The sequence below is a fragment of the Escherichia sp. WS1450 genome, from assembly GCF_046487395.1.
In the GTDB taxonomy this organism is placed as follows: domain Bacteria; phylum Pseudomonadota; class Gammaproteobacteria; order Enterobacterales; family Enterobacteriaceae; genus Escherichia; species Escherichia coli.
On the sequence record NZ_JBJQJO010000005.1, the window covers coordinates 230,686 to 284,681 of the forward strand.

General features: G+C 49.6%; 68 protein-coding genes and 3 pseudogenes (2 of these 71 only partly in view). 17 read left to right on the top strand and 54 right to left on the bottom strand.

Annotation, left to right across the window (positions count from 1 at the left end):
• Positions 1-480 carry the 5' portion of a tRNA adenosine(34) deaminase TadA gene (gene tadA / locus ACJHYR_RS08350; protein ID WP_001446663.1) on the bottom strand. Its footprint begins 24 nt before the window's first position, so 480 of the gene's 504 nt are visible here — the first part of the coding sequence; it begins with the start codon at positions 478-480; its stop codon lies beyond the left edge, outside the window.
• 57 nt (positions 481-537) lie between these two features.
• Positions 538-1,173 carry a phosphatidylglycerophosphatase C gene (gene yfhb, locus ACJHYR_RS08355; protein ID WP_000190648.1) on the bottom strand — a complete coding sequence of 212 codons (636 nt, stop codon included), beginning with the start codon at positions 1,171-1,173 and terminating at the stop codon, positions 538-540.
• Positions 1,174-1,381: 208 nt separating this feature from the next.
• Here yfhb and ACJHYR_RS08360 point away from each other — a divergent pair, with 208 nt between their 5' ends.
• The 3 genes from ACJHYR_RS08360 to ACJHYR_RS08370 all read left to right on the top strand — a co-directional run bounded on the left by ACJHYR_RS08360 (position 1,382) and on the right by ACJHYR_RS08370 (position 3,954).
• On the top strand, positions 1,382-2,230 hold the full coding sequence (locus tag ACJHYR_RS08360; protein ID WP_001296301.1) for a MurR/RpiR family transcriptional regulator: 849 nt from the start codon (positions 1,382-1,384) through the stop codon (positions 2,228-2,230).
• Positions 2,231-2,540: 310 nt separating this feature from the next.
• On the top strand, positions 2,541-2,807 hold the full coding sequence (locus ACJHYR_RS08365; protein ID WP_001253100.1) for a hypothetical protein: 267 nt from the start codon (positions 2,541-2,543) through the stop codon (positions 2,805-2,807).
• Positions 2,808-3,108: 301 nt separating this feature from the next.
• Positions 3,109-3,954 (top strand): hypothetical protein, encoded by an 846-nt coding sequence (locus ACJHYR_RS08370; protein WP_001039127.1) that lies wholly within the window; start codon positions 3,109-3,111, stop codon positions 3,952-3,954.
• Positions 3,955-4,006: 52 nt separating this feature from the next.
• On the opposite strand, the pseudogene ACJHYR_RS08375 reads toward ACJHYR_RS08370, so the two are convergent.
• Positions 4,007-4,273, bottom strand: a pseudogene (locus ACJHYR_RS08375) (recombinase family protein); the annotation flags it as partial.
• 62 nt (positions 4,274-4,335) lie between these two features.
• On the opposite strand from ACJHYR_RS08375, the pseudogene ACJHYR_RS08380 reads away from it, so the two are divergent.
• Together ACJHYR_RS08380 and ACJHYR_RS08385 are read left to right on the top strand one after the other, a co-directional pair.
• Positions 4,336-4,590 (top strand): annotated as a pseudogene (locus ACJHYR_RS08380) (phage tail protein); the annotation flags it as partial.
• A gap of 224 nt (positions 4,591-4,814) precedes the next feature.
• Positions 4,815-5,408 (top strand): tail fiber assembly protein, encoded by a 594-nt coding sequence (locus ACJHYR_RS08385; RefSeq protein ID WP_059328277.1) that lies wholly within the window; start codon positions 4,815-4,817, stop codon positions 5,406-5,408.
• Here ACJHYR_RS08385 and ACJHYR_RS08390 read toward each other — a convergent pair.
• The 21 genes from ACJHYR_RS08390 to ACJHYR_RS08490 all read right to left on the bottom strand — a co-directional run bounded on the left by ACJHYR_RS08390 (position 5,380) and on the right by ACJHYR_RS08490 (position 19,255).
• On the bottom strand, positions 5,380-5,820 hold the full coding sequence (locus tag ACJHYR_RS08390; RefSeq protein WP_001297869.1) for a tail fiber assembly protein: 441 nt from the start codon (positions 5,818-5,820) through the stop codon (positions 5,380-5,382). The two genes, ACJHYR_RS08385 and ACJHYR_RS08390, sit on opposite strands and share 29 nt — an antisense overlap.
• Positions 5,821-5,822: 2 nt before the next feature.
• Positions 5,823-6,518 carry a hypothetical protein gene (locus ACJHYR_RS08395; protein WP_072837396.1) on the bottom strand — a complete coding sequence of 232 codons (696 nt, stop codon included), beginning with the start codon at positions 6,516-6,518 and terminating at the stop codon, positions 5,823-5,825.
• The gene (locus ACJHYR_RS08400; RefSeq protein WP_072837395.1) at positions 6,518-7,198 is read right to left on the bottom strand and encodes a DUF2612 domain-containing protein; all 681 of its coding nucleotides are present in this window, start codon (positions 7,196-7,198) and stop codon (positions 6,518-6,520) included. Before ACJHYR_RS08400 ends, ACJHYR_RS08395 begins: the two co-directional genes overlap by 1 nt.
• On the bottom strand, positions 7,195-8,394 hold the full coding sequence (locus ACJHYR_RS08405) for a baseplate J/gp47 family protein (protein ID WP_059328275.1): 1,200 nt from the start codon (positions 8,392-8,394) through the stop codon (positions 7,195-7,197). Before ACJHYR_RS08405 ends, ACJHYR_RS08400 begins: the two co-directional genes overlap by 4 nt.
• Positions 8,394-8,747 (bottom strand): hypothetical protein, encoded by a 354-nt coding sequence (locus tag ACJHYR_RS08410; RefSeq protein ID WP_001270636.1) that lies wholly within the window; start codon positions 8,745-8,747, stop codon positions 8,394-8,396. Before ACJHYR_RS08410 ends, ACJHYR_RS08405 begins: the two co-directional genes overlap by 1 nt.
• Positions 8,747-9,499 carry a Gp138 family membrane-puncturing spike protein gene (locus ACJHYR_RS08415; protein ID WP_004010979.1) on the bottom strand — a complete coding sequence of 251 codons (753 nt, stop codon included), beginning with the start codon at positions 9,497-9,499 and terminating at the stop codon, positions 8,747-8,749. The genes ACJHYR_RS08410 and ACJHYR_RS08415 overlap by 1 nt, the downstream gene beginning before the upstream one ends.
• Before the next feature lie 64 nt (positions 9,500-9,563).
• Positions 9,564-9,992: a hypothetical protein gene (locus tag ACJHYR_RS08420; protein WP_059328274.1), complete on the bottom strand. Its 429-nt coding sequence runs from the start codon at positions 9,990-9,992 to the stop codon at positions 9,564-9,566.
• Positions 9,992-10,723 (bottom strand): hypothetical protein, encoded by a 732-nt coding sequence (locus tag ACJHYR_RS08425; RefSeq protein WP_033883790.1) that lies wholly within the window; start codon positions 10,721-10,723, stop codon positions 9,992-9,994. The genes ACJHYR_RS08420 and ACJHYR_RS08425 overlap by 1 nt, the downstream gene beginning before the upstream one ends.
• Positions 10,724-10,872: 149 nt before the next feature.
• Entirely contained in the window at positions 10,873-11,205 is a 333-nt protein-coding gene (locus tag ACJHYR_RS08430) for a hypothetical protein (protein ID WP_033883792.1), read from the bottom strand.
• Entirely contained in the window at positions 11,205-12,269 is a 1,065-nt protein-coding gene (locus tag ACJHYR_RS08435; RefSeq protein WP_059328273.1) for a hypothetical protein, read from the bottom strand. The genes ACJHYR_RS08430 and ACJHYR_RS08435 overlap by 1 nt, the downstream gene beginning before the upstream one ends.
• Before the next feature lie 2 nt (positions 12,270-12,271).
• Positions 12,272-12,574 carry a phage baseplate plug protein gene (locus ACJHYR_RS08440; RefSeq protein WP_000155119.1) on the bottom strand — a complete coding sequence of 101 codons (303 nt, stop codon included), beginning with the start codon at positions 12,572-12,574 and terminating at the stop codon, positions 12,272-12,274.
• A complete protein-coding gene (locus tag ACJHYR_RS08445) occupies positions 12,574-13,161 on the bottom strand; it encodes a phage baseplate protein (RefSeq protein ID WP_001298404.1) in 588 nt (195 codons plus the stop codon). The genes ACJHYR_RS08440 and ACJHYR_RS08445 overlap by 1 nt, the downstream gene beginning before the upstream one ends.
• Positions 13,161-15,149: a hypothetical protein gene (locus ACJHYR_RS08450; RefSeq protein WP_059328272.1), complete on the bottom strand. Its 1,989-nt coding sequence runs from the start codon at positions 15,147-15,149 to the stop codon at positions 13,161-13,163. The genes ACJHYR_RS08445 and ACJHYR_RS08450 overlap by 1 nt, the downstream gene beginning before the upstream one ends.
• Positions 15,130-15,303, bottom strand: coding sequence for a DUF6889 family protein (locus ACJHYR_RS08455; protein ID WP_089646320.1), 174 nt, complete (start codon positions 15,301-15,303; stop codon positions 15,130-15,132). The genes ACJHYR_RS08450 and ACJHYR_RS08455 overlap by 20 nt, the downstream gene beginning before the upstream one ends.
• A 23-nt stretch (positions 15,304-15,326) precedes the next feature.
• Positions 15,327-15,779: a phage tail assembly chaperone gene (locus ACJHYR_RS08460; protein ID WP_004010976.1), complete on the bottom strand. Its 453-nt coding sequence runs from the start codon at positions 15,777-15,779 to the stop codon at positions 15,327-15,329.
• Between the two features lie 3 nt (positions 15,780-15,782).
• Positions 15,783-16,223: a DUF3277 family protein gene (locus tag ACJHYR_RS08465; RefSeq protein WP_000109249.1), complete on the bottom strand. Its 441-nt coding sequence runs from the start codon at positions 16,221-16,223 to the stop codon at positions 15,783-15,785.
• A gap of 10 nt (positions 16,224-16,233) precedes the next feature.
• Positions 16,234-17,379 (bottom strand): DUF3383 family protein, encoded by a 1,146-nt coding sequence (locus ACJHYR_RS08470; protein ID WP_059328271.1) that lies wholly within the window; start codon positions 17,377-17,379, stop codon positions 16,234-16,236.
• Positions 17,380-17,382: 3 nt separating this feature from the next.
• Positions 17,383-17,946: a hypothetical protein gene (locus ACJHYR_RS08475; RefSeq protein ID WP_000503647.1), complete on the bottom strand. Its 564-nt coding sequence runs from the start codon at positions 17,944-17,946 to the stop codon at positions 17,383-17,385.
• Positions 17,921-18,310 (bottom strand): hypothetical protein, encoded by a 390-nt coding sequence (locus ACJHYR_RS08480; RefSeq protein WP_001142480.1) that lies wholly within the window; start codon positions 18,308-18,310, stop codon positions 17,921-17,923. The genes ACJHYR_RS08475 and ACJHYR_RS08480 overlap by 26 nt, the downstream gene beginning before the upstream one ends.
• The gene (locus ACJHYR_RS08485; RefSeq protein WP_054413227.1) at positions 18,297-18,851 is read right to left on the bottom strand and encodes a hypothetical protein; all 555 of its coding nucleotides are present in this window, start codon (positions 18,849-18,851) and stop codon (positions 18,297-18,299) included. The genes ACJHYR_RS08480 and ACJHYR_RS08485 overlap by 14 nt, the downstream gene beginning before the upstream one ends.
• Positions 18,848-19,255 (bottom strand): DUF4054 domain-containing protein, encoded by a 408-nt coding sequence (locus ACJHYR_RS08490; protein WP_033883804.1) that lies wholly within the window; start codon positions 19,253-19,255, stop codon positions 18,848-18,850. The genes ACJHYR_RS08485 and ACJHYR_RS08490 overlap by 4 nt, the downstream gene beginning before the upstream one ends.
• Between ACJHYR_RS08490 and ACJHYR_RS08495 the strand changes: the two are divergent.
• A pseudogene (locus tag ACJHYR_RS08495) lies at positions 19,254-19,472 on the top strand (hypothetical protein); the annotation flags it as partial. The gene ACJHYR_RS08490 and the pseudogene ACJHYR_RS08495 sit on opposite strands and share 2 nt — an antisense overlap.
• A 10-nt stretch (positions 19,473-19,482) precedes the next feature.
• Here the strand turns inward: ACJHYR_RS08495 and ACJHYR_RS08500 are convergent.
• From ACJHYR_RS08500 to ACJHYR_RS08570, 15 genes are all read right to left on the bottom strand, one after another.
• Entirely contained in the window at positions 19,483-20,424 is a 942-nt protein-coding gene (locus tag ACJHYR_RS08500) for a DUF2184 domain-containing protein (protein WP_000627482.1), read from the bottom strand.
• Between the two features lie 11 nt (positions 20,425-20,435).
• Positions 20,436-20,942 carry a hypothetical protein gene (locus tag ACJHYR_RS08505; protein WP_001066727.1) on the bottom strand — a complete coding sequence of 169 codons (507 nt, stop codon included), beginning with the start codon at positions 20,940-20,942 and terminating at the stop codon, positions 20,436-20,438.
• A gap of 3 nt (positions 20,943-20,945) precedes the next feature.
• Entirely contained in the window at positions 20,946-22,166 is a 1,221-nt protein-coding gene (locus ACJHYR_RS08510; protein ID WP_410233109.1) for a DUF2213 domain-containing protein, read from the bottom strand.
• Positions 22,167-22,180: 14 nt separating this feature from the next.
• Positions 22,181-22,915: a phage minor head protein gene (locus ACJHYR_RS08515; RefSeq protein ID WP_086669576.1), complete on the bottom strand. Its 735-nt coding sequence runs from the start codon at positions 22,913-22,915 to the stop codon at positions 22,181-22,183.
• Complete coding sequence (locus tag ACJHYR_RS08520) at positions 22,806-24,272, bottom strand: DUF1073 domain-containing protein (protein WP_059328269.1); 1,467 nt, start codon at positions 24,270-24,272, stop codon at positions 22,806-22,808. Before ACJHYR_RS08520 ends, ACJHYR_RS08515 begins: the two co-directional genes overlap by 110 nt.
• On the bottom strand, positions 24,272-25,894 hold the full coding sequence (locus ACJHYR_RS08525; protein ID WP_059328268.1) for a TerL protein: 1,623 nt from the start codon (positions 25,892-25,894) through the stop codon (positions 24,272-24,274). Before ACJHYR_RS08525 ends, ACJHYR_RS08520 begins: the two co-directional genes overlap by 1 nt.
• A 2-nt stretch (positions 25,895-25,896) precedes the next feature.
• Positions 25,897-26,469 (bottom strand): terminase small subunit, encoded by a 573-nt coding sequence (locus tag ACJHYR_RS08530; protein ID WP_000162796.1) that lies wholly within the window; start codon positions 26,467-26,469, stop codon positions 25,897-25,899.
• Between the two features lie 61 nt (positions 26,470-26,530).
• Positions 26,531-27,055, bottom strand: coding sequence for a hypothetical protein (locus ACJHYR_RS08535; protein WP_000779566.1), 525 nt, complete (start codon positions 27,053-27,055; stop codon positions 26,531-26,533).
• Positions 27,039-27,515, bottom strand: coding sequence for a glycoside hydrolase family protein (locus ACJHYR_RS08540; RefSeq protein ID WP_072837394.1), 477 nt, complete (start codon positions 27,513-27,515; stop codon positions 27,039-27,041). The genes ACJHYR_RS08535 and ACJHYR_RS08540 overlap by 17 nt, the downstream gene beginning before the upstream one ends.
• A gap of 3 nt (positions 27,516-27,518) precedes the next feature.
• The gene (locus ACJHYR_RS08545; RefSeq protein WP_000781776.1) at positions 27,519-27,860 is read right to left on the bottom strand and encodes a phage holin, lambda family; all 342 of its coding nucleotides are present in this window, start codon (positions 27,858-27,860) and stop codon (positions 27,519-27,521) included.
• Positions 27,861-28,304: 444 nt separating this feature from the next.
• Positions 28,305-28,646 (bottom strand): hypothetical protein, encoded by a 342-nt coding sequence (locus ACJHYR_RS08550; protein ID WP_001174014.1) that lies wholly within the window; start codon positions 28,644-28,646, stop codon positions 28,305-28,307.
• Between the two features lie 31 nt (positions 28,647-28,677).
• The gene (locus tag ACJHYR_RS08555; protein ID WP_032317024.1) at positions 28,678-29,100 is read right to left on the bottom strand and encodes an antiterminator Q family protein; all 423 of its coding nucleotides are present in this window, start codon (positions 29,098-29,100) and stop codon (positions 28,678-28,680) included.
• A 45-nt stretch (positions 29,101-29,145) separates the two neighbouring features.
• Entirely contained in the window at positions 29,146-29,376 is a 231-nt protein-coding gene (locus ACJHYR_RS08560; protein ID WP_000868571.1) for a hypothetical protein, read from the bottom strand.
• Positions 29,377-29,689: 313 nt separating this feature from the next.
• Positions 29,690-31,951 carry a DUF5906 domain-containing protein gene (locus ACJHYR_RS08565; RefSeq protein WP_033809347.1) on the bottom strand — a complete coding sequence of 754 codons (2,262 nt, stop codon included), beginning with the start codon at positions 31,949-31,951 and terminating at the stop codon, positions 29,690-29,692.
• Between the two features lie 3 nt (positions 31,952-31,954).
• Positions 31,955-32,155 (bottom strand): helix-turn-helix transcriptional regulator, encoded by a 201-nt coding sequence (locus ACJHYR_RS08570; protein WP_000016208.1) that lies wholly within the window; start codon positions 32,153-32,155, stop codon positions 31,955-31,957.
• A gap of 141 nt (positions 32,156-32,296) precedes the next feature.
• On the opposite strand from ACJHYR_RS08570, the gene ACJHYR_RS08575 reads away from it, so the two are divergent.
• Entirely contained in the window at positions 32,297-32,971 is a 675-nt protein-coding gene (locus ACJHYR_RS08575) for a helix-turn-helix domain-containing protein (RefSeq protein WP_021517261.1), read from the top strand.
• A 375-nt stretch (positions 32,972-33,346) separates the two neighbouring features.
• Here the strand turns inward: ACJHYR_RS08575 and ACJHYR_RS08580 are convergent, their stop codons facing one another.
• Positions 33,347-33,748, bottom strand: a complete 402-nt coding sequence (locus tag ACJHYR_RS08580; RefSeq protein ID WP_249530106.1) for a hypothetical protein — start codon at positions 33,746-33,748, stop codon at positions 33,347-33,349.
• Positions 33,749-33,916 (bottom strand): hypothetical protein, encoded by a 168-nt coding sequence (locus ACJHYR_RS08585; RefSeq protein ID WP_249530104.1) that lies wholly within the window; start codon positions 33,914-33,916, stop codon positions 33,749-33,751. It lies immediately after the preceding gene.
• 224 nt (positions 33,917-34,140) lie between these two features.
• Here ACJHYR_RS08585 and ACJHYR_RS08590 point away from each other — a divergent pair, with 224 nt between their 5' ends.
• The 4 genes from ACJHYR_RS08590 to ACJHYR_RS08605 are packed head-to-tail and all read left to right on the top strand — an operon-like array spanning position 34,141 to position 37,057.
• A complete protein-coding gene (locus tag ACJHYR_RS08590; protein WP_171965395.1) occupies positions 34,141-34,290 on the top strand; it encodes a hypothetical protein in 150 nt (49 codons plus the stop codon).
• Positions 34,287-35,189 (top strand): hypothetical protein, encoded by a 903-nt coding sequence (locus ACJHYR_RS08595; protein WP_000051353.1) that lies wholly within the window; start codon positions 34,287-34,289, stop codon positions 35,187-35,189. The genes ACJHYR_RS08590 and ACJHYR_RS08595 overlap by 4 nt, the downstream gene beginning before the upstream one ends.
• A gap of 2 nt (positions 35,190-35,191) precedes the next feature.
• Positions 35,192-36,493, top strand: coding sequence for a DUF2800 domain-containing protein (locus tag ACJHYR_RS08600; RefSeq protein WP_059328266.1), 1,302 nt, complete (start codon positions 35,192-35,194; stop codon positions 36,491-36,493).
• Between the two features lie 15 nt (positions 36,494-36,508).
• Positions 36,509-37,057 carry a DUF2815 family protein gene (locus ACJHYR_RS08605; RefSeq protein ID WP_000769005.1) on the top strand — a complete coding sequence of 183 codons (549 nt, stop codon included), beginning with the start codon at positions 36,509-36,511 and terminating at the stop codon, positions 37,055-37,057.
• 52 nt (positions 37,058-37,109) lie between these two features.
• Here the strand turns inward: ACJHYR_RS08605 and ACJHYR_RS08610 are convergent, their stop codons facing one another.
• Entirely contained in the window at positions 37,110-37,739 is a 630-nt protein-coding gene (locus ACJHYR_RS08610; protein WP_059328265.1) for a hypothetical protein, read from the bottom strand.
• 46 nt (positions 37,740-37,785) lie between these two features.
• Between ACJHYR_RS08610 and ACJHYR_RS08615 the strand changes: the two genes are divergently transcribed.
• From ACJHYR_RS08615 to ACJHYR_RS08630, 4 genes are all read left to right on the top strand, one after another.
• Complete coding sequence (locus ACJHYR_RS08615) at positions 37,786-39,849, top strand: DNA polymerase (RefSeq protein ID WP_059328264.1); 2,064 nt, start codon at positions 37,786-37,788, stop codon at positions 39,847-39,849.
• A gap of 64 nt (positions 39,850-39,913) precedes the next feature.
• Positions 39,914-40,675 (top strand): TIR domain-containing protein, encoded by a 762-nt coding sequence (locus tag ACJHYR_RS08620; RefSeq protein WP_001157067.1) that lies wholly within the window; start codon positions 39,914-39,916, stop codon positions 40,673-40,675.
• Positions 40,676-40,909: 234 nt separating this feature from the next.
• Positions 40,910-41,104, top strand: a complete 195-nt coding sequence (locus ACJHYR_RS08625) for a hypothetical protein (protein WP_000065111.1) — start codon at positions 40,910-40,912, stop codon at positions 41,102-41,104.
• Complete coding sequence (locus ACJHYR_RS08630) at positions 41,104-41,391, top strand: VRR-NUC domain-containing protein (RefSeq protein ID WP_059328263.1); 288 nt, start codon at positions 41,104-41,106, stop codon at positions 41,389-41,391. The genes ACJHYR_RS08625 and ACJHYR_RS08630 overlap by 1 nt, the downstream gene beginning before the upstream one ends.
• A gap of 12 nt (positions 41,392-41,403) precedes the next feature.
• On the opposite strand, the gene ACJHYR_RS08635 is transcribed toward ACJHYR_RS08630, so the two are convergent.
• A complete protein-coding gene (locus tag ACJHYR_RS08635) occupies positions 41,404-42,201 on the bottom strand; it encodes a hypothetical protein (RefSeq protein WP_001127518.1) in 798 nt (265 codons plus the stop codon).
• A 63-nt stretch (positions 42,202-42,264) separates the two neighbouring features.
• Here ACJHYR_RS08635 and ACJHYR_RS08640 point away from each other — a divergent pair, with 63 nt between their 5' ends.
• Positions 42,265-43,659 (top strand): DEAD/DEAH box helicase, encoded by a 1,395-nt coding sequence (locus ACJHYR_RS08640; RefSeq protein ID WP_059328262.1) that lies wholly within the window; start codon positions 42,265-42,267, stop codon positions 43,657-43,659.
• A gap of 193 nt (positions 43,660-43,852) precedes the next feature.
• Here the strand turns inward: ACJHYR_RS08640 and ACJHYR_RS08645 are convergent, their stop codons facing one another.
• Complete coding sequence (locus ACJHYR_RS08645) at positions 43,853-45,250, bottom strand: tyrosine-type recombinase/integrase (protein WP_001138338.1); 1,398 nt, start codon at positions 45,248-45,250, stop codon at positions 43,853-43,855.
• A gap of 214 nt (positions 45,251-45,464) precedes the next feature.
• Here ACJHYR_RS08645 and ACJHYR_RS08650 point away from each other — a divergent pair, with 214 nt between their 5' ends.
• Positions 45,465-45,725 carry a YfhL family 4Fe-4S dicluster ferredoxin gene (locus ACJHYR_RS08650; protein ID WP_059328261.1) on the top strand — a complete coding sequence of 87 codons (261 nt, stop codon included), beginning with the start codon at positions 45,465-45,467 and terminating at the stop codon, positions 45,723-45,725.
• Positions 45,726-45,919: 194 nt separating this feature from the next.
• Here ACJHYR_RS08650 and shoB read toward each other — a convergent pair whose 3' ends face one another.
• The 10 genes from shoB to rseB all read right to left on the bottom strand — a co-directional run.
• The gene (gene shoB / locus ACJHYR_RS08655) at positions 45,920-46,000 is read right to left on the bottom strand and encodes a type I toxin-antitoxin system toxin ShoB (RefSeq protein WP_000128776.1); all 81 of its coding nucleotides are present in this window, start codon (positions 45,998-46,000) and stop codon (positions 45,920-45,922) included.
• A 419-nt stretch (positions 46,001-46,419) separates the two neighbouring features.
• Positions 46,420-46,800, bottom strand: a complete 381-nt coding sequence (acpS, locus tag ACJHYR_RS08660) for a holo-ACP synthase (protein ID WP_000986028.1) — start codon at positions 46,798-46,800, stop codon at positions 46,420-46,422.
• Positions 46,800-47,531 (bottom strand): pyridoxine 5'-phosphate synthase, encoded by a 732-nt coding sequence (pdxJ, locus tag ACJHYR_RS08665; RefSeq protein WP_001544849.1) that lies wholly within the window; start codon positions 47,529-47,531, stop codon positions 46,800-46,802. The genes acpS and pdxJ overlap by 1 nt, the downstream gene beginning before the upstream one ends.
• Positions 47,532-47,542: 11 nt before the next feature.
• On the bottom strand, positions 47,543-48,271 hold the full coding sequence (recO, locus tag ACJHYR_RS08670) for a DNA repair protein RecO (protein ID WP_000399404.1): 729 nt from the start codon (positions 48,269-48,271) through the stop codon (positions 47,543-47,545).
• An 11-nt stretch (positions 48,272-48,282) separates the two neighbouring features.
• Positions 48,283-49,188: a GTPase Era gene (era, locus tag ACJHYR_RS08675; protein WP_000020737.1), complete on the bottom strand. Its 906-nt coding sequence runs from the start codon at positions 49,186-49,188 to the stop codon at positions 48,283-48,285.
• Positions 49,185-49,865 (bottom strand): ribonuclease III, encoded by a 681-nt coding sequence (gene rnc / locus ACJHYR_RS08680; RefSeq protein ID WP_001068343.1) that lies wholly within the window; start codon positions 49,863-49,865, stop codon positions 49,185-49,187. The genes era and rnc overlap by 4 nt, the downstream gene beginning before the upstream one ends.
• A gap of 272 nt (positions 49,866-50,137) precedes the next feature.
• A complete protein-coding gene (gene lepB / locus ACJHYR_RS08685; RefSeq protein WP_000002542.1) occupies positions 50,138-51,112 on the bottom strand; it encodes a signal peptidase I in 975 nt (324 codons plus the stop codon).
• 15 nt (positions 51,113-51,127) lie between these two features.
• Entirely contained in the window at positions 51,128-52,927 is a 1,800-nt protein-coding gene (lepA, locus tag ACJHYR_RS08690; RefSeq protein ID WP_000790168.1) for a translation elongation factor 4, read from the bottom strand.
• 197 nt (positions 52,928-53,124) lie between these two features.
• On the bottom strand, positions 53,125-53,604 hold the full coding sequence (gene rseC / locus ACJHYR_RS08695) for a SoxR-reducing system protein RseC (RefSeq protein ID WP_021524433.1): 480 nt from the start codon (positions 53,602-53,604) through the stop codon (positions 53,125-53,127).
• Positions 53,601-53,996, bottom strand: the 3' end of a protein-coding gene (gene rseB / locus ACJHYR_RS08700; RefSeq protein WP_000812056.1) for a sigma-E factor regulatory protein RseB. The gene runs 561 nt beyond the window's last position; the window shows 396 of its 957 coding nt (coding positions 562-957); the start codon falls outside the window, past its right edge; it ends in the stop codon at positions 53,601-53,603. Before rseB ends, rseC begins: the two co-directional genes overlap by 4 nt.

The window sequence follows — 53,996 nt, forward strand, 5'->3', positions numbered from 1 at the left end:
TTTCTGCGCTTTAATTTCCTGGCGGCGCATGCGAAAGAAGTCACTGAGCAACGCCGCGCACTCATCCGCCAGTATTCCTTCCGTAATTTCCACTCGGTGATTCATACCCGGATGATGCAGCACATCCATTAAAGATCCCGCAGCGCCAGTTTTCGCGTCACGCGCACCAAAGACCACGCGACCAATGCGACTGTGGATCATTGCTCCGGCACACATTACACAGGGTTCAAGCGTGACATACAACGTGGCGTCGATCAGACGATAATTTTGCATCACCAGACCGCCCTGCCGCAGAGCCATGATTTCTGCATGTGCGGTGGGATCATGTCGACCAATCGGACGGTTCCAACCTTCGCCGATTACCCGATTGTTATGCACTAATACCGCGCCGACCGGCACTTCCCGCTCATCCCAGGCACGCTTCGCCAGCGTCATTGCATGACGCATCCAGTATTCGTGGCTAAATTCGACTTCAGACAAAAAGAAAACTCCGGTTATAAAAGCGCGGCGCATTATACACGGACGCTATGCTTTACTCTATTCCAGTTGCTGGAGTTCACCGCGCGGGGTTACCCGCCAACGATGCTGGCAGAAATAAAGCAGCGGGTTGTCCTGATTACTGTCGCTATAGCCACTGTACAGCCGCAGCGGCGTGCCGATTTTGCGCTCCAGTTGCGCGACCTTTTCATGTCCCAGACAACGCATCGTCAACACCCAACCACCATAGCCACGCTGAATTTGGCTGGCGATAAGATTAACCCGCGGCAGCCAGGGCGTATCGAAATAAACCGCTTCAACCAGCGGCTGCGGAGAGCCGGTAATCAACCAGATATCAGCATCGGAACTTAACAGGTAGGTGGTTAATCGCTCCTGAACCAGCGGAAAGGCGGTAACATTGTCACGAAACCAGCGTACGAAATCGGCCTGCAACGTCTGTAAACGTGCTTCATTGTGACCAAAAGTGCACCCCCACAGAAGCAGACTCATCGGCCAGCGTGCCGCACGACCTTTTATCAATAACGCAATGGCAATGATCGGCAACAGCGGCAGGACAAGTAACGCATTCAGCGGTTGGCGACGCAGTAAATAACGCAAAAAACTGCCGAACATATCCTGCTGATGCAATGTTCCATCTAAGTCAAAAAACACCACACGACGCTCGTGAGTTGCCAAACCATACTCCTCTGGACTGAAACATCCTGATTAATTTTCGCTACTACATAGCCTAACAGATAGATCATCACTTTTCCGGCAACAATCGACCACATCATGGCTAACTGGAATTTTTAATTCATGGCAATTAGCGGCAATGGAATATAAAATTCACGCGCGTGTGTCTCATATTGCCTGTTGTCGCCACTATTTCATCGCGAGGAAAGATATGAACGGCTTACTTCGTATCCGTCAGCGTTACCAGGGGCTTGCCCAGAGTGATAAAAAACTGGCGGATTATCTGCTGCTACAACCTGATACGGCGCGCCATTTAAGCTCTCAGCAACTGGCCAACGAAGCCGGAGTCAGTCAGTCCAGCGTCGTGAAGTTTGCGCAAAAACTCGGCTATAAAGGTTTTCCGGCACTTAAGTTGGCGTTGAGTGAAGCGCTGGCAAGCCAGCCGGAATCTCCCTCCGTGCCCATTCATAACCAAATCCGCGGTGATGATCCGTTACGGCTGGTCGGCGAAAAACTGATTAAAGAAAATACTGCCGCCATGTACGCAACGCTAAACGTTAATAGTGAAGAGAAGCTGCATGAGTGCGTGGCAATGTTGCGCTCTGCACGGCGGATAATTCTGACCGGTATTGGCGCTTCGGGTCTGGTGGCGCAAAACTTTGCCTGGAAGCTGATGAAGATTGGCTTCAATGCTGCCGCAGTGCGCGATATGCATGCGCTACTCGCTACAGTACAGGCGTCTTCCCCTGACGATCTGTTATTAGCCATTTCCTACACCGGTGTACGACGCGAGTTAAACCTGGCGGCAGATGAGATGCTGCGAGTGGGCGGAAAAGTGCTGGCGATTACCGGCTTTACTCCCAATGCCCTGCAACAGCGTGCTTCTCATTGCCTATATACCATTGCCGAAGAACAAGCGACAAACAGTGCTTCAATCTCTGCTTGCCACGCGCAGGGAATGTTAACGGATTTGCTGTTCATTGCGCTGATTCAGCAGGATCTGGAACTGGCACCAGAACGTATTCGTCATAGTGAAGCGCTGGTGAAAAAACTGGTCTGAGTAAAGAATGCGCGTATAATGCCCGCCCGGTTTGTGTTGTTTTGAGAGTTTCCTTATGGCGCTGTTAATCACTAAAAAATGCATCAATTGTGATATGTGTGAAATTAAATAAAAATACATTTATTTTCATGGTGATGCAGTAATGTGTTATTGAATGTGTTATTGAATTTATGGTGCAAAAAAATTTTGCATACGTTCAGCAACACAAAGAGCTCCCCTTTCTATAAAGGTTCATTTGAGACTCCCCCTTGACTCCCTCTTCGAAATTGAAGACCATTAACTGTACATAATTACAGTCCTGGATAATATTATGCGCAGAAAAGAATCAAACGTTAGCAGTTTGCCGGAACTCACCAATTTTGAGGTAAGCTATTCCCTAGTTACCAATGAAGTTTACTTGTCTGCATCCTTCACTGATAACATGGCCTGTATACCAAACTGGCCCTTACAAGAATTTCCGGATCAACTAATATGCATTTCTCGAGCAAAAGCTATTGCCCTAATCGAAGAGCTCCAGAAGACCATCGACTATATGGACGCAGGAATCGATCGACAATCAGGTAGCCTGCTCCAGTAGCTGGCGAGTTTTATACTCGTTCCCTGCAACAATGGGCTTTTGGTAAGGCACTCACAAATAAGGAATTCGTTAAGGCTTTTGTTCTGGAGACTCTGAAAGATACAAGGAATCAGTTGATGGCTGGTTTGATCATACTAATTAATATATTGTCAGACTCACAATATATTAATTAGTGGTAGAACATAAAACCGAGTTCTTGACTTTCAATAGCTATTATATGCGATCAACAACCTTAACCACCTCCTTATATTTTATGAGATACTCAAACAATTTAAATTTATGAGCAAAGGAAAATAATAAAGTGAATAAAAATCCCTGGGATATTCCAGCATGGCACGCTCTGGGCCGAGAAGCATCTTTAGTTACACAGCTCATTGGTTCTGGGGCAACAGCCATAGGTAAAGCCAATTATGCAGACAAAATAGGTGAATATTACACAGCATTTTTTGGGCTTTCTGTAGGTTTTGAGAGACTTGCTAAACTAATACTTGTTGCACACTATGCCATTGAACACAAAGGGAAAATGCCTGATGAGAATATTGTAAGAAAATTTGGGCATAAGCTCATTGAATTAACCAACGAGGTTGATAGTATTTCTAAAAAAATGCAACTATCTCTGAGATATTCACGTCCTACACATAAAATTACCTACAAAATACTTGAATGTTTAGATTCCTTTGCTGATGCCCGACGGGGACGTTACGCAAATTTCTCCTCATTAAGCAGCCCCAATTTAACCAATAATGAACCTATTAATAAATGGTGGGGAGAAGTAGCCGAGAGTATCCTTGAAAAACATTATTATTATACAGTTGAACAAAGACGTGTTGAAGAAAATGCTAGGTTTATCAATGCCACTCTTTCACCGTATACAACGGTCATGTATATGAATGAAAGTACCAACATTATGCAAGACCTTATATCAGCCTCCATCCGTACTGGACAAAATACCATTGTTCAAAAGTGGGGAAGATTCTATTCTCTTAGCATCGCTCGTTGGCTTGCCACAGTATTAGCAGAACTGTCTGATATAGCTTCTCATAAATATGGAATAATTAGTTTTTATGGCCTTAGTGAACATTGTTGCAGTTATATAGTTGAAGATAGTTTTTTAAAAAACAGAAAAATATGGCCACTTCGCCAATAGTTAACTAGAAAATCTGCATAAGGGGGAGAAATCCCCCACCTGTAATAACATAACTACTAAAATTAACACCTTGTTCGCACAACTCCTCCACCAGCACGACAAGATGCCGCACACTGCGCCCCAGCCGATCCAGCTTCCAGACCACCAGCGTATCACCTGCCGATAATGTCCTGAGCAGTTTTTTCAGTCCCGGCCTTTCGGACTTTGTACCGCTTATCTTGTCTTCAAAAATCAGCTCGCATCCTGCACAGTTCAGCGCATTACGTTGTAGATCTGTGTTCTGGTCATTTGTTGACACACGTACATAGCCAATAAGCATGGTAGATATCCCTGACAAAAGCAGGAATGATGCCATTTGCTCTTTATTTCTGCATTTTCATAAACGTTGGTTTGGGAGAAGGTGCTCCAGCTATTGGCGTTCCGTTCTTCTGGCCCTCCGCGGCAATGCCAAATACTGTAATCGACAGCTGGTCCGGTATGGTGTTTTTGAAGTTCAACGGGGCGAAATTTTCTGCCACTGATTACCCTGTGCTGGCGAAAGTGTTTCCTTCGCTGGTATTACCTGAAGCCCGCGGTGATTTCATTCGTATCTGGGATGACGGGCGAGGTGTAGACGGTGGTCGCACGTTGTTAAGCGCACAGGACTTTGCTCAGCAGCGTATAACAGGGAATTTCATGGGGGGAGCTATGGGGAGCTCTGGCTCAATAAAAGCGGGTGCACTTGTTAATTCTTACACCAATTACGGTGCTACATCTCAGGATTTGCAGCATTTCTCTATTGATAGTGCCATTGAAACGAAAACTGCAAGTGAAACACGTCCTCGTAATATCGCGTTTAACTTTCTGGTGAGGGCTAAATAATGAAACCTGTTTTTGATGAAAATGGGCTGGCTACAGTGCCGGGCGATATGCGTTGTTTTTATTATGATGCTGAAACATCTGAGTATACGGGCTGGTCTGATGAATATATTAATACTGGCGTAAGTATGCCCGCCTGTTCCACTGGTATTGACCCTGGCGAAAACATTCCGGGAAGAGTGGCAGTATTTACAGGTAAGGGATGGAGCCATGAAGAAGACCATCGCAATGAGACCGTTTACTCAACTGAAAATGGCGCAGCTGTTACAGTGGATTATATCGGTGCCATCAAAGACGGTTATGTCACGCTTTCACCGTTAACGCCATACGATAAATGGGATGGTGAGAAATGGGTGACAGACACTGAGGCACAACACAGTGCCGCAGTAGACGCGGCAGAAGCACAGCGCCAGTTACTAATTGATGCTGCAATGGCTTCCATCAGCCTGATTCAGCTGAAATTACAGGCCGGGCGGAAGCTGACGCAGGCAGAAACCACCCGGCTTAACGCCGTGCTTGATTACATTGACGCGGTGACGGCAACAGATACGAACACCGCGCCGGATGTCATCTGGCCTGAACTGCCGGAGGCGTAGGCCATTCAATATCTGGCGCACCGGAAGTATCGACCAGTTCCAGTGCGTCCAGATAATCCAGCCACAAATTATATTGCACCAGTTCCTCACCTTTCAGGCGACCAATCGCCGCTTTACCAGGCCATTGCTTACTGTTTATGTATTCGTTGACCTGATTAATCAATTGCTGCTTTTCCAGTTCGGCTGCGGCAATTTGTTCCTCATGAGTTGGCGGTGGAATATCAATCCATGCAGGCATTCCGTCGATGACACCTCTGTATTTTCCTTCTGGTGCTTCCTTCATAAATTCGGCGGCAACAGTGTCGTCAATTTCGATTCCATCACCGGGCCATTCGCCGGATTCCTGATAAGCGATTTTAAGCTCCACAGGGAAAAACGCATTTTTATCGGCACTGAAAATATATTTCTGCATTTCTACCGTCCTATCGAAATATAACTGAATCTGTATTGCTGTGAGATATCACTGGTTGCCACACGCCACGCTGAATTACTGATATGTTCAAAATTTACAGACAAAACCTGCGGGGCAGGATTCGACGGGTCTGACTGAACGGCATCAGACATAACACTGACTGAAATCATCGGCTGATTAGGGAATGGTATAGGGAAGTGTCCACTGATAAAGCGGGTCGTGTTTCCTGAAAAAGTGCCAAACTGAACAATATATCCACCTGGTAGCCTGAACCATCCCGAACCAGAAGCGAATGCTCCCATATCCGGTATCTGATTATCTCCTGTGCCCACATCCCTTTTCGCCGCTTCTCCTAAACCAAGGTTTTCGAGAGCTGTTTTCACCGTGCCATCCGATTTGATATCGCCAAACGGATTCTTGCGGCTCAGGTATTCAACAGCAAACCCCGATCCCAGCAATTCAACAAAACCGGGCAGATCACCATTATCAAGCACATCCCGTTGCGTTTTATCACTTACAAACTGGGCCAGAGCTGCAGCAATAAAGCTGGCCTGCCGAATAACCTTATTGACTTGCGCACTGGAGGCTTTCCCTGCTGTAAATCCAGATAAAAGCGCGGGCAACGCTTCCCATTCCTCCTGCGATATAACATTGGCATTTCGATCCGTTGCAAACGCTTTAAAGTCATTTTTCGCCATCAGAGTAATACTCCCCATGCTCCTACATCAAAACCACTGATGAATTCGTTATCCATATCAAAACCAAAAAATTTTGAGCCTTCCGATGGGGTTTCCACCGAAGGTGTTTCAATGCCACCCGCCCATACCCCGGCGGCTTTTACTGTGAGATACCCCTGTTTAATTGCCGCAATTAACTCACGCGATACATCTGAAATATCAGTATCAGGAAAGACCCAGACCGATATCGTCATGTCCTGGTTATCGACTATCTGCATTCGCAGCCCGGATCCTGCTGTTGCCGCGTCAAGAATTGCCGGAAGCGAATCATTCCGTCCGTCCCAGTTATTAATCGCAATCTTCGCTTTAAGAATGACACGATAAGTTTCATCGCTGAGATACATGTATCCTGAATCAGGATCGTATGGTCCCTGCCATACCCCCTGATCATATCCAAGCCCGTCGGTATCCCAGCTGAAATAGACACCTGAGATAGGCTGGCTGACAACACGGCTACGTCCGATCCACAATCCAAGGATGTCAAGTTGCACACCAACCGCAGAGTGAATATCAAATGCACTAATCAGCCCTCTGGTGGCAGCCGCAACATCAATAAGTGGCCGGGTCATCAGATCAACATGCGCAAGAAATTTAGGTTTGGTGGCGTGGTAGTTCGTGATTAGTTCGGTGTATTTGCTCATGACTCCACCGTTATAACGATATTTTCCGGGGTACAGGACGCAGATTCGTTGTATCTGATATCAATGTTTGATGACGACAAAGCCCCCGGGGATTTCCCAATCGTCAGTTCCTGAATATCGTAATAGCGTGCATTCCCGCCACTCACCACGCCAAGATTCGCCGGTGAGTAAATGCGACTTAAAAGGACCGAATCACCAATCGTCAGACTATTGATATAGCCGGAAATAGCCTGCTGGATCTGCTGCCCTATCTGTGAGGTATAACCCGTAAAAACTTTTAATTTAATCCGGGCATAAACAGGCACATCACTGGAACGCGAGAATTTGATTACATGGGGATTGCCGTATTTATCCGGAACCGTAACGGATGTTGTACCGTGAGTGGCTGTCCCCTGGCCTTTATTCCCTCTGATAGCCTGAGCAATATCCGTCACATCACCGCCATCCACAATTACAGCAACAGAGTGTGGCGGTAACCCGTTGCCGTCCTCCGAACCAGTATCGTTTTCATAGAGTTTGTGGCGGGTTACACCGGTAACATTAGAAACAGCACCATCCAGTGCTTCAAATGGGGTTATTGATGGCAACGCAACACTTTGCGACTGGCGGATACGTAACTCAGCGTCAGTTTCTGCCGGAGTGCCCACAGTAGCCGCAGCAGGATTGGTTACCGAAACCCAGCCACGGGTTGGCGTATTAATTTCAGTGATAGTTCCAGCCTGCGCCGCCACTGCACCACTGACGGAACATGTTGCGGTCACCATCACTGTACCATCCACGCCTACCACCACTGAAGCAGGCAAACGCCATATCACATTATTACTGTCTTTCACGCTGCCATTAATGATGGTTGTTCCGGCAGTTCCTGTAAGAAGCAAATCAACCGTAGAGTTCGTCGCGCCTTTACGTGAAATACCATTTATTTTCACGTTACTGGTCAGTGCAGCCCCATAGCCGGTTGCCGGTGAAAAACAGTTGTAGACAGTTATCGCCGTATTATTGGCATCATGAATCGCCAGCGCCATCAGAGCCACCATCTGGCCGTCTTTGCTGTCCGGTTCGAGGTAGGCATCACTGCCATAAATCTGCTGAAAATAGCTAATCAGGGTGCTGAGTATCGTCTGATAATCAGGCGCACTGATCCCCTCCGCGGTTACCTTTGCAGATAAACCGAGAGAATCAAGGTTCAGAGCCATTACGCCTCCGATGTAACAGTCGTTATTCCATAAAGAGTGTCGATTTCAGCGGAAAACATGACACGTCGGGTCGTGGTATCCACCGTCGTATTGAAAGAGAGGATTGATTTAACGCCCTGCGTTTCCAGAATGCGCTTACGGATCGCCAGGTTGTAGGTTTCCGGCTTCTGCCTGCCCAGCACGGACTGGATCCATGGAGTCCCTTCGGTGGTGTCGAGAAACCATTGCCCATACCACAATTCGAATCGCGTTTTTACCGCCTGCGCCACGGCCTCCGGTGAGTTAATCAGCCAGGTGTCATCACCGCTGCCAAAGGTGTAATCACCATCGGCGTCTTCACGTCTGTATCGCATCAGTTTACCCCATCGGTATTGCTTCCACCGCGCTGAACACCGCCATGAGTGTGCGTATCATCGATTGGCTTGCCGTTAGCCTTAACGCTCCCCAAGAACTCAACAGCACCAGTGATTTTTGAAGCCACACCAGAAACAACAGACCCCACCATGCCCCCCATCCAGGTTAACAGGCCATGAATGGTTACTTTCTCAGAAAAATCAGCCAGGGGGGCAACCACATCAAGCCCCCCCGGAGCGACAATTTTAATTTTCCTGGTATCAGGATTAAGCTCAAAATAGGTGCTGCCGTCGTCACTACGCAACTGTGTGGCACTGGTATTAATACCGCTAATCTTCCTAGCCTGCGACTGGGGACCGACAATACAAAACGCATCCGATAAATCATGCATTCTGTCATCAACCGTCTCCTGTATCCCGCCGCTCTGCCACCAGAAATCAATACAACGATCGGCAAAAACGACAAGACACTCATCCCCAGCTTTTACCGGAAAAGTCAACGTACAGCCTCCGCCGCGCGGGAATACCACTGGCACATCCACCAGCAATGGGTAATTTTTGGTAATGCGGTTACCGTCGTTATCCTTTTCAACTGACCGGATAGCTGGCTGCACAACCGCCGTCACCGCGTCAGGATCGAATGACTGAATAATGCCAGGCAAGGCGACACGGATCTGGTTCTTTGTTGTTTCCCGTTCAGATTTAAATGTTTCGGCAAGATCGCCGCTGCGAGTCTGGTCAGATACTGCCATTTGGTAGGCTCCAGAAAGCAAAAAACCCGCCGGGTGGCGGGTTTGATTTATGAGGAATTGCAGCTTATGCGGTTAACGAATCGTCGCCAACCTTCAAAAGTTGATTAACGATTGTATCGACTTCTTCTGCATCCTGAATCGCGCTTATCGCTGTAATTCGATTAACCTTTCGCTCAAGTTTGTAATCTGAGTTAATTCGTTGTGCATGCGTCATTTTCAGCTTTACGCCGATTTTTTTTACTGTGTTAACATCGACATTGTTCACTGCAGCTGCTTCACCGCTACAAAACACGGTATAGACTCGCATGTGAACACCACCTTTTAATTTTTCACCGTCTTCAGTAAAACTTGGGACCAAATTATTGGTGATTCGTAACGCCGAATGATACATGCCGTAATATGCTCGGCTAATTGCGTTTCTTGTCCACATTTCACCGTTTAAAGTAAGGGAATGTTTTGCAAGCTCAAGGAAACAGGTATGTTCAACCGCCATTAAAAATCCCCCGCTTCAAAGCATCCGACGCATTCAGAATCGGCAAGACCAGCATTGATAATCTCGTCAGCTAGGTCGTTATTCATCTGCGAGAGGAGCGCTGGATCGTCTGTTTTGACTTCCACAAATAGCGTATCAAGCTCTGACAAAACGTAAAAAGCATGAGCACCCGCGAGACGCACACGATACTTGTCTGCGACATTCATCATTAACTGCCCAATGGTTTTGAGATCCTGAGCATGCTCTTGATGGGTATGCAGATAATCAAGTGTGTGACACCACTTTGCCATTTCTTCAGGACGCGGCACTTCCATAGCTGTCAGCATCGGCATCACCTTTTCAAGCAAATCGATATCAGCCCAGTATGCAGAAATTGTTGCAACTTCAGCCAGTATTGTTGGGTTAAGTGAGTTGGCCGAATTCTGAATCATTGCGTACTGGCGAGCGTGCAAACCTAAGTTACGCAGCGCTATCGTATAGTTACAGAAAGAAACTGAATCGTTAGGAGCGAGTCTCAACCCTTGTTCACAGAGAGAGCACCCCTCTTCGATTTCACCAAGAACAAGCTTAGCTAAGCCTTCAATCGATAACCCCTGATAACGTTCCGGGATTTTCTTAGCTTCACGAATGATTTGATGTACTTCAAATTCACTCAGAAGATTTTCACCCTTAGTTAATGAAGGGGTCAGAAGATCTAACAGTTCTCCTGATTTTGGCTGCGCTAAGCTCATGTTTTAGTTATTCCTGGCTTTTATGGGGGTGCATATCGATGGCAATTCACCATCAAAAAGTTAGAGCAGTGTAATCGCTAGCCTCAAAAAACGACAGTTTTTAGAGCACGTTTTGTTGTTTTTCAGATGAGACAGCGTTCAGATTCTATTCACCCAGCGACTTTCTTACACGGGAAAGATCCGATAATTCTCGGCGCGTCCATGCTGTTCTGCAGCAGCTGGACGTTCAGGAAAGCTTTTCCGTTACGCTTCACAAACTCAAAGCCGTAATTGTTACCATCGCGAGAAGGCATCAGGCCCATGTCCATTTTCATGTTTGAGTCGTCACCATCTTTTCCCAGAAATTTGATTTTCTGAGATGTGACGGTTTCACCGTTAATAACAGTCATTCCGTCACCGGTCATTGTGTAATTGCCGCACTGAATTGCAGCCATCGCCGGAGCAGTAACCATCATTGCTAACGCCAAACAGAACCGTTTCATTAAAGTCCTCTTCCCCTCGCTGATGAGGAAACAAGATCCGCCGCGCCGCGCGCTTCGCACATCATGTCCATGTACCACGCCTGGCCCCTTGTGTCACCAGTGTACATAATCCCGCGCACAATATAAACGCCATCCGTTGCGATGCTGGCAGGCTGCGATGTGGTGCCGCTGAGCGTGATATTTCCGTCTGTGTTCTGGTCGGTGATCTGCCCACTGGCCATCGCGATATCGTTGTTCGACAACGCGGTACGATACACCGAAGCCTGATCCAGCTGAATGAGCCCGTTAACCCGGATGTTCGGATTAATAAGCGCGCGGACGTTTACGCCGTTGCCGATGGTCTGCTGCGGCATGCCAATAAGCCCGGTAGCGCTGTTGAGCACAATCGCTTCGTGAACATATTCATTATTCGCCACCATCTGGCGTTGACCATCCACGAATTGCCATGTTGCGCCACATTGCCCGGCTACGTTATCCATAAGATGCCGCGTCATGCCAAAGAGCACCCGCCCCCGGGGGAATACAGTCGCAGGCATTTCAGGCGTCAGGCCTTCGGTCGCGCCTTTGGCTTCAAAGTCTTTCATCAGCGCACGGTTTACATCAGCGACCGTGTAACCGGCAGCCAGCGTCTGTGAGGTTATACTGGTGGCAAAAGCCAGATCTGTATCGGCTGCCTGAATCAGGACGTAGGAATCAACCGGACTGTCTTTTCCTGTGACCGAGTAGCGAATTTCACCGCTGAAAATCAGTCCGTAGTTGCGACCATCACTCTGGCCCACGTCCGCCGCGTCAACTTCCCGCACTGTCCCGACGTCGCTTGCCGACACCTCCGGCGCTATACCGTCGTAACCCGCAATCAGACGCACTTTCGAAAACTCCTGCCCGGTAATTCGGTTCACAGTATCTGCCGAGAGGTTATAAATTTTGATAGTCCCTACCCGGGACGCGCTGCTGATGTTGAACCAGTCGATCGTAAAGGTGACTTTGAAATCACTTAGCTCAATTCCCTGACCGTTCCCGTCCACAAGCTGCAGCTCGAAATGTCTCATCCAGTTCTGTGACATGCTTACTCCGTTGATACCAGTAAATGGCTGCGACCGCCCAGGTCAGTTTTTGTGGGGTAATCCTGTGTGTTGTCATCACAGACCACCACCAGCTTAAAACCAAGCCCCATACAGGCGTACTGCGCCAGCAGGTCAGCACCAGTGACGAGAGGAATACCGGAGATTACAGGCTCCCCTCTGTCGTTCTGCAGGTCCATAATCCAGTACAGATCGCGCCATATGATGCTAATCCGCCAGGTGACACCCCCCAGGACGATGCTGAACTGCTGATTGTCCGCTGTCAGCGGAATTTCCTGAATTGTCATTAGCCGCCCCCCAGTAATGACGCCACGTTACCCGTGATGCTTTTCAGCAGTGAAGTATCTGGAGGCTTTGTGGTTTTGTTGCCGCTGTTCTGTACCGCCGACGTGCTGGCCCCTTCCTTCATGTTGGTTTTATCCGCGACGGTAATCTGCTGTGTCCGGGAGATAATGACCTCCCTCAGGGTGAGGACGGCGGACAGGACGTTTTCGGTTGTCTTGTCCGTCGTCACTTCCAGCGCCCGGATCAACATGTTGCTGTACAGCCGTTTACCGGTTACCACATCGAAGGGGATACGGCTTTCCTGCAGACCCAGTAGCTCCTGATACGTCTGCTGAGGACTCAGGCCGAGCAGGCTGGTAGCCGTCAGGTTACTGGCAAAATCCAGCAATGCGCCGCCACCGGCGAAACCAACCTCCATCACCACTTCTGACGGTTTTTTATAGGCATGATCAGCGACAGCGGCCCCGACCTCTACCGGATGCTCTGTTATTTCAAGCATATCTGTATGCTTCTCTGAAATAACAACACTGGGAACAATCATTCCTATTTTTCTGCTCTGCTGATGAAAAAGTGTAGAGAGAATATCCACTAACCCACCCTCACCTGATTACTTCGCATGACCTGAGCATTTGCAGACTGTTGCCGACGTGCAACCTCATTACCGACAGCGTGCGGATCTCCGCCACCGTAAATGTGGTAGGTATTTTGCTGGTTAACCTCTGTCACTTTGCCACTAATTCCCGCCACGGCAGCCTTATTAATCAGCTCTCGAGAATAGATATTTCTTCCATTCTCATGCTGGATAATGCTGCTCATCAATGCTGACATGGTTTGCGGATCGCTCATATTCAGGGCAGCCCGGGGATCCACTCCCAGTCGTTGCGATACAGCCCTGATATACGCAGTTGTGTTGTTATTATCAGACGCAGGCGCCCAAGTAGAGACAATTTTCTCCACGCTGTTTATTCCCCGTCCGGCGTACAACATTAACTGACGAGCAAGAGCCCGTAATCCATCAAAGGCAGTTTCGAATCTGGCAAATCGCCCGCCCGGGCGTTCAAGAGAAGCCCCCGCCTGACCAGCAAAATTAAGGTTTCCCGGATTGTTATTCCGTTCTCCTCGTTTCGTAGCCTGTGCATGTTGTTCCGGCTCATCATCACCAAACCAGCCGCGTACCGTCCGGCCCACACTGCGGGGATCGAATCCCCAGTGCTCTTTAATCCAGTCGGCAGTACTGTTAGCGCTGTCTGTAACCATCGGCATCGCTGACGGATTTTCGCTGCCCTGATTAAGTATCTGTTTGCCGATGCTGACGGCATCAGCCCAGCGGCCATCTTTGATAGCGTTGAGCAGGTCGGCGATCATGTTCAGCATTTTGCTGAATTCGCCCATCTGGTCGATGAAGTTGCTGAAATCCCACTTCAGGGACCATGATTTGGGGTCAATATTGAGTAGTTTCGCCAGCGCTTTCGCCAGGTCGTTAACGGTCGTTTTAAGGTCACGAACCATCTTCAGCGCGGCATCGACCTCCGGTTTCCACTTGCCCCAGTCAATCAGGCTGTCGCCGCCTTCCTTCCAGGTCTGATAGTCCTCCCACAGGAGGGCAATCCCCGCCGCCAGCGCGGTAATGAGGCCAACCGGCGACATCCAGAACGTACTGTTCAGAATGCGCAGCGCAATCGTCAGTGCGCCAAACAGCGAGATCAACTCCCGCGTTTGCTTATCCAGCGATTGCCACCAGGTGATAAGGCCTGATGTCCCCTCAATCAGTCTGAAGAACAGCCGCCCGATAATATCCCCGAGCGCCAGAATGCCTTTTATGGCTTTCGTCAGGGTCTGCTCGATACGAGGGAAGTTGTCCAGGATATGGCGGCGCAGGGTGTCCAGCGAACCTGCAAGCCCACCCGCAAGATTAGAGCCGATTTTGTCACGGGCCATGCCTGCCATCGCGCTAAACTCACGCAGGAAGGTCATAAATTTGTTGGAGCTTCTGGCCGCCTCGTCAGCATTGAAGCCGATAGCTTTCGCCATTGCGCTGTACTGCCCGGAGAAGCCACCCACACCCCGGCGCATCGCCATAAGGGTATTTTCGTCAATGCCCAGCATCTGCGCATACTGGTTAGCCCGGTAATACGGCATGCTGCTGAGTTTCTGTCCAACGCCCGTAAAGATAGCGGCCATGTCACGCATGTTACCGCTGGCATCACGGGTCTGTACGCCCAGGCGATTCAGAAATCCCTCCGCCCCGGGATTATTACGAATAAACCGGGAGAGGTTTTCCAGAGAAGATCGCGCAGCGTCCACGCTGCCGCCAACCTGCGAAACCGCATAGCCAATAGACTGAATTCCCTGGACTGTCGCGCCGGTGCGCTGTGACGCCCAGTAAAGATTATCCAGACCGGAGGCGATCTTAGCCGTGAAGGCCACCACGGACAGCGCAGCTCCTTCGACGGCCAGCCCCATTTTGATGACATTTGCAGTTGTACCGGCGAGGACAGAACCGAATTTTTTCGCTCCTGCATCATCCACACTGAAGCCAAGCGAGACGAGGAAATCTTTAATAGTCTCGGCGTTCATTATCCTCTCTCCATTTCTCAATGCGCCGCTGGTTATCCGCTTTTACCGCCAGATGGTCATTTAAGAGAGCAATGTCGTACAAATCGACAGAGCCATCTTTAAGTGCTGTATAAGGAATTAACCCGGCGTCAACCGGATTGAGAAGGTAGGACAGCCCGTCCGGCAGGCTGTTAAACGTCAGCCCTGTTGCAGGCTCTGCGTCGTGCTGGTAAGGGGTGTAGGCAAAAAATTTCCCAGCGAATCGGCGACCACCCGCGCCACCAGATGAAGCATGACCAGCAAGTCAATATCATCAAACATCAGTTCGCCATGGGTAAATACCGGCACCCATCCGTCCATATGACGCCGCGATACCACCGCAAGACAGGGATGAATAATCGCATCGGTGTCATCTTCGGTCAGGGAAGACAGTTCCTCAGCGATACGCGGGAGCATGGTTTCAAACACCGGTTTTAACTGCTCGAATTTCACGGTGTCGATTTTGCCGTCAGCAGGCAAACGGGAGCGAATGCTCCCGAAATCTGACATCATTCCCGCCAGTACCGGCAGAAGTTTACGGGTCACTTTCAGCTGGTCAAAAACGCTGAGTTTTGCCGCGCGATATTTCACGCCTTTAATTTCGAATTCCATGTATTAAAACTCCCCGAGAACCTGGTCAATCTTGCCGCAGTCAAACACCCACGGCATCGTATTACCGGTTTTAGCGTTGGCGTTATCCGGTTGTTTCTGGAACGCAACACTGCGTGCCGTGATGATGTCGCCGCTGACCTTGTTGCGGATCACGATAACGTTATTCCCCCATGTGGCAGAAGACTGGCTCTGTGCGTTATACGCCAGCGACAATTTTTTATTTGTCGGTGATGTCTTCAGAAGGTTAACGGTAATCGTCCCGCTTTTATCTGCATGGAGGCTGTGCATCACTTCGCCATCAGCACCGATGGTCATGGTGTTTTTAGGACCGCCCATCGCAACCACAATCCCCTCTTCAGAACTTGCCGAACCGTACCCGAGGTCAATCGAACCGGTCGGCCCGGTCAGCGTCGCAGTGACATCCATAAAAGAATAGGTAGACATTCACTTCCCCTTAGCGAACAACGTTAATCTGTACGTCAGCGTAATGAACCGCGCCTGCAAGTTTTATTGCAGCCTGAATCACCGGAGCCTTACGGGCTTCACGTTCTGATTGTGCCTGTTCATCCAGCGGCTGGGCGTATACGTAATAACCTTTGGGCAGCGTGTCACCTGATGACAACTGACCAAGGTCGCCACCGTTCCATACGCCCGGAGCAATCAGTCCATTCTGAACGGCCTGATCCAGTGATTTTTCTACATTTGATAACAGTCGGGTAATACCGGCTTCAGTCTGGGGAACTTTCGTGGTGCTGGTATAAAGCAGGTTATAGAGGTTGGTCTGCACATAATTCTGTAACCAGTCCAGGCCGTGGCGTTCATCAAAGAAATCGCCGTTAGCCATCACTCCCTGCTGGAGGATAGCCGTATCATTCTGGTAGTACACGAATACATTGCAGTTTTTTGCATCAAGTGCCGATGCCTGGCTGACTGTCAGTGTTTCATACCCGACACCCGGCTCCTGCTTAAACTTGAGCGTAATCGCGGTATTACTGCCATTGAAATTAACCGTGAATGCCAGGCCAAATGCAGATAACGCAGCGTATTTATTACCCGATGAATATTGAATAAAACTGCGTGAATATCCGGCGGTTTTCAGTTTTGATGCCAAATCATCGCTGGATGCAGTCTGCAGGCATTTCTCATCGCTTGTCGTAATCGCCAGAATACGGCTTACAGAAGAGGATTCGATCGCCGCAGCCACTTTCAGCCAGTCTGCATCCGGAATATCTTCATCGTCTGCAATCCCCAGCCCATACCATGAAGTATAATCGAGCATGGCATTCACAGCCTGCTCCAGCGTCTCAGGCGTGGCCTGTTCGCTGTCTCCCTTCGTTTTCACCCAACGACCAACAAAAACCTCCTGAGGTTTCGGTGATTGTGAGAAAAACACCTGCGCAGCCTTATATTCTGGTGATTCCACGCCAAAATCTTTTCCAATATCTTCCGCGGCAGAATAACGACGAATGCGCTCACTTACCGGAATGATTGTGGACGGGCCGAGAATGAGTAATGCACCAAAATTTCGCCCTGATGCTGCACGCGGCGACATGATCACATCAACATTAACAACGTTTGATACAGGCAAGCCCTGTGCCATAGCTTAATCTCCGAAAAAGATGACTGGTGCTTCCACCAGCGATTTAATACCGTACTCGCGCACAACCTTCCGGCGCAGGCGCACCGTCATATCGTAGCGGCGGACCCATTGCTGATTAATAAGTTCAGGGAAGGGAGTCAGACCTGTGTAATCGCCAAGAGACAGCCCCAGCGCATTCAGTGCTGCATTGTTCTGCGGCACAGATATACCGTCACGAAACCGGGACGCATACACCATCCCCGCCGGTCCATAAAACGAAGCCATACACTCAATCGTTTCATGCCGCCAGAGCTGAGAGCCATCATCGGTCTGTCTGGTGAATGCCGGGCTGTCATCACCTGACCATCCGATAACCCCAAACGCACACCAGTTCGTTTCAGCCGGTAGCAGTGGCGGCTGCTCTTTCTGCCAGCGCGGACGAACCATCCCGGCAGACAGACCGGAAACGTTACGCATCCACTGGCTTAACAGCCTGTCGAGCGCTTCGTCATAATCCGGATCGCCACTGGTTGGTATCAGCCATCCGCGCTCTGTGCTGGTGTTATTGCTCAACCGGAATTCCCCCATCAAACGGCAGCAACTCACAATGCGCCTGAACGAATCCGGCACCATAAGCTGTATACGGGTCGACGAAGGTCACACGATAATCACGGCCCTGATACGTCACGATATCGGCATCACGGCCAGTCTGTCCCTGCGTCAGTCGCTCAGTCGTCACAATCAGAATTGCACCACTGATTACCTGCCCGGCCTGCATACGACGGTTTTCCAGAGAGCGATCAACAGTAACGACTCCGGCAAACTGCTTTTTAACTTCGCTGTCGCTGCCGATCCCGTCCTCATCCACCGTTTGCACACGGCGTGTTACCCACAAATTGAAGTCGCAAAAATCGGGGTCAAAAAGCACATCTGTTACATCAAGAGTCGGCATCTTTATCCCTCACAACATGGGTAATCGCTCTGCGATATTGCCCGGTATCAATTAATGGTTTCGCCAGATCGGTTCCCGGAGATTCGCCAGCAGCACGCCGGGCAAGTTCCATTGTTGCCCCCTTGCGCCCCCGACGAGCCCGGGCTTCAACAGTACTGTCAGCAAGCGGCGTAAAGCCGGTAATGGTCATGTAACGCCTGACGCCATTAACGGCCAGCGTTCCGGCACGGTTGAGTGCACTTTCTGCTCCCGCAGCATTCCCATCAAGTGCAGCCTGCGCCGCGGCTTTGAGCTGCGGCACCGTCTGCTCTTCTGCCGATTTAACGCCGGGGACCAGGTGAGGTCGTGGCGGGATATTCTGCTCTGGTGAGCCGTATTCGTTGAGGTAACCGATGCCCGCATTACCAAACGGAACATCATCCCGCCCGCTGTCTTCCGAAGGGATGCCGACCAGCACATCTTTTTTGGTTAACGACCTGAGCGCATCCAGAATGGCCTTAGCGTTATCCACCCTCGTTGTTACACCGCTTTTGAAACTCATAGCTGGCGACCGCCTGCACCGAACATCGTGATCAACTGATAAAATTCAGCGCCATATCGGGTGTTATTCCAGAAACCTGCATCAGGATTCAGCGTCGCGCTGGTGTCATAACTGACGCTTACCTTATCCACGGACTTTGAGGACTGAACACCATTGGTTGAACCGCCCAGCCCGCCAGCCAGCATCGCCCGGCTGTCTGCCGCCCAGAGCGTCATGTAGTGTGCAACGAACAATCCGGCAAAGTACGGAAACAACTTTTTGCTGGTGACGTTTTCGCTCAGCAGTTCATCGGCCAGATTCAGACGAAACTGGATTTGCGCTTCGGGATATTTGGCAGGGTCAGCAAACTGCGGGAAGTCGCGGCGAAAATCACTTACCGCTGGCAGACTTTGATTCTTTGGCATTTTTTACCTCGTTACGCGCGTCTGTGGCTTTGCCAACGGATACTTCCGCGTGCGCACGAGTGAACCAGTGCGTGGCAACGTCTTCCTCCACAGCATGACGGCCTTTAACAAACTCGCGCCGTGAACCGTCGGGAAGCGTGAGCACAAACGGGGTATGTACGTGTATTACTGCATTATTTTTTGCCATCGGGTCATCCTTAATGGCCCCGCCAGGGGCCATATGGCTGTTAAATGCCATCAACGTACGAAATGGTTTCTTTGTACACTGGCTCGACTGCACCCAGCTTGCCGTAGTAAGTGACGATCTGATACAGACCGCGATACTGCACCGGCACACTCTGAAGCGGAACCAGCGGGTAGCGGACATATTTTTTATCGTTGGTGTACGCAACCATACGATCCTTATTCCCCACACCACGGCCTTTCAGCCATTTAACCGCGCGGATATTCAGCGGAACACCGTTCTGGTGATAGCTGATGGTGTTGGTCTGAAGGTACGTCAACAGGGACTGGTTACCCGCAGATGAAACGATGATGCTGGACAACAGAGCAAACTGCTCAGGCGGGATCAGCAAATCACGCGGAACCACAGAGTAACCGGAAGCGGCCCACGCATCAGACAGCACCTGGTTAATACTTGCGCGGATTTCGTCCGGTGTTGAGGTTGCCCACGTTTTGGCAGCGTTGTTGACAGGCACGCCGTCCAGGGTAACAAGGCCTTTCAGGTTTAATGCGGAATCGCCAACATATACCTGTTCATCGTTATCCATCTGCCATTTCAGTTGCATACCGTCATACTTCTGCGTATCAATCGGGCGGCCGACCTGCTGAGCAGCCTGCAATTCTATGACCGTCCAGCCAAGTTCCATCCCCCACAGGTTCAGCGGGTTACCGGATTTGCCGATATCCACGTTTACGCCAGCAATAGCAGTTGAGTCTTTGCCTACCCAGTTTTTGCCATTCGGATTTGCACCAGTACCCGCAGCGGCGAAGCTGGTATTCGTCCAGCTGGAAATGTCATCTGCGATAGAGACATCTTCACGCAACTGAATATCGCGGGTCCAGGTGTACCCCACCAGTGGCAGGTTCAGCGTCTGGTCGAGTCGCTCCAGCTCCCCGATGAGAAAGGCACCAGAGCTGTCAACGGTTGCCTGATCAAAAGTAATCATTCGTCTGTTCCTTAAATCTTCCAGGAAATCTCTGCATTGCCGTCAGCATCACCGGCACCTGTGAATTCAGCGTTGGTCAGCACCACGTTTTTGCCACTGACTGACGTGGCCATGAATCCACCCAGCGGCACTTTGATGGATTCATCAGTGGAGACGACAACGTATACCGGGTCGCCTTTTTTGATGGTGCTGGCATCAAAATCAGAACCGAGATTAACGGTCACGTAGCCACGCTTCATGGCGTCGCCCGGGAAGTTCTTGCCACTCCCCACCTGGCGAACCATGTCCGGCTGCGACGTGGTCGGATAAGGGCGCACGTAGATCCCCTTCACCTTGTCTGCGGTATCACCATCTGCCAGCGGCACGAAAAAACCGTCATCATCGTATTTACCAGCCAGCCCATAGGCAGCGAAGGCGTTATCGGATTTAAGGACCACCGGTTCGACGGTTAAGTCCTGCGGGCGAGAGACAGCCCCGGCAATGCCAACAGGCATCCGGTACAGAAATACATTATTCATTTTTTACCCTTTACGGTTTGCCCAGAATTCAGCGTTTTGTTTGTTCAGGGAAGCGATGCTGGTCATGCCCATGTTTGGGCGCTGTGCATCGCCGGTGGTGGCGCGGGTGTTTCGCCCTTTGGCAATCTCAGATACGGCATTAAACGCCATGCCGACCGATTGTTTCGGTAATTTGCGGATATCCGCATCACCGACTATCTGGCGAACCAGTGTTTTGTCAGCAGAAGCCAGAACCTCGCGTTTGAACGCGGTCGGTTTCATCTTACGGCTCAGATCGATACCCGGAACGATAACTTCGGCACGCCAGGCTGAGTCACCAGTAATCGTGGTTTCCTCTTCATCGTCCTCGCCGTCACCGGTCGGATTATCGTCAGACTTATTGTCGTTATCGCCCGTGGCATTTCCTTCCAGCTTAGCCAGCAGGGCTTTCAGTAATGTTTTGAGGTCATCATCACTGTCGCCGGTTGGACCTCCCCCCATCTCTGGTGCTTTGTCCGGTAGTGGTTGCTGCGGGGACAGGTTGATATTGAAATTAACGCCCTGCGGCAAATCCCCCTCATCTCCTGTAACCGATGCGGGAGCCGACTCCACCAGTTCGTTCATGGTGTCGGCATCTCCTGTCTTGATGGCCGCACGCATGCGGTTCCACCAGCTTTTCTTTTGATTTGCCATTGTGTCTCTGTCTCCAATTGCACAACGATTTCCGGCTCTGCCTTTAGGGACAAGAGCCACATGGTTTCCGGTAATATCGACCTGCTCAGCTTTACCTGGCTCGGTCTGCTCGTACTCCGCGTCATAGCCGCACGACACTTCGCGCAGGCCATCTTCGATAAGCTGAATGGCGTTTTCGTCTTTGACGATAAGGTCAGCCAGCATCAAATCAGACAGCTCACCCGTCCCGCGCCGGACATTCTGGAGGTGCCCGACAGCAAGCTCTTTCCAGTTCTCGGGATTTACCAGCCGCACATTCCCGTTTTCATCTTCAGGATGCAGAATCGTGATGCTCATCCCTTCGAATGAGGCAAGCGTGGCCGGATGGAATACCTGCTCAGGAGAACGCGTGACGACTATTTCACCGAACTTATCGGGTTTCAGTTTTGGCAGGTCATCAGCACCATAGAGCTGCTTACCTGTTCGTCCTATCGGCACGTCTTTGCACAGCAACGAGCCGTCAGCCAGCTGATAGCGGGTTTCCCCCAGCCGGGTATTGAAAAAATATTTCATGTGTTACCTGCGATTCAGGCGGGATAATAATGGGAGGTGGGAAAAACGATTTCTTTATAACAGCGACAATTCGGGAGCTCGCCAGCGTGACCGGTCATGTCATCAAGCGTTGGAGGTTTGCCCCATTCGACAAATTTACCTTCCATTTCCCGATGAGAATGCCTGACGTCACCATCTTCGGCTGTACGCCAGATATAACCATTCGAACCAATTGCCAGCGCACGCGCCTGATCCAGCGCGCCGGTTGCACGTCCAAGTTCAGTACGGGCAATCAGGTCAGCTCTGGACTTTGCTATATCACCCGATGCTGCAATTTCTTTAGCAAAATGTTCTGCTCTCCCACCGGTCACAACAGCTTCTGTCGCCCGATTCTGGATGTCGTACACCCTGTCAGCCGCCTCGAGGGGTAGCGATTTGATGTACTTAACCTGTTCAGCAACGATGGATTTCATCACCTGGCCTGGAGGGGCACTGTTTACCAGATTGCGTAGCTCACGGCTGATGGTTTTGCTGTGTTTACGCCACTGCTCATCATTCTTGCGCACAATGTCGGCGGTAAAGTTTTCCGCGACCTTTGTCGCCCAGGGGGTGATGATTTCACTGTAGCGTTCCAGCGCCTCAATAATTTCCGTGATACTGTCATTTGAACCATCGTAGTGACCATTTACGATGTCCCCGACCGCCCTCGCTATCCTGCGTAGGCTGGTTCGATAGCGGATTTCCGCCTGACGGTTCCTGCGGTTCGTCATCAGGTTCGCCGATGCCGGGCGGCGCTTCGTCTTCGGCATTCTCGATGTCCTCGTCGGTAATGGATGCCCCGATGCCGGTTACGTCAGAATTTTCGCGCAAATCGGTCATAGCGGCTTTCAGTGTCATCAGACCATCACCCAGCGCTGTACTGATTGCGTTGGTGGTGTTTAACGCCACCGTTGAGCGATCGACATCAGACATTTGCCAGAGCGGGTTAAACTCAAACGTGAAATCGTCCGGCAGCGGCTTGCCAAGTTCCGAACGATGCATGATGTCCAGTATCCGCCGCACCGGAAGACGTAAACGTCTCTCCTGCAACGAGCTTACCCGATCGTAATAGTTGGCAAGGTCTGCATCGCCGGTAGAAAATCCTTTCGGGGACTGTCCGAACAACCGCACCAGTGGGATACCAACAGCGCCACTAATCTGTTCTGCAAACTGCGAAAGGATGTCATCCAGACCACTGAAGCTGTACTGATGCGTTTCAAACTTATCCCGCGAGTCCATGAGCGTCATGCCTTCATTGCTCTGGAACTGTCGAATCAGGTCGATATTCTTCAGCAACGCTTCATACGCAGGACCACCAAGTGCGATAAGCTCGCGTAGCTTCTCCACGCTGTAGGTACGCAAATGCGCCTTGTAGACCAGCTGCGCCGCACCGACAGTAGCGCTGTCGAACGCGGTAAGACGATCCCAGATACGCTCTACAACCGACATTCCCCATTCGTTCTCGGTCATCTTCTGCTGAAATGGCAGCGTGACGCCATCAAAGCGAATCAGGCGACTGTGATGAATGCGCCAGGCAGGAATTCCCGTTGCTGTGGTCACCACATCGTAAAACTCAGGTTTACCCAGGTCCGGCCCCATATCTTTAATGCGGCGGGTCAGTACCGGGTCAATCATCCAGCGGTCGAGCGGGAGAATCCCCTTAAACTTGCCCTTACCGATGGTTTCGGGTCGCAGCGGGGTCATTGGTGCCTGCCCCTCAATCATGATGAAACCCACCGCGCCACCGTAGAGGCGCGACCATTTCAGCACGTCATTCAGCGCATCCCAGATTTGCAACTCATCCAGTTGTGATTCGAGAATGCCACGATCTTTTGCATCAATTTCCGAAGTGATGCGAATGCCTTTGCGGGTCATATCATCCGGGATAGCATCGACTGCTTCGCCGATGATCCAGGATGAACGATAGGACCATTCCACCAGCATGCGGTTACGACTGGTGAAATTAGCCCGGTAGGTGGATGCTGAGTGCTGGTTAGGTGTCTGCATCCCTACGCGGGCGATAAAATTCTCATAACCATCAGCTGTGGCCTGCGCAGTTCTCCGCAGGGCTTGTTTGTTTCGTGCCATCAGGCCTGTCTCCCTAGCAGCTCCCAGATGTTCAGGGCTGAATTCATTGGGGCATAGTTGATCATCACCGAGTCGGCAAGGTTTGGCGACCGGGTCCCATCAGGCTGTTTATCAATAACGATTTTTCCCACACTATTAATGGAATAGGTCGGCTGCGAAAGCTCGATGATGAGTTTATCTTTGAGTGCCATGCTACTGCTGATTGAGATGATCTCGTCCGGGTTGTAAGCCATACCTTCAACCACGGCGCGCCAGGTATTCTGAAAAAGTTTACGTAACCACCACCAGCTCTGGGCTTTGGCGTTAGCGAAGAAGTCCTTGTTCAGACGTGCGGCTTGCCCGTTGTCCCCGCGAACAGCTTCATCATCCGGATCAAATACCGCGCCACTACCTCGAAACGGTGTGGCGAGTATTGACGGTCGACGCACAGCGTTACGCAGTTCGTTGATAGCGCGTGCATCGCCGCGAACGCCAGCGCCCAGCCCGTCCTCGTCAAAGCGAAACTCTTCGAGGTTATCCTGTTCGCAAAAGCCGAAAACCTTCTCGACGGACTGATAAATGTCGCTGCCCACACCGGACCATTCCCGCACATTTTCCAGGAGGAAGCCATGACGGGTGGAAAAGGCATTTTTGTCCCTGCCTTCGTCGGCGACATCCATCGCGCCAAGTCGTTTGCCTGTTGGCTGGATACCCAGTTTGATATGCGCATCAACGGCAGCCTGTACCCATTCGGATGGAATCAGGACGCCTTCCGCTGATGCGCTGTAGTTCAGATCAAGTTCCTGTGCCACCACCACCGGATTATCGATTTTCTCGCATTCCCTGCGATACCACTCTTCATCCTTGCGAGGATCATCCCGCCAGTGGAATGTGAATACCGGTATCTTCCCGCCATGACGCTTCTGAGCGAACGGGTTCGCCATGCCGTTAACTGAACTCAGGTCGATACGGCAACGCGTCGTTTGTGACAACGCCGCATCAATCAGCAGAGGACGCTGAAGGAATGCAGCCTCATCAACCAGATAAAGCGTGGTACGGTCACCACGACCAATATTATCGCCAGCCTCGCCTTTGATAACGGCACCAGTTTCAGGAAACTCAACACGCATATATGGCGCGTGCTTCTTCTCGCTCCACGAACCGCGAAACTCTACAGGCAGTGTTTCCACGAACTTGCGCGCCTTCCAGAACAATGCTTTCGGGTCACCGGTGCTGTCGACGTATTCCTCTTTACGGGAGCCGAAACCGATAACCATTTCTTTGTTGAAGAGACAAAGCGAACATGCCAGTCCGATCGCGGTCCAACTGAGCCCCATTTCACGGGATTTTTCGGTAATACCATTCTCCCGATTGCCCCAGCGTTCCATAATCCAGTGGATCCACTCCTCCTGCTTAGGGAAGAGTAAAAACGGAATGGTCACCGGCAGGCCATAATCAATATTACGCGGGTCCGTTGTCATGCCCCAGTCGATGATGAACTGAGCCGGATTAGTTCGGTAAAACTGTTTTAGTGCAGGCAATATTTCAGGATTCTGGCGAATACGCTGTAGGCGTTCCATCCGCCATTCAAAAACCATCTGGTAATCAGGATGTTTAAAATCGAAGGGGAATGGTAACGGCATACTTAGCCCATCATTTTTCTATACGCCTCTGCAGCCTGCTCCGGCGTTAAGTTGGTAATTTCTGTTCTGACGGGTCCTCCATCAGCGCCAGTCACTTCATTTTTGACGTTGTCTTTAAACGCCTGAACAGAAACATGACGCCCAAGCAACTCAAGGTTTTTAACCTTATCAGGCCACTTAATCTTTTTAAGGATCCCGACCATTTCTCTGTCATCTCCTCGCCCCTCAAACATTTCAGCGAGGTTAAATCCACTCAGGTACCGACGCCACGATTCCGGCCACGCAGACAGAGGCTTAATACTTAAATCGTCCTCCAGGATGTCAGCCACATCGAGCCTGTCGATCTCAACCAGTCGCATCAGCACATAATTCGCATCAATGCCCAGTTGATCAATACGCTCCTGCTTTAGCTCGTTAATACGGGCGCGTATCTCAGGTTTACCGTATAGTTCAGCCCCCGTAACATGTGCTCGCCTGGAGACGTAGCCTGCGCGAATAGCTGCTTGTGTAGCATTCAGATCGACAAGAAACTCGCGACAAAACACCTCGTGTTTTGCTTTCAGCTTCTTAGTCATTTTATTTTCCAGTTATCAGGTCATTATCGAAGCCCCTCCTGGAAGAGCTTCTGTAATGCTATTACCGGGACTGTTCTATTTGTCGGACACCAGCCAACTGGTTATTCGCCTTCTCGATGGCTGCCAACAGTGGGTTAATCCACAGAACAGCCTGGCAATATGTCAACGTTCTGGTGGTAGTGGCACGATCACCGGCTGAGTCAATGTCCCCGGAATCGGCGTGCAATGCGCTGGCGCGTAAACGGTTCGCGTAGTTGAGCAACCCGACAGCAATATCAACAGGAACAGGAAAATCACAGTTCTTTTCACGGAGCAGAACCTCACGGTATTTGATGACTGTCTTCTCGTGACCGATGTCGACCAGAGAATTTAATCGGCTTGCGTTTTCTGCTATCTGGTTAAAACGATTGAAGTTTAATGCCTGATTAGCTATCACTTTCCCTTGATATTCAGCTTCACCTTCCGCTTTATCAGCCCGCAACTTTTCTGCCTGATACTTGCTGTGGTAATGGTTTGCAGACCAGACGAGCGCCCCAAAGGCAGAGAAGAAAAATGCCGCGATGACAATCTTATAAGTCAGCTTCATTTACCACCCCACCAGCATCTTTAAACCTGGAAATCAGGTCACCGATTTTATGTTCATACTGACCGTAACCTGCACCAGGTAACGACGCCCAGATATTGCTGCAACGGTCGATTGCCTGACGAATATCGCCACGGTCAATCATCGGTAAAGCGCCACTCTCTTTAATCTGCTGCAGCGCCACAGCGTCCTGACTTTCTGGCGAAAAATCTTTCAGGCCAAGCTGCTTGCGATAGGCATCCCACCAGCGTGAAAGAAGCTGATACCGGCCTGCGGCTGTTGATTTAAGCTTCGGGTTTAGCGTGACAAGTCTGCGAGGGTGATCGGAGTAATCAGTGAACAGTTCACCACCGACAATAACATCATAACCGTGGTTACGTGTCGGTTGTCGCCCGTTATCCGTTCCTTCTGACCATGCCACCATATCCAGGAAAGCTTTACGTTGGGAATTTAGTGTCTGCATGAATTACTCCTTAGAGCCACCAAACTTGTTACCGATTACTCGCATTGCAGCCCCACGAATAGCATCGACACCGATCAGCCCAACACCACCACCAATGGCAACAGAAAGCGATTTAGGCCATCCAACATACTCAAGAGCGGATGCAAAGGTCAGCGTCAGAGCACCACAGAGCAAAATCTCAAGCGTTTTTCGTTTCCAGCCGCCGCCACCGCCAAAATAGGCAATGCGCAAGCCAGCCATAACAATTGACATAACCACTGCGCCCAACGGCGTATCTCCACGCCACCAACTTTGTAAGAGTTCCAGTAAGTCAGGCCAGGAATGAGGAGCATTGTGCATTTTCATACTTCCCACCTCCGCCATTACGGGGTGTTGTTGAAAGGCGGGCCCTGCGTATACGCCCGTAGGATTGGGTTATGAGCCGTCCTTCGGTGGGCCCTGAATACAAAAAAAGTTCGCCATAGCGAACCTTGTTAAATTTGTTAAAAAAGGAGGTTATTTAACATAATGTGCGTTATAGGAACCACACGATCACCGCTCGCAATAGATTTGCGATGAAAGGCCTATTTAATCAACTTAAGTGGTCCAGAATGACGAAATCCGAGTGAATAAAAGGTGCATAAAAAAGGGCAAAAACTGCATAGCGTTTTTTCGCGACGAAAACCCTGTTTTATTAACTTTTACTGAGAATAGAGCATTAAAAAAGCCCCCTTGCGGGAGCCTCTTCGTGATGAACTGTTTTCAACAGATATCAGGCTAATCGGCTTTTTGGAATTCCACAACTATTTTTTATCTTACCTTGATGCCTGATGCCGTCAGATGTTTACGACAGTCCTGAATACCTTCGTTATAACCCGCATCGTAGAAGCTATCCGGCTTTGCCTTCAGCGCAGGAAGCGTAACGCTGGTAGCTCTTCGTTCGGCCAGAACACCTGCCTGAAAGAGTGTCCACATCAACTGAACTGCTGAATCACAGTAAGTAACATCTTCACTGTACAATTCTCGTTCAATCCTGATACCAAGTTGAGCCTTCATTGATGCGCCAATATTACCTTTGACCTGCAACGACAGGTCTGGGTACCTCTGTTCCATGAAGCTTTCAAATCTGTTGCGAACGCTGATCAGAGCCATCTGGTTCCCTTACGTGATTGATTGCTGGATATTATGCCGCCGAGCAGCTCCTACGCAAAGTCCTGATAGCCTGAGGCTTTGACTGAACCGACTGATCCATTTCGAGCACCACATCCAGCATGGCTAAGCAACCGTCAATAAATCCCTCTGCCGCCTGAAGCCTCTTCAGAACGTGGGTGTGAGATACGCCGAGCTTCTCACCCATCGTCCGCACGGGCATGGCCTGGACGTAATGCCACTCAAGGAGCGTGCACAGATACGGATCTTTTTTCTTCAGGCAGCTCATAGCGGAGTTGATGATAAGACCGTCATTGTCACTGCATTTCAGCCTTCCAGACTGCGTCGCGGGTAGCAGATTCTTAAACCCGGCTGCAACAGGAGGAAAGTAGACGCTACCACCTTCACTCGCAGCCCAGCCACCCCAGCGCTCTAAAACCTGTTGAATATTACGCATAGCTCTGACCTCTACGTTTTGCTACGTTTGGAAATTTTCTACTACTCAATACTCGTTGAATGTCAGGTGGCCGCTAACACTGACGTTTGGCCCGTCAGATAACACAAGCTGGAAATTGTCGTCGCAGACAGAGCAGCCGAGGTCAATAACTACCGTTTTGTCGTGTTTATGCGCTCGCATGGCGACATCGCGAATAAACACGCTGTTACTAGCGCAGCGTGGGCAGGTAATTTCGTTATTTCCGTCGATATGATTTTTTAATCCTGAAACTTTCATGTTGTTTACTCCAGCTAGTTATTTGCAAATATTTGCAAGTTAATTTCCGGGTGACGGCTAGGTGACGCGTAATTACATATCCGTCACCTGCTGCAAATCGCGCCATATAAGACCTGAAGATGTTTTAGGTGACAGGTGACGGTTGATTTTAGTTCTATATATAAGCGATCGTATAATACCTAAAATACACACTCTCGCGTATATAGTTTTAAATTCTGCCGTCACCTGTCACCTTTAGCACATTTCCCATTGTTTTATATATAATTTTTAAGGTGACGCTTAAGCGTTTTGCCGTCACCTAGCCGTCACCTTTTTACAATCCAGATTGCAAAATTTCGCAAGATTTATATATTTCGCGCAATTCTTCGTTGCTGAAATCGTTATTTTTTACAAGAATCCAAATCCTATATACAAACCCGTCAATTTTTACGCGTACGGGTTCCCGCTTTGTTCTTTCTTTCAAAATGCGAGTAATATGCTTCTGGTTAATTTCTACATCCATTCCTGCTTCTGCCAGTATTGCGTTAACAATTTGTTGATAAGTCATTGCTGGCACAGGCGGATTATCCAGGATTTCAATAAGAGCAGCCTCCACATCGCTCTTATTGCTTTCAATCATCAGAAGGCGTTCTTTCGTCTCGGGGGCGCGCTGCCAGTTAAAGCGAGACAGGTCAACGCCCATCAGATACCAGTACACCTGGGCGATAAAGTCGCTGTCGCTTAGCGCACCGTACAGGCTGGCGTAATGCTCTTCAGTTGCGGCGAAGTCAGGGCCCCCCAGCACAGCGATACGTCGGTCTTCCTCTGGCAGCGCCAGCGCATCAAAGTGGTTGGTGTAGAACAGAAAGCCGGTGTATATATCCATCGTTTTTTTGCTGCCATATTTGCGGTTCACTTCAAACCGTGGTTCTGTCAGCACATCGCGGATCTTATCGTTCACCTCATACCGCTTATCGTTTTCGCGCACCTCGTCAATGGTGCATAGAAGCGTATTGTACAGATAGTCATGGAACTGGTTATCGCACAGGATCTTCATGCGAGTACGAGCACAGTTCCACGGGCCGAGCACGCGCTCCATTAACTGGCTGACCCATCCTCTGCCCGTACCATGTGCGGTAGCCACATGCAGAATAGAAATCGGGCATCGACGCTCCGGACGCTGAACCATCCACCCCAGACGGGCGATGAAAAACTCGCGCTGCCAGGCATCAGGTACCAGATACGCCATATGATTAAGGAACGTGGACACCTTACTTGTATCCGCTGTACGTGGATGCTCAGGCATATAAAATTCGTTTATCTCAAACCGCCCGTCGAAACGCTCGATAATACGTCCCGCACCGGGCTTATAGCCTGTCGTCTCAGCAATCTTCTTATGCCGATGCTCTATCCACCGTTTGGTTGCGGGAGTTGGTTGCCCTTTCCCTTCTGGCGGGAACTGGTAAGGCGCCATCAGGTTTTTGAACGACTTCATATCCATCATGCACTGATATGGCGGTCGGCTAAGATCACATACCTGGTCACCCTCGATGACGTAGATAAAGCGTTCCAGAAAATGAGCTGTCATATCTGTATTAATATCGGTAAATTCAGGCTTATCGCCATCTTCAACCACCGTGAGATCTTCGAACAGGGATTGCGTATAGCCGTAGCCTTCCAGCCAGTCGGCATCAGTAAGCCCCGCATCGGTATTGTGCATGCTTTTAAAATGTCCCTGTTCAAATCCCCCCGTCCCTTTTGGGAAATACTTAATGGATGTTTCGCTGCAACCGTTGCTGTATTCTGACTCATCCCGAAACGGTTTCAGATTGCGGGAACCATCAGAGCTGACTGACAGAGTCCACCCGTTCGCGTCAAGCCAGTCAGCGACATCATCTGTCGCGGAAGGATCAACACAGGAAAGGTCACGCTGACGTCCCGCACCTGCGGTATAGCTGTCTTTCACGGGTAAGTTATCCGCTAGACGCTGCCACAGGCTTTCGAGCTGTTCAGATGTAATTTTCAGAGGTTCGCCGGGCAAACCGCAGTCCCACTGAATACGTTCGCCTGCCGGATGGGTACCACAAGCCACAAACTGCTGGCCCTTAGCGAGCAGCTCTATTTGTTTGTTTTCGCCTTCCAGGCGGTGACCACGTTTACGGTAGTCGCCATCAACAGCAATCAGGTATAGGCATTTATGACTGTCAGCCCGCCAGCGACGTGGCGGAAGTTCCCCCAAGCATGACAGGATAATATTGCGTACGATCTCCTGCATCCCGGCGTCATTGATATCGCAGTCCAGAGCCACCACCCCGTCGCCAGTACGAACGCAAATACCGTAATCGGGTTCGTTCGACCACCGGGCAAAATCGTTTTCCGTAACAACATAGTTAGCCCAGTCGGGGATACCAACAACCTTACGTTGGCCATTGTAGCGACTGGGAGTTTTGCCGAAATTATGAGACAGCTTGCTATTAGGCGACAGTTCTGCACAGGGATTGGACACCACAGGTAAAAGCCTGTCTGTCATCCCCAACACCAGATCGAAGTGGAACCACTCATCGGGCGTAGCTCCCCATGGTTTGTTATCAGACATGGGTTACGCCTTTTGTCTAGCTGTCACTTCCTGAAAAAGCTTTTCTATCGCACGTACTGTAGAAAAGCGAGGGTCAGAATGAACCCCGGTGAGAAGCCGACTAATAGAAGACTGCTTCACGCCTGCAATTTCGGCAATTTGGTTTTGGGTATACCCTGAATCAATCAAGCTTTTGACCATCTCTTGTGGTGTTAGTCCGGACATATTTAAGTCTCCACTTTCGTCTATAGCGCAAATTTATACGAAAACGGATTGTTCAGCAATACAGCAATTCTATGTCATCCTGGATTAAAATATCCGATAACGCATAATCACCGTCCCTGTATACAACATGGATGAATCCAAATGATTGATACTACCGATATCCTTTCTCAAAACATCAAGTACCTGATGGACAAAGCCAAGATAAGCTCGATAACTGAGCTGGCACGTCGGTTACAGCTGAACCAACCAACGCTACACAGGCTGGTATCAGGAGAGGTGAAAGATCCGAAATACGCAACGTTAAAGCAGATCGCCGACTACTTCCACGTGTCACCAATAGACCTGGCAGAAAGGAGCCTTCAAGAAATGGAGAAAGAGGACGCGACAGGTATAAAAACGTATATTTCTCTTAGGTTTAATAAAGTACCTGTTTTGGGAAACACTCAGCTAGGCGTTGGAGGACTTTGGAGCGACACCCAATATTCAGTAGGTAGCAGTGATGGTTTCATATACTGGCCGACAAAGGATGAAGATGCATACGCCCTGAAATGTGTTGGTGATTCAATGATGCCTAGAATCAAAGAAGGTGAGTTCGTAATCGTCGAACCCAACCACGACTACACTCCTGGTGATGAAGTACTTGTGGTTACCCAGGACGGTGAGGTCATGGTTAAAACCTTCTTGTTCGAACGCGATGGCCTGTTCCATCTAATGTCTGTAAATGAAGATCATCCACCAGTCAGAGTACCACGCGAAAACATTGAAAAAATCCATTACGTGGCGGGGATCGCCAAATCCGCGCTACGCATGTACTAACCTTTACAGTCTGATAACTTACTTCTGATCAAACCGCTCTCCACAAGGGCGGTTTTCTTATTTGCAAAATAATTCATTTTTGTATTGACACAAAATCCCATAACGCATATAAATACGATATCGCATAATTAATGCGTTTTTTAATACCAGCTCTTTAACAAACTGAACCGCGTGACAGGTAAGCCGCAGTACTCCTGGCAAAATGAAATGGCACCCGATGGGATCGAGGTAAGCGCCGAGTCCGTATGCGTACGGTAAGCGTAGAGGACAACACCGCGACGAACTGATAAGTCACGCAAGTTGAAACGCCCCGACGATGGGGCGCTTAGTTCCTTTAACTCTGGGTGGCCGGAAAGGTACCCATGCTTAAAGAAATTACTGGTTGTAAGGATCGTAATCCGTGATTGCCTTCCCCGGATTTTCATCTTCAGCAGGCAGTCTGGCCTCTAAAGCATTTCGGTTGAACAGATAGGAAACCCTACAGTGCGAACAAACCATATTAACGGCTCGCCCAAGGCCTGGCTTAATAACCAGACCTTCCGCTTGCAATATAGATTTTCTCTTTTGCTCGTAGCAATTGGGACAAATATAAACCGGAGATTGGTCAGTATCTGCAGAAAGCTTGCTGCGATAGACCAGAGTACCCCGCATAGGCTGGTAAAGTTCATAGCTCGCCGCTTCAGCGGCCCAGTTCTCTTGCTTTACTTTCTCATTTTCCAGTTCAACAATTTTCTCCTTAGCCGCAATCAGCAGCTCCTGAAGCGACATTTGCTGCATCTAAACATCCATTAGCTTATCGAGTAAGATGTGCGTCTTCTCTTTAACTGCATAGTCGACAGTCAGATTCTGAATCTCTCTTGCTGCTCCAACCGCGCTTTTAATTGCTCCTCCCACGCCGGATAACGATTCAGTTATCCGGGAAAGAATTCCTTTTTCTTCAGACATATCTAATCTCTCTCAAACTGTAGGGGTGAAGAGATATTAGACGATTTCTCACTGTAGGGGTACAAGGAGAACCACCTCGCCTGATGTGGTTAAAAGCAGGCACTCGATGATATCCATGTAATTGCTGTGTGTAGTCTTTGCCCGCCGCAAGTGACGGGCTTTTTTATGTCTGAAAGCGCACTCGCAACAGCGTGCTCCCCGATATGAAAAAAGGAATACAACCGATGAAACCTGAACACATCCATCGACTGACGGGGCGCGATGTTCTCCGTTATCGCCGTAAAAACTTCGATTTGATGACCGGTCTGGCCATTGCCATTGCGCTCGGTCTGATCATCACTTTCATTCTCCTTGTAGCGAGGACCACAGTATGAGTTTAGAAACCAGTCTCGAACTTAATAATCAACTTCTGGCACAACATAATGCGCTGCTTGAACGTCTTATCCGCACAATGGCATCAGGTATTGTTATGCATCCTGACACGATTTCACGAGTGCAGGAATGTCGGGATACAGCAACTGAAACTGAAAATATGTCAGCGGCAATGACACTGGATGATCTGGAGTTCAGCGACGTTATCGCACTGGCGGGTTTCTACCCGGTAGCCACCCCTATCACAGAAGACATGCTGCAACGTGCTGTTGCCTACCGTGATGCTGAAGGCGATAAACGAGTAGTTCAGATTGATGCTCTCGACAGCGCATTGCAGGGCGTCAAACGAGCCAGGGCGCTGCTTAAACCTGCTCTCCTGGACCTGTCCCGTAACATCCTTAAGTTCTGGGACGACCTGCCAACCATCGGCGAGCGACGTGCTTTTGCCGAGCAGCTACTTGATGCACCTGCGGATGGGCGTGATGAAGTTAAGCCGAAAAAGGCCAGTAACAAAGATGGAGAACGCACGGGGCCGTTTTACGTCAAAAATGTATCCGGCACAGCAGCCAGTGAACTCCACACCTTACGCAAGTTGAACGAGATGCTGAAAAAAGGCCATATCGAGATCAACCGTGTTGAGTACCTTCAGCTGCAGGAAGAATTTGCACGCAGAGACGCAGCAAATTCCAGCCAGAATAATGACGCCAAAGATGACCATACAATTGATTTCGCGGCACTACGCAAACAAGCTGAAGGGTTGATCCTCCAGTTAGCAAAAGGGGGTTACCGGGCAGAAGCTATTGCAATTCTGGAAAAACAGGGAGCCAGGAAACTTGGTGAAGTAACGGATGAAAATCTCGCTGAAGTAATCACCCTGGCTGAAAAAGCACTGGAGGGTTAATCATGCCAGACGTTCATGCACAACTTTCTCCATCATCAGCGCATCGATGGATGCGCTGCCCAGGAAGTCTGGCGCTGGAGGCCACACAACCGGATAAAGAAACAACTTTTGCAATCGAGGGCACTGCAGCGCACGCGCTTGCTGAAAAAGTTCTACGAAACAGGCAAAGCCACCCGGAACACTACGCCGGATGCAATGTTTCTATGTTTCTCGGCTCATACCCCCTTCGCGAAAATCCTGATGATACATCTGGCCCACAGGTGGATGATGAAATGGTCGAAGCCGTCGGCCGGTATGTTGATACGGTCTGGACTCTTGCAAAGAATAATGAACTATTGGTTGAACAACGTGTTGATTTCTCACATATAACGGGTGTGGAAGAATCTTTCGGAACTGCCGACGGCATAATCATCGCTGGTAACGAATTACAAATCCACGACCTGAAATATGGCAAAGGCGTCCGCATTGATGCAGAACAAAATGAGCAACTACAACTGTATGCTCTGGGTGCGCTCGAACAATTCAGCATGCTGTATGACTTTGAGACTGTAAGATTATTTATTCACCAGCCAAGGCTCAACCACGTTTCAGAATGGTCGTTAACCGTACAGGAACTTCAGTCTTTCGGTGAACGGGCGCTGGAGGCCGCAACCAGTGCGATCCTTGTTCTCAATATTGCTGAATGCGAAGGCATTGAGACACTACCGCTGGAAAACTTCATACCTGGAGAAAAACAGTGCCGCTTCTGTAAAGCAAAAGCTATTTGCACTGCCCAGAAAATGCAGCATTTACAAACAGCGGCCAGCGATTTTGAAGATCTGACAAAGCCTGTCAGCGAAATAATCACCAATGCCAGCGCACGTGTACCTCTGTTAACCATTGAGCAGCTTGCGGAGATCTATAGCCAGGCCGACTTTATTGAATCCTGGCTAAAGGCAGTACGGGACCGGGTTCACAATGAACTCAATGCCGGACATCCGGTACCGGGGTTTAAACTGGTAACAGGAAAACAAGGTAACCGGGTCTGGAGTGATGAAGAGGCAGCTCGCGCACTTCTGAAGGACCAGTTCAGGTACAAAACTGAAGAAGTATTCGACTTTAAACTTATTAGTCCCACAAAAGCCGAAAAACTTATCAAAAAGGCCAGTCCGCGCCGTTGGTCAAAAGTCGAGGCACTGATAACACGAGCTGATGGTAAACCAACCGTCGTTCCCGAGTCAGACCCACGCCCCGCACTCAATATCAACCCTATAAATGATTTCGACGACGTATCCGACGATACGCTAACCGCAGACCTCATCTGATTTAAGGAAATCCCCATGAAACTGAAGCTGAACAATGTTCGTCTGGCCTTCCCGTCTCTGTTTGAAGCTAAAACTGTAAACGGCGAAGGCGATCCACGTTTCTCCGCAGTATTTTTAATGTCACCCAAACACCCACAACTGGAAGAAATCCGTAAAGCTATGAAGCAGGTAGCGAAGGAAAAATGGGGAGAGAAGTGGGAGCCCATTTATAACCAGCTGGAGAAAAAACTCAATCTGTGCCTGCATGATGGTGATGAAAAAGCAGAGTATGAAGGCTTCCCCGGTAATTTCTTCCTGAATGCTGCTAACAAAGCGCGCCCAGCTGTTCTTGATCGCGATCGTTCGCCACTTATTCAGGCTGACGGACGTCCCTATGCAGGGTGCTATGTAAACGCCGTTATCGATATCTGGGCACAGGACAATAATTTCGGTAAACGCATTAATGCCTCACTCGGCGGAGTCCAGTTCCTGCGAGACGGCGATGCATTCGCTGGCGGCGGAGTGGCAAGCGCTGACGATTTCGACGATATCAGCGAAGGTGCTGATGCTGAAGCACTAATTTAACCCTACTTCATAGACGCCCGGTTAAACACCGGGCTACTGATTAGGCGTATAATCACTCAGGAATCTTAATCTTTCTCAATTCTTTATTTAGTTCACAGATCTTTTTCTTAGACGGGAAAGTATCATACATCCAAAAACCAACAGTCTCTAAAACTATTATCATAACCATATACACAAGATAATTTAAAAGGCCTTCATTTTGCCCTATGGAAATAATGCAGATAATAGAAAAAAGGGTAAACAGCACAAAACACAGAAAGGAAAACAGACGACTAATAATAAATAAAAAACCTGAAAAATCAACATTAATAAAAAACACTCCGTTATCTGTCTCTATATAATTCTGAAGCTTAATCAACTGATTTATATACTGTCTTTTTTCTAATCTATTGCAAATGTAAATAACATCTCTTCTGTTATAAGAGGATTGCAATTTCAGCGCATCACGAATAATTTTATCATTTATTCTTTTTTCTATGGCACTCTTATCCTCCTCATCCAGATAACGTTCATACTTAACTAAATATAAAATTAACTTCTTGACATATTTAGGCTCTTTATACTTATAATTAAAAATGATCTTTCTTATCCAGACTCCCATAACAATCAAACATGAAAAAATATATCCAGCTATTTTCTCCAGATGCTCTGTATGGTCAATCAAGTATTGGATCATATGCATAATTAATCTTTTAATCAGTTAATAGAATAAAAACCAAGGTAAACACATGTCCAATATACTATGGGGCGACCTGGAAACCTATTGCGAAATCCCTATTACGAACGGTACCCATGCGTATGCCGAAGGCGTTGAAGTGATGCTTTTCGCATGGGCTATCAACGACGGGCCAGTAAACGTGTGGGATATCACTGCCGGTGGTGGTATTCCACACGGCTTATACGAAGCAATCGCAGACCCTGAAACCCTGCTTTATTTCCATAACTCTCACTTCGACCGCACCGTTCTGCGTTATGCAATGCCGCGCCTGGCACCGCCAGTCGAACGTTGGCGCGACACAATGGTGCAGGCGCTGGCGCACGGTCTCCCGGGGTCTCTGGGGGAACTCTGCGAAGTACTAGGCGTCCCGCAAGACAAAGCGAAGGACAAAGAAGGTAAAGCGCTGATCCAGCTGTTCTGTAAGCCACGCCCGAAAAACAGCAAACTGCGCCGGGCCACCAGCAAAACCCACCCGGAAGAATGGCGGCGCTTTGTTGCTTACGCCGGACTGGATATCGAGGCAATGCGCGAAGTCTATAAACGTCTGCCGAAGTGGAATTATCAGGGGACAGAACTGGCGCTCTGGCATCGTGATCAGCAGATCAATGACCGGGGCGTCTGCATGGACGTGGAACTCGCACGCGCTGCGATCGACGCGGTAGACCAGGAACAAAAGCGCCTAGCAAAGCGTACACAGAAAATGACTGATGGCAAAGTGCAGGCAGCCACACAACGAGACGCGTTGATTAAGCACATTGTTGAATCCTACGGTGTGGAGCTACCAGACATGCAACGCAGTACTCTGGAACGTCGTATTGCCGACCCCGATTTACCATCTGCCGTGAAAGAACTGCTGGCTATCCGCCTGCAGGCCAGTACTACCAGCACCAGTAAATACAAGGCACTGATGAAAGGCGTAAGCCACGACGGGCGCTTACGCGGTACGCTACAGTTCTGCGGGGCGTCACGTACCGGTCGTTGGGCCGGACGGCTATTCCAGCCCCAGAACCTTCCCCGCCCTTCACTAAAACAGGAACAAATAGACGAAGGCATCGAAGCACTGAAAGCCGGATGTGCAGACCTGCTGTTTGACAATATCATGGAACTAACCAGTTCAGCGTTACGTGGCTGCATTATCGCGCCAACAGGCAAAAAGCTGGTGGTAAGTGACTTGTCGAACATTGAAGGCCGTATGCTGGCATGGCTGGCGGGAGAAGAATGGAAACTGAATGCATTCAGAGAGTACGACGCCGGAACGGGTCCGGACTTATATAAACTGGCGTATGCAAAAGCTTTCGATATTGCACCAGATGATGTTGATAAACACATGCGTCAGATCGGTAAAGTCATGGAACTCGGTCTGGGTTATGGTGGTGGTGTGTCGGCCTTCATCACTTTTGCACTGGTTTACGGTCTCGATCTCGACGAGCTGGCGAACGCCGCACTACCAAACATTCCCCGCGATGTTATCCGCGAGGCGAAAAGCTGGTACGACGAATCGGTTAAACGCAAGTCAACCTACGGGCTTTCTGAACGGGTATTTATCGCCTGCGACTCACTTAAACGTCTCTGGCGCCGGGCGCATCCCGCGACCTGTGATTTCTGGTACGAACTGGAGCGCACCGTCCGCACTGCAATCGCCACACCGCAAAAAACATTGTATTGCGGTTATCTTAAAATCCGCCGCGATGGCGCGTGGCTGCGCATACAGCTACCATCCGGACGCGCTGTATGCTACCCGTCTCCGGTTATCGAAAAAGGGAATATCACCTACATGGGGGTTAACTCTTATTCGCGTAAATGGCAACGACTCAAAACCTACGGCGGAAAGCTGGTGGAGAACATCACCCAGGCGGCCGCCCGCGACATTCTGGCCGGAAACATGCCGCTTATCGAAGATGCCGGTTACAGCATTGTGCTGACGGTACACGACGAGGTGATCACCGAAGCACCTGACACAGAAGATTTCAACGATAAAGCGCTTTCCGCGCTTCTCTCCACTGACCCCGAATGGGCGCCCGATATCCCACTGAACGCTGGCGGTTTTGAGGCGTACCACTACAAAAAAGATTGATATAACTCACCTTATCGAGCTATGGCGACATGCTGAATTCGAGTAAATTAAAGGAACAATACTTATGCAGGAACTAACTGAAATGCCGATCACCTATCCATACCCGAGAGAATCTTTTCCTGACTTTTTGAGGGAGTGTGGGTTCACCAATTTTTCCCACGAACAGCGTGAGACTTGTGACTGCTATCGTTTAACGAATGGCGTAATTGTTAACCTTTACACCACCCGGACCATTCAGTTTCAAGGTAACCCTCAAGAACGTCCCAATGTTGAAACTGCAATAATGACCCATTTAGGAACGCCGCCCACGGCAACACCACTAGCCGTAGAACAGCCATCTGAGCTCCCCAAAAAGATATTCATTGTTCACGGCCATGACCATACTGCAAAGGAGCAACTTGAGCTAATCCTTCATAAACTTGGATTACCAGACCATTTCATTTTGCAGAATACGGGAGGGACTGGACTCACCATTATTGAAGAGCTTGAACGTGAAATTGGGCAAGGACAAACTGCTACCCGTTTCGGGATTGTTCTTTTGACACCTGATGATATGGGATACTCAAAGCGCGCCGGTGAAGCAGAAATCCAACCCCGCGCAAGACAGAACGTTGTACTCGAGATGGGTATGCTTCTTTCGTCCTTAGGGCGCAGCAATGTAGCAATCCTTCAGAAACAGCACCTAGAACAGCCTTCTGATGCTAACGGGATTTTGTATCTGAATTTCAACGACCATGTACGTGAAACAGTTCCTCGTCTAGTGCAACGGTTACAAAATTCTGGTTTCGAATTTACACAAGCTCAAATAGCTAACGCTTCCTCGTAATTACCCCTTATTGTTGATTACAACCCTGCATCGCGGGGTTTTTTATTTGGGAATAAAAACCCTATGTCATTTAAATACCGAGACAGTCCGCTTTATTACCGGACTGTGCGGGAGGCTTTGCACCTTGAACAGTCCGGCGGGTACGACCGGGCGATGCAGGTCTGGGCCAAAGCGAACGTCGGTTTGATTTTTGTCTGATGCAGAACATGCGCGAAAAGCGTAAGGAGGTGGACGATGTCTAATATCGATAATAAGGGTTGGGGGTTCCCCGCTCTGTCAAAAAAAGCACATTTCTTTAATTCGGGGGAAGCCATATCACTATGCGGAAAATGGATGTTCATAGGTATCAGGATTGATGAATGGCATGACCATCCTGAGAACTGCGCTATCTGCATGAAGAAACGCAAAAAGCAGGAAGGCGAAAGCTAATGGCCTATGAACGTGAAAACCTAATCGAAAAGCACCTCGTCGCTGAAGTAAAAAAGGCTGGCGGGGTTGCCTTTAAGTTCGTATCCCCCGGTCGCCGCTCGATACCAGATCGCATTGTTCTGCTACCCGGCGGTCGTATCATTTTCGTTGAATGTAAATCCCCCGGCAAGCCACCACGGCCTGACCAGTTGCGCGAACACGGACGGTTGCGCGCGCTGGGCTTTACCGTAGTGGTGCTGGATAGCAAAAATCTGGAGGCCATTATTTTAAGCCGTAATAAAGGATAAAAGACTTATGCTTTAATCCGTATTTTTAACACGTATTTCGAAACACTCTTTTAATTTAGCTATTTCCTTTTTAGAGGACATGATTGTGAATCTCATCCCTTTTAAATCATTAACAAATTCAAATTTTGCGCTATTTGACTCACAATCACCAACAACAAAACCACTACCAAATGAATTGAGCAACACTTTAGTATTACTACCATCTACCATATAATATTCGTTATTTTTAAATGCAGTAACCTTCCCGAATGTATAGCTCAATATCAACAACGTTATCACCCCTAAAGGAAAAGCTGACTTTAGGATTTTTAAATCGATATAATAAAATACGTTCTTATACTCTGCAAGCCTCCCAAATTTTCTAATGCTCTCCATATGATGTTCGTGTCTCTTACTATGGATTGGCATGGACACCACATTGTGATAATTCAACAAAAGCATAGCAAATAATAAAATATCCTGAACACTCATCACAGAAGTTTCGGAGAAATAACCAAAAGGCCAATGAAATCCTATTATACAAATATTAGCCATTAGCATAACAACTATAAATACAATAAATGGAACATAATATTTTCCTTTCAAATCAAACATCAACGCCGCATATAAGGCGCCGAGAAATAAAAAACTAAAAAACAAAAGCCACACAGCCGAATACAATAGCGTATTTAAGTCTATTTTAATAAAAAGGTCTGGATAGCCATAATACGATGCAACACCTTTCTGAAAATAATATGCCATCGCATAAGCTAACGCTGAAAACATAGTTAATAAAGAAACTTGTTTTGTAAATATTTTCGCCAGGGGCATACCCGCCTCCGTTAGTTATATATATAGAGAGAGAAGTGACCATATTCTACCATAGGTGTATTAATGAATAGCATATTCCACCCCAGAATTTATCAAAACCTCATAATCAATCACCAAACTAACATTCTGCGCGGCAACATCTGGGCGGGTATGGGAATGGGTAAAACCGTAGCGACACTCACTACGCTGGAAGACCTCTTCATGGCGGGTGCAGAAACACAACCTGCGCTGGTTCTCGCGCCGCTGCGCGTGGCTGCCAGCACATGGCCGGATGAAGCACTGAAGTGGGGGCATTTGCGCAATATCGAGGTACAACCAATTGTTGGTAATGCCAAAGCGCGCTCTGCAGCGTTGGCGAACAACAACGCGAGCGTGTTCACCATCAACTACGATAACCTTGTCTGGCTGGTTGAGGAATTGGGAGAACGATGGCCGTTCGGTACTGTCATTCCAGATGAAAGCACCCGGCTAAAATCCTTCCGGCTGCGAGGTGGTGGTAAGCGCGCGGCGGCGCTGGGCAAAGTGGCGCACAAGTATGTCCGGCGCTGGATAAATCTCACCGGTACGCCAGCACCGAACGGCCTGGTAGATTTGTGGGGACAATCGTGGTTTGTGGACCTGGGGCAACGTCTCGGGCGCACTTACGGCGCGTTTACCTCACGCTGGTTCAAATCGATACAGTTTCCGGGGCAGAGCTGGACCAAACTGGAGCCTTTTGCTCACTCACAGGGTGAAATACAGCGAGCGTTAGCCGATGTGACCCTCTCGCTGGATGCGACCGACTGGTTCGATATCAAAGACCCCATCCATAACGTAATCCGCGTGGATATGCCGCCGAAGGCCCGTCAGCAGTATCGTGAAATGGAAAAGGAAATGTTCCTCGAGCTGAATGGCGAAGGCATCGAAGCACCGAACGCCACGGCAAAGACACTGAAGTGTCTGCAAATCGCCAGCGGCGCAGTATACACAGATGACACCGGAAGTTGGTCAGAACTGCATGACACCAAACTACAGGCGCTGGACAGCATACTGACCGAAGCAGCTGGCGCACCTGTGCTGGTTGCTTATCACTGGAAACACGATCTTGAACGCTTGCTTAAAGCATTTCCTCGCGGTCGTCACCTCGACCAGGATCCACAGACACTACGTGACTGGAATTCCGGAAAGATTCCTGTTCTCTTTGCACACCCAGCCAGCGCGGGCCACGGTCTGAACATGCAGGACGGCGGAAACATACTGGTATTTTTCTCACATTGGTGGGACCTGGAGCAGTATCAGCAAATTATTGAACGTATCGGCCCAACCAGACAGATACAGGCCGGACACAATCGTCCGGTATTTATTCACCACATTATTGCTGCCGACACTATGGACGAAATGGTGATGGAGCGGCGCAACTCAAAACGAACAGTGCAGGACATCCTGCTCGATGCCATGAAAAAGAGAGGTATAGCATGAGCGAGAAACCCGACGATTTACTCACCCCGGATGAAGTATGCCAAAAGTTAGGTATTACACAGAAAACGCTATGTGAGTGGAATATTAAGCATCGTCATCGGGCTATCCTGGCACCAATTCGTTTCAGTGCAAAAGTAGTTCGTTATGAGCGCCGAAATGTCGACGCTTTTATTCAAAAATGTCGCAGCCAGTATTAACCTCGCCGCCGTAGCAATGCCACCTGCGCAAGTATGCTCCGCTCGTGAGCCTCGAAAGCTTCGCGCTTCAACGCAATCTCTTCCTGTAAAATCTCATCAGAAAAGTCGTAATGTTCTGCCATCGGGTCATCTGACTTGCTGGAGTGGTGAAGGCAAAGGAGGCTGATTTCCCTTCGGTCTGAGCGGGAATAGCCTCTTTCCTTCATCAAGGCAATAACATTGCTCTTAAGGAATTTACGGCACATCGTATTAAATGCACCGTCTTTCCCTTTAACAGTCCCATCATGTTTTATTCCTTTTACAGCCCCGTCCGGGCTGTATGTTTTCACCAGCTTATCCAGTGATCGTTTTGAAAATGGCTGCATTGGATCACGTGGCTGCAAAAATACATAATCCCTGTTGCACTCAGGAACTGAATCACGCCAGGCTTTCTGCTCGTCGATAATCCGCCGGATCTCAGGCGTTATCGGCAGGCGGAAAGCCTTTTGTGTTTTCATAGCCCCTCGCATGCCGATAACCCCTTCCGGATAAACAATTTCACCAGCCTCCTCGTAAACGTAGTCCCAGCGCAGGTTATGGACATTAATCGGACGAACACCAGTGATGATCATGAAGCGAACAGCATTCTTCTGGTGTACAGAGGTGCAGGCAGCAACATTGAGCCAGAGTCGGGCGATTGATTCAATATCGGTAAAAAGCCGTGTGGGGGTGGGTTTCTGTACGCGGGAGGAAACATAATCATCTGGCAGACTGGCGGCAACATTGCGGCCATTGCAAAGAGTAGGTGCGCAGAACTTCCAGAACCGACGGAGCTCGGCAAACAACTCCAGGGCGTTATTGTTCGAGCGAGTGGCGATCCACTCGTCCAGCACTTCCACCAGCCGATTGTATGTTACGTCGCTGAACACCTCGCGCTCGCCGAACGTGGCTTTAATCCGGTCGATACGCACCCCGTAGGTTGTGAAACTGTCCGGGCTCAGCTTCTGCCGGGCGACTTTGGCTTTGAGGTCATCCCGGTACATTTCCAGCGCTGCATGTACGGACTCTGCCCGCAGGCCACCGTCAGCCATACCTAGCGCTTTTTCGCGCGCCAGCTGGATAGCGAGCTCCGGCCACTCGCCGAGCTTTTTACCTTTGAGGCCCATCTTTTTTGGAAACTCGGCATAAAATGTAACCTTACCGGCTTTGCTGAAATCGATACGGAGATAGTTCTCTTTTTCGTATTTGGAACGGCGAGCCACGCCGGAAGCAGCGAGGATGATTTTAGCGGCAGCAACACAGATTTTCATGTGTGCGCTGGTATAGGGGGGTTTACAGGCGTCCCATTTTTCAGATGCGGCTAAAACATCGTCATTATTGGGGCTATCCGGATTATGTGTTACAGTGCGCGGCATTCTCAATCCTTATCTGCGTAGGCGCAGAAAACAAGCTCACACATACAAGTCTTTTCTACGGGACAAAATGCAATGTGTTGCGGTTTTGTGTTGCTGGACTGAGTTTATCAAGGTTAAATACACTGGATCAACATACAGTAAGTTAATGACAGTAAAGCATACAAACTCGATACAACTTACTGATTTTAAAATGATTTAACGGTAATCCATTGAAATGTCTTTACTAATTACTAAACGCTGTATTAATTGTGATATGTGTGAACCCGAATGCCCGAATGAGGCGATTTCAATGGGCGATCATATCTACGAGATTAACAGCGATAAGTGTACCGAGTGCGTAGGGCACTACGAGACACCAACCTGCCAGAAGGTGTGCCCGATCCCCAATACTATTGTGAAAGATCCGGCGCATATCGAGACACAAGAACAGCTGTGGGATAAGTTTGTGCTGATGCATCACGCGGATAAAATTTAATATTCTGCTCCTGGAGTAGACTATTGTTGACTTTATAGTGTGAGCCTTCAGGTTCTTATATTTATTTTAGTGATGTTATCATAAATATCAATTATTTCATGAATGATAACACTATCTGTATAAGCACTTATTTATAATTATTAAAGGCGCGCCTGGCTGGTTAACCTGACGCGCCTTAAGTACGTTTCCTTATGTTATAAGAACAGAAGGATCAGCTGTAAAACAGCAATGATGATTTTGATGACCCGTTTAATCAGGTATCGGCAATCAGTCATTCGTTTTTCCTTAAACAAGGAATGCAGCCGTTCAGATTAGCCCTTACATCTCCCCAAAACTGAACGTGCGAGTTATTGAGGGTGCATGCTGCACTCCACACCAGAGCTTTGACGACACCACTCGTTTCAATGGGGGAATTCTGTGGCATGGTATAAAGCACAGCAAAATCGCCAATAACGAAGCCAATTTTAATGTACTTCCGAATTGGCGGTCACGTTAATCTTTCCATCAATATTGTTTTCTTCGTAAAGGCTCGAGTTTTTATGCTAAAGATTACAAGTTGCTTGTAAAAGATAACCGCCCTGATCCATAATCGCTCTTGTTGAGGGTGCGTGCTGCACAAAATTAAAGTTAAAAAGTAAAACCCCCGTTCCTTACCAGTTCGGGGGTTTTACTTTATAAAGAGAACGGTATTATTTTAACTTTCAATAATTACCGTGGCACAAGCATAGTGGCGTTCATCTGCCAGCGTTACATGCATATTTACAACGCCGAGCTTTTCCGCCAGTTTTAATGCCTCGCCCCACAGTCGCAGCCGTGGCTTACCAAGCTCATCGTTAAATACTTCAAACTGATTAAACGCCAGACCATTGCGGATCCCGGTGCCAAACGCTTTTGCTGCGGCTTCTTTTACGGCAAAGCGTTTCGCCAGAAAACGCACCGGCTGGTGGTGCGTTTTCCAGATTGCCCATTCGTTATCGTTTAATACGCGGCGTGCCAGGCGCTCACCGGATCGGGCGATCACCGCTTCAATGCGAGCGATCTCCACAATATCCGTACCTAAACCTAATATTGCCATTAGCCACGCGCTTCCAGCATCAAACGCTTCATTTCTGCCACCGCATCTTTCAGTCCGGTCATCACTGCACGACCAATAATGGCATGACCGATATTCAGTTCATGCATCTCAGGGAGGGCGGCAATGGCTTTCACGTTGTGATAGGTCAGACCGTGTCCGGCGTTAACTTTCAGACCGAGACTTGCGGCAAAGGTCGCGGCTTTGGCGATACGCGCCAGCTCTTGCGCCTGTTCGGCGTCAGTTTTGGCATCAGCATAGCAACCGGTGTGGATCTCGATAAACGGTGCGCCAACCTCTGCCGAAGCTTTGATCTGCTCTTCATCGGCGTCGATAAACAGAGAAACCTGGATCCCGGCCTCCGCCAGACGTTTGCAGGCATCGCGCATTTTTTCACGCTGTCCAGCGACGTCCAGGCCGCCTTCGGTTGTTACTTCCTGACGCTTTTCCGGTACCAGACAGCAAAAATGTGGCTTCGTCTCAACGGCGATCGCCAGCATCTCTTCGGTCACCGCCATCTCCAGATTCATGCGGGTATCCAGCGTCTGACGCAGGATGCGCACATCACGGTCAGTAATGTGGCGGCGATCTTCACGTAAATGCACGGTAATGCCGTCCGCTCCCGCCTGCTCAGCAATAAACGCCGCCTGCACCGGATCCGGGTAAGCAGTACCGCGTGCGTTACGCAGCGTTGCAATATGGTCAATGTTGACGCCTAACAGTAATTCAGCCATGACAATCCTCATCATTCATAATGTGTTTTCACCGTTCGCTTAGGCATAAACTGCCGGAACAGTTCCCTGCTCTTTAATGGTTTACCGCCAAGATACGGCTTAAGCGCCATGCGGGTAAAGCGTTTCGCGGCGCGCAGTGTGTCTGCGTCAGGAAATTCCCGCGCGTTTAACGCTTTTAACTGCCTTCCGGTGAACGTTTTATTGTCGATAACGACGCTTGCGATAAACCCTTTTTCTTCGCGATAACGATACGTCATGGTGTCATCTACCGGCTCGCCGCTACCCGCACAATGGGTAAAATTGACGCCATAGCCCAGATGCCCGAGCAGTGCCAGTTCAAAGCGGCGCAGCGCGGGTTCTGGCGTACCAGTGACCCCGGCAAGAGACTGAATGCAGTGCAAGTAATCGAAAAAGAGTTCAGAGAAGCGCGTCTCGTATTCCAGTACGCGGGAGAGAAGTTCGTTGATGTACAGACCGCTGTAAAGCGTGATACCGCTTAATGGCAGCGCCAGCGAGACGGCTTCAGCACTGCGCAGCGTTTTGACTTCGCCACGCCCGCCGAAACGTAGCAAGAGAGGGGTGAAAGGCTGTAATGCACCTTTCAGAGTAGAGCGTTTAGAGCGTGCGCCTTTGGCAACCAGACGCACGCGACCCGATTCCTCCGTGAAGACGTCCAGCATCAGGCTGGTTTCGCTCCACGGGCGACTATGCAGGACAAATGCGCGCTGCCAGCCTTCCATCGGAGTTACTCTTAAAGATCGTCAACGTAACCGAGACTGCGCAGTGCGCGTTCGTCGTCGGCCCAACCGGATTTCACTTTTACCCACAGCTCAAGGTGAACAGGCGCTTCGAACATTTCCTGCATGTCTTTACGCGCTTCAATCCCGATGGTTTTGATCTTGGCCCCTTTGTTGCCAATAACCATCTTCTTCTGCCCTTCACGCTCAACGAGAATCAAACCGTTGATGTCATAACCGCCGCGTTCGTTAGAGACGAAACGTTCGATCTCCACGGTCACGGAGTACGGCAGTTCAGCACCGAGGAAACGCATCAGTTTTTCGCGGATGATTTCAGACGCCATAAAACGCTGTGAGCGATCGGTGATGTAATCTTCCGGGAAGTGATGAGTCGCTTCAGGCAGATGCTTACGCACGATTGCCGCAATAGTATCAACATTCAACCCGGTTTCGGCAGAGATCGGCACGATATCGAGGAAGTTCATCTGGCTTGCCAGGAACTGTAAGTGTGGCAGCAGATCGGCTTTTTCCTGCACGTTGTCCACTTTGTTCACCGCGAGGATTACCGGCGCTTTGCCATCACGCAGCTTGTTGAGCACCATTTCATCGTCCGGCGTCCAGCGGGTGCCTTCTACGACAAAAATCACCAGCTCAACGTCGCCGATAGAGCTGCTCGCCGCTTTGTTCATCAGGCGGTTAATGGCGCGTTTTTCTTCCATATGCAGGCCAGGGGTATCAACGTAGATCGCCTGATACGCGCCTTCAGTATGGATCCCCACAATGCGGTGACGAGTTGTTTGCGCCTTGCGGGAGGTGATGGAGATCTTCTGCCCCAGCAGTTTGTTCAATAATGTGGATTTGCCAACGTTCGGACGTCCGACGATAGCAATAAATCCGCAGTAACTTTTATCGATGCTCATTCCAGCTCCAGTTTTTTCAACGCCTGTTCGGCGGCAGCCTGCTCAGCCTTACGACGGCTTGAACCTGTGCCAACCACCGGTTCACTCAGGCCGCTGACCTGGCAGTGGATAGTAAATTCCTGATCGTGTGCTTCGCCACGTACCTGGACGACCAGATAAGTCGGCAGCGGCAGATGGCGACCCTGCAAATATTCCTGCAGACGCGTTTTCGGATCTTTTTGTTTATCGCCTGGGCTAATTTCGTCCAGACGGGTTTGATACCAGTTAAGGATTAATTTCTCGACGGTTTGAATATCACTGTCGAGGAATACGCCACCAATTAATGCTTCGACGGTGTCGGCGAGAATTGACTCACGACGAAATCCACCGCTTTTAAGTTCACCTGGCCCTAAACGTAAGCACTCGCCTAACTCAAATTCGCGCGCCAGTTCTGCCAGCGTATTGCCACGGACCAGCGTGGCGCGCATCCGGCTCATATCGCCTTCATCCACACGAGGGAAACGGTGATAAAGCGCATTGGCGATAACGTAGCTCAGAATAGAGTCGCCTAAAAATTCTAAACGCTCGTTATGTTTGCTGCTGGCACTACGATGGGTTAATGCCTGCTGCAACAGTTCCTGATGATTAAAAGTGTAGCCCAGCTTCCGTTGAAGCCGATTAATTACGATGGGGTTCATGCGATACCAATAAATAAATGCGTCAACAATTCAGCACACGAAACAGACCTGATATACATGGTTCTGCTAACTGCTTCGCTGCAGTTTCAGTTTACCGGTATATGGGGACCAACGCTGTTTCGTGTGCCGTGGCAACCTGGAGGTGCCAACCTTAAACTTCGGGGGAATATTCTATACACAACGACGGGGGATGTCGTTAGCCACGGGAGATTTATCTCATAAATAATTCACGTTGTCGCCATAACGGCGACAACGTGAACGAAGATGGGCTATTAATGGATGCCGCCAATGCGACTTAAGCGCACACCTGTCGGCCATTCGCCTTCTTGCTTATCGAAACTCATCCAGATAGCCGTTGCCCGACCGACCAGATTCGCTTCCGGCACAAAGCCCCAGTAACGGCTGTCCGCGCTGTTGTCGCGGTTGTCACCCATCATGAAGTATTGTCCCGGCGGAACAATCCAGGTTGCCAGTTGTTGCCCTGGCTGCTGGTAATACATCCCCACCTGGTCCTGCGCAATCGGCACTGTCAGAATGCGGTGCGTCACATCACCCAGTGTCTCTTTACGCTCGGAAAGACGAATTCCATTTTCTTTGGTTTCGTTTTTCGGCACTTCAAAGAATCCGCTGGTCGCTTCCCCACCATTACGGCGTGAGAAGGTCTGAACGAAATCGCTCGGTTCCACGTTGGAGTAGGTGACCGGCAGCGCGTTTTCACATGCCTGGCCGGAACTGCATCCCGGTTGAATCGTCAGCTCTTTCGAGACCGGATCATAGGTGACTTTATCGCCCGGTAAACCCACCGCGCGCTTGATGTAATCAAGCTTTGGATCTTCCGGATATTTAAAGACCACGATATCGCCGCGTTTCGGATGACCGGTTTCGATCAGCGTTTTCTGGTAGATAGGATCTTTAATGCCATAAGCAAACTTCTCTACCAGAATAAAATCACCGATTAACAGAGTCGGCATCATCGAACCTGACGGGATCTGGAACGGTTCATAAATAAACGAACGCACAATCAATACGATAGCCAGTACCGGAAAAACAGAAGCACCGGTTTCCAGCCAGCCAGGCTTCGGCGCAACCTTTTTCAACGTTGCTTTATCCAGTGAGTCACCGGCAGCCGCCTGCGCCGCTGCCTGACGTTCCCGCCGTTTAGGTGCGAAAAAGAATTTATCCACGCACCATAAAATGCCCGTCACCAGTGTGGCAATCACCAGAATCAGGGCAAACATATTCGCCATGCCAACTCCTAAGCGTTATTTGTTGTCTTTGCCGACGTGCAGAATGGCGAGGAACGCTTCCTGCGGCAGCTCGACGTTACCGATCTGCTTCATGCGTTTCTTACCTTCTTTCTGCTTCTGCAGCAGCTTTTTCTTACGGCTGATATCGCCGCCATAACATTTAGCCAGTACGTTTTTACGCAGCTGTTTCACGGTGGAGCGCGCAATGATGTGCGTACCAATCGCTGCCTGAATGGCGATATCAAACTGCTGGCGTGGGATCAGATCTTTCATCTTCTCCACCAGCTCGCGACCGCGGTTTTGCGAATTATCACGGTGGGTGATCAACGCCAGCGCATCAACACGTTCACCGTTGATTAATACGTCTACACGTACCATGTCGGACGCCTGGAAGCGTTTGAAGTTGTAATCCAGAGACGCATAACCACGCGAGGTAGATTTCAGGCGATCGAAGAAGTCGAGCACCACTTCCGCCATCGGTATCTCGTAAGTCAGCGCCACCTGATTACCGTGGTAAACCATATTGGTCTGCACGCCGCGTTTTTCTACGCACAGCGTAATAACGTTGCCGAGATATGCCTGCGGCAGCAGCATGTGACACTCTGCAATCGGCTCGCGCAGTTCGTAGATGTTATTTACCGCTGGCAGCTTGGATGGGCTGTCGACGTAGATAACTTCTCTTGACGTGGTTTCAACTTCATACACTACGGTCGGCGCAGTGGTAATCAGATCCAGATCGTATTCACGTTCCAGACGTTCCTGGATGATCTCCATGTGCAGCAGGCCGAGGAAGCCGCAGCGGAAACCAAAGCCCAGCGCGCTTGAGCTTTCCGGCTCATAGAACAGTGAGGCATCGTTCAGGCTGAGTTTACCCAGCGCGTCACGGAAGGCTTCATAGTCGTCGGAACTTACCGGGAACAGACCGGCGTATACCTGCGGTTTGACTTTCTTAAAGCCAGGCAGCGCCTTTTCTGCCGGATTACGCGCCAGCGTTAAGGTATCGCCTACTGGAGCGCCGTGGATATCTTTAATCGCACATACCAGCCAACCTACTTCGCCACATTTCAGTTCAGTGCGGTCAACCTGTTTTGGCGTGAAGATACCCAGACGGTCGGCGTTATAGGTCTGCCCGGTACTCATGACTTTCACTTTGTCGCCCTTACGCAGGGTGCCGTTTTTAATACGGATAAGTGAAACAACGCCCAGGTAGTTGTCGAACCAGGAGTCGATAATGAGTGCCTGCAACGGGCCTTCCGGATCGCCTTCCGGCGGCGGAATGTCGCGCACCAGACGTTCGAGAACGTCCTGCACGCCAACGCCGGTTTTCGCTGAACAGCGCACCGCGTCGGTGGCATCGATGCCGACGATATCTTCAATTTCTTCCGCCACGCGTTCAGGATCGGCTGCCGGCAGGTCAATCTTGTTCAGTACCGGCACCACTTCGAGATCCATTTCCATGGCGGTGTAGCAGTTTGCCAGGGTTTGCGCTTCTACGCCCTGCCCGGCGTCGACCACCAGCAATGCGCCTTCGCAGGCAGCCAGCGAACGGGAAACTTCATAAGAGAAGTCAACGTGGCCCGGGGTGTCGATAAAGTTAAGCTGATAGGTTTCGCCGTCAGACGCTTTGTAGTCCAGCGTCACGCTTTGCGCTTTGATGGTAATGCCACGCTCACGCTCAAGATCCATGGAATCGAGAACCTGCGCCTCCATTTCACGGTCAGACAGGCCACCGCAGATCTGGATAATACGGTCAGACAGCGTCGATTTACCGTGGTCAATGTGAGCTATGATCGAAAAGTTACGTATATTCTTCATAAAGTATGATTATTGTGCCTTAATGCCCGGTTAACCAGGCTTTTAGAAGTCGCTGTTCTGAGCTTAACGTCTGTATTAATAGAAACGCCGCATTCTACACTACAACATTGAGGCGAGGAAATGTTCATACCGTATGGATTGTGGTATCTGGAAACGTCCTCGCATTTGTTATGCAAAATGCAACAAAGCCAGTGAAATCACTGGCTCGCGTCTTCCGAAGATGTTTCAAATCGCACAAGGCCAGGCGGCAAGGCCACGCTTAAGATGATCGGTTGCCATTCTGCCCGGGCAGCAAACTTACGCGAGTAGCCGCGCGCAATCAGGAACCCGCCAAAACCGCCGAGGATCGCACCACATAATGCTGCGACGTCAGAAGCAAAGAGTAGCTGAAATAGCGAAGCGATGAGGAATAATCCCACCAGCGGCGACATATAAACCAGTAATGCGGAGCTAAGCAGGCTGCCTTCGGCGATCCCCAATTCCACTTTTTGCCCCGGCACTAACGGTTCATCACAGGGTACGACAATGGTATGCGTGGTTTGCGGGCCAAGTTTATTCAACACGCGGCTACCGCAACCGGCGCGTGAAGCGCAGCTGCTGCATGAGGCTTTAACATCACAACTAACCAGCGCCTGCCCGTTTTCCCAGGAGACGACGGTAGCCCACTCTTTGATCATTGCGCTGCCCCGAACTTAATATTCTCGGCAATGCGTTTCGCCGTTTGCGGCGGCAGTTCACCGACGATGGTGATTTCGGCGTTATCACGTACGCTTGTACTGACGGTTCTGCGTCCGGTGCGCAACATCTGATCGGTGCTCGATGGCGTAGCGCGGTTAACGTTTACCGAGAAGCTGAATAATCCGTCGGAATAGAGACGTGATTCGATAGGCATGTTGTCCATCGTCGGTAGCGGACGTCGACTACTGGAAACTTCGCTAAAACCCTGTGGCAACCAGGTTGGCGTCCAGCTGAATTTAGCTTTTTCACCTACAGGAACAGATAGCAACGGCGGCAAATTTGCCTTCGCCAGCGTCTGCATACTGCTGCTGATATCCTGATTGACGTTAAA

Bases quoted from the DNA above. Each gene is read 5' to 3' on its own strand.
- ACJHYR_RS08395 (WP_072837396.1), bottom strand. From the start codon at position 6,518: ATGGCGAAAAATGACTTTAAAGCGTTTGCAACGGATCGAAATGCCAAT.
- ACJHYR_RS08530 (WP_000162796.1), bottom strand. From the start codon at position 26,469: ATGACTAAGAAGCTGAAAGCAAAACACGAGGTGTTTTGTCGCGAGTTT.
- ACJHYR_RS08450 (WP_059328272.1), bottom strand. From the start codon at position 15,149: ATGAACGCCGAGACTATTAAAGATTTCCTCGTCTCGCTTGGCTTCAGT.
- ACJHYR_RS08400 (WP_072837395.1), bottom strand. From the start codon at position 7,198: ATGAGCAAATACACCGAACTAATCACGAACTACCACGCCACCAAACCT.
- ACJHYR_RS08630 (WP_059328263.1), top strand. From the start codon at position 41,104: ATGGCCTATGAACGTGAAAACCTAATCGAAAAGCACCTCGTCGCTGAA.
- ACJHYR_RS08605 (WP_000769005.1), top strand. From the start codon at position 36,509: ATGAAACTGAAGCTGAACAATGTTCGTCTGGCCTTCCCGTCTCTGTTT.
- ACJHYR_RS08550 (WP_001174014.1), bottom strand. From the start codon at position 28,646: ATGGCTCTGATCAGCGTTCGCAACAGATTTGAAAGCTTCATGGAACAG.
- ACJHYR_RS08610 (WP_059328265.1), bottom strand. From the start codon at position 37,739: ATGCATATGATCCAATACTTGATTGACCATACAGAGCATCTGGAGAAA.
- ACJHYR_RS08490 (WP_033883804.1), bottom strand. From the start codon at position 19,255: ATGCCAAAGAATCAAAGTCTGCCAGCGGTAAGTGATTTTCGCCGCGAC.
- acpS (WP_000986028.1), bottom strand. From the start codon at position 46,800: ATGGCAATATTAGGTTTAGGTACGGATATTGTGGAGATCGCTCGCATT.
- ACJHYR_RS08575 (WP_021517261.1), top strand. From the start codon at position 32,297: ATGATTGATACTACCGATATCCTTTCTCAAAACATCAAGTACCTGATG.
- ACJHYR_RS08360 (WP_001296301.1), top strand. From the start codon at position 1,382: ATGAACGGCTTACTTCGTATCCGTCAGCGTTACCAGGGGCTTGCCCAG.
- ACJHYR_RS08390 (WP_001297869.1), bottom strand. From the start codon at position 5,820: ATGCAGAAATATATTTTCAGTGCCGATAAAAATGCGTTTTTCCCTGTG.
- ACJHYR_RS08525 (WP_059328268.1), bottom strand. From the start codon at position 25,894: ATGCCGTTACCATTCCCCTTCGATTTTAAACATCCTGATTACCAGATG.
- era (WP_000020737.1), bottom strand. From the start codon at position 49,188: ATGAGCATCGATAAAAGTTACTGCGGATTTATTGCTATCGTCGGACGT.
- ACJHYR_RS08510 (WP_410233109.1), bottom strand. From the start codon at position 22,166: ATGAAATATTTTTTCAATACCCGGCTGGGGGAAACCCGCTATCAGCTG.
- ACJHYR_RS08460 (WP_004010976.1), bottom strand. From the start codon at position 15,779: ATGGAATTCGAAATTAAAGGCGTGAAATATCGCGCGGCAAAACTCAGC.
- pdxJ (WP_001544849.1), bottom strand. From the start codon at position 47,531: ATGGCTGAATTACTGTTAGGCGTCAACATTGACCATATTGCAACGCTG.
- ACJHYR_RS08560 (WP_000868571.1), bottom strand. From the start codon at position 29,376: ATGAAAGTTTCAGGATTAAAAAATCATATCGACGGAAATAACGAAATT.
- ACJHYR_RS08480 (WP_001142480.1), bottom strand. From the start codon at position 18,310: ATGCCGACTCTTGATGTAACAGATGTGCTTTTTGACCCCGATTTTTGC.
- ACJHYR_RS08405 (WP_059328275.1), bottom strand. From the start codon at position 8,394: ATGGCTCTGAACCTTGATTCTCTCGGTTTATCTGCAAAGGTAACCGCG.
- ACJHYR_RS08615 (WP_059328264.1), top strand. From the start codon at position 37,786: ATGTCCAATATACTATGGGGCGACCTGGAAACCTATTGCGAAATCCCT.
- shoB (WP_000128776.1), bottom strand. From the start codon at position 46,000: ATGACTGATTGCCGATACCTGATTAAACGGGTCATCAAAATCATCATT.
- ACJHYR_RS08515 (WP_086669576.1), bottom strand. From the start codon at position 22,915: ATGACGAACCGCAGGAACCGTCAGGCGGAAATCCGCTATCGAACCAGC.
- ACJHYR_RS08625 (WP_000065111.1), top strand. From the start codon at position 40,910: ATGTCTAATATCGATAATAAGGGTTGGGGGTTCCCCGCTCTGTCAAAA.
- ACJHYR_RS08410 (WP_001270636.1), bottom strand. From the start codon at position 8,747: ATGCGATACAGACGTGAAGACGCCGATGGTGATTACACCTTTGGCAGC.
- lepB (WP_000002542.1), bottom strand. From the start codon at position 51,112: ATGGCGAATATGTTTGCCCTGATTCTGGTGATTGCCACACTGGTGACG.
- ACJHYR_RS08475 (WP_000503647.1), bottom strand. From the start codon at position 17,946: ATGGGGGAATTCCGGTTGAGCAATAACACCAGCACAGAGCGCGGATGG.
- ACJHYR_RS08535 (WP_000779566.1), bottom strand. From the start codon at position 27,055: ATGAAGCTGACTTATAAGATTGTCATCGCGGCATTTTTCTTCTCTGCC.
- ACJHYR_RS08640 (WP_059328262.1), top strand. From the start codon at position 42,265: ATGAATAGCATATTCCACCCCAGAATTTATCAAAACCTCATAATCAAT.
- ACJHYR_RS08415 (WP_004010979.1), bottom strand. From the start codon at position 9,499: ATGGCAGTATCTGACCAGACTCGCAGCGGCGATCTTGCCGAAACATTT.
- ACJHYR_RS08520 (WP_059328269.1), bottom strand. From the start codon at position 24,272: ATGGCACGAAACAAACAAGCCCTGCGGAGAACTGCGCAGGCCACAGCT.
- ACJHYR_RS08620 (WP_001157067.1), top strand. From the start codon at position 39,914: ATGCAGGAACTAACTGAAATGCCGATCACCTATCCATACCCGAGAGAA.
- ACJHYR_RS08595 (WP_000051353.1), top strand. From the start codon at position 34,287: ATGAGTTTAGAAACCAGTCTCGAACTTAATAATCAACTTCTGGCACAA.
- ACJHYR_RS08600 (WP_059328266.1), top strand. From the start codon at position 35,192: ATGCCAGACGTTCATGCACAACTTTCTCCATCATCAGCGCATCGATGG.
- ACJHYR_RS08540 (WP_072837394.1), bottom strand. From the start codon at position 27,515: ATGCAGACACTAAATTCCCAACGTAAAGCTTTCCTGGATATGGTGGCA.
- ACJHYR_RS08435 (WP_059328273.1), bottom strand. From the start codon at position 12,269: ATGTCACAGAACTGGATGAGACATTTCGAGCTGCAGCTTGTGGACGGG.
- ACJHYR_RS08555 (WP_032317024.1), bottom strand. From the start codon at position 29,100: ATGCGTAATATTCAACAGGTTTTAGAGCGCTGGGGTGGCTGGGCTGCG.
- ACJHYR_RS08635 (WP_001127518.1), bottom strand. From the start codon at position 42,201: ATGCCCCTGGCGAAAATATTTACAAAACAAGTTTCTTTATTAACTATG.
- ACJHYR_RS08385 (WP_059328277.1), top strand. From the start codon at position 4,815: ATGAAACCTGTTTTTGATGAAAATGGGCTGGCTACAGTGCCGGGCGAT.
- rseC (WP_021524433.1), bottom strand. From the start codon at position 53,604: ATGATCAAAGAGTGGGCTACCGTCGTCTCCTGGGAAAACGGGCAGGCG.
- ACJHYR_RS08425 (WP_033883790.1), bottom strand. From the start codon at position 10,723: ATGAGCTTAGCGCAGCCAAAATCAGGAGAACTGTTAGATCTTCTGACC.
- ACJHYR_RS08580 (WP_249530106.1), bottom strand. From the start codon at position 33,748: ATGCAGCAAATGTCGCTTCAGGAGCTGCTGATTGCGGCTAAGGAGAAA.
- ACJHYR_RS08565 (WP_033809347.1), bottom strand. From the start codon at position 31,951: ATGTCTGATAACAAACCATGGGGAGCTACGCCCGATGAGTGGTTCCAC.
- ACJHYR_RS08420 (WP_059328274.1), bottom strand. From the start codon at position 9,992: ATGGCGGTTGAACATACCTGTTTCCTTGAGCTTGCAAAACATTCCCTT.
- ACJHYR_RS08545 (WP_000781776.1), bottom strand. From the start codon at position 27,860: ATGAAAATGCACAATGCTCCTCATTCCTGGCCTGACTTACTGGAACTC.
- ACJHYR_RS08570 (WP_000016208.1), bottom strand. From the start codon at position 32,155: ATGTCCGGACTAACACCACAAGAGATGGTCAAAAGCTTGATTGATTCA.
- ACJHYR_RS08645 (WP_001138338.1), bottom strand. From the start codon at position 45,250: ATGCCGCGCACTGTAACACATAATCCGGATAGCCCCAATAATGACGAT.
- rnc (WP_001068343.1), bottom strand. From the start codon at position 49,865: ATGAACCCCATCGTAATTAATCGGCTTCAACGGAAGCTGGGCTACACT.
- ACJHYR_RS08485 (WP_054413227.1), bottom strand. From the start codon at position 18,851: ATGAGTTTCAAAAGCGGTGTAACAACGAGGGTGGATAACGCTAAGGCC.
- ACJHYR_RS08590 (WP_171965395.1), top strand. From the start codon at position 34,141: ATGAAACCTGAACACATCCATCGACTGACGGGGCGCGATGTTCTCCGT.
- ACJHYR_RS08365 (WP_001253100.1), top strand. From the start codon at position 2,541: ATGCGCAGAAAAGAATCAAACGTTAGCAGTTTGCCGGAACTCACCAAT.
- ACJHYR_RS08650 (WP_059328261.1), top strand. From the start codon at position 45,465: ATGTCTTTACTAATTACTAAACGCTGTATTAATTGTGATATGTGTGAA.
- lepA (WP_000790168.1), bottom strand. From the start codon at position 52,927: ATGAAGAATATACGTAACTTTTCGATCATAGCTCACATTGACCACGGT.
- ACJHYR_RS08585 (WP_249530104.1), bottom strand. From the start codon at position 33,916: ATGTCTGAAGAAAAAGGAATTCTTTCCCGGATAACTGAATCGTTATCC.
- ACJHYR_RS08505 (WP_001066727.1), bottom strand. From the start codon at position 20,942: ATGAATAATGTATTTCTGTACCGGATGCCTGTTGGCATTGCCGGGGCT.
- ACJHYR_RS08465 (WP_000109249.1), bottom strand. From the start codon at position 16,223: ATGTCTACCTATTCTTTTATGGATGTCACTGCGACGCTGACCGGGCCG.
- ACJHYR_RS08500 (WP_000627482.1), bottom strand. From the start codon at position 20,424: ATGATTACTTTTGATCAGGCAACCGTTGACAGCTCTGGTGCCTTTCTC.
- ACJHYR_RS08440 (WP_000155119.1), bottom strand. From the start codon at position 12,574: ATGACAATTCAGGAAATTCCGCTGACAGCGGACAATCAGCAGTTCAGC.
- recO (WP_000399404.1), bottom strand. From the start codon at position 48,271: ATGGAAGGCTGGCAGCGCGCATTTGTCCTGCATAGTCGCCCGTGGAGC.
- ACJHYR_RS08430 (WP_033883792.1), bottom strand. From the start codon at position 11,205: ATGAAACGGTTCTGTTTGGCGTTAGCAATGATGGTTACTGCTCCGGCG.
- ACJHYR_RS08470 (WP_059328271.1), bottom strand. From the start codon at position 17,379: ATGGCACAGGGCTTGCCTGTATCAAACGTTGTTAATGTTGATGTGATC.